We start from the raw sequence: 57341 nt of genomic DNA on the forward strand, positions 1-57341 counted from the left end.
TTGTGTTTGCTCTCGACAAGCACCACACAACACCCGGAGGTCCTCTTATTGCGTCAAATCAATCCCCGTGTCACTAACCTGCCGGGACAGTACAGTTAGTCGTCCCCGCGGAGGATGGCCAGCAGGCGGATGATTTCCACGTACAGCCATACGAGGGTGACGGTGAGGCCGAAGGCGGCAGTCCAGGAGAAGCGCTGGGGGGCGCCGCTGCGGACACCGGCCTCGATGCTGGTGAAGTCCATGATCAGGGAGAACGCGGCCAGGCCGATGGCCAGCAGGCCGATGAAGACGCCCAGCGGGATGCCGAAGATTTCAACCTGGGTGCGCAGGCCGAACGGCTCCTGCGTCAGTCCCGTCATCATCATGACCATGTTAATCAGGGCAAACACCGCGTAGCCGATGAGGGCGATCATAAAGAAGCGCATGGCCTTGGGCGTTGCCCGGACCTTGCCGCTCTTGAACAGCACCAGCGTGACGGCGAACACGGACAGCGTACCAATCACAGCCTGCAGGCCGACCCCGGGGAACTGTGCGTCCAGGATACGGGTCAGGCCGCCAAGGAACAGGCCTTCCAGTCCGGCATACGCGAGGATGAGGGCCGGTGAAGGCTGCTTCTTGAAGGTGTTGACCAGAGCCAGCACGAAACCGCCGAGGGCACCAACAATCATCAGCAGCGACGCTAGTCCCATGCTGACGAACATGGTGACGGCAGCGCCGGCCACCACAACGCCAAGGCAGGCTGCAGTCTTGACGATGACGTCGTCGAACGTCATCCGGCCGGTGTCCGCCGGGCCGGCTGCAGGCTGGTTGTACATCTGCCGCAGCTGCTCATCGGTCATGGGCTGCTGGCCGTAGCCCTGCTGGCCGTAGGGAGCCTGGCCATACGGCTGCTGGCCGTAGCCCTGCTGGCCGAAGGGCTGGCCATACTGCTGGCCGTAAGGAGCCTGTCCGTAAGGAGCCGGCGGGACAGGCGGTGCCTGGGTGGCTCCACGGAAGCTCTTTCCGTTGAAGATCGGGTTGCCGCCAAGTGCCATTGCGGGATTCCTCCATGTGATGTGTTTTGTGTTCCTTGTGGTTCACGCTACCAATTCCCACGTGGCGGCACCCCTAAAAGTTCCCGCAATAGCAAGGGTGAAACCCAACCGTGACGTCCAGCGGCCGGACTCCCCGGAACCTTTAGCCCGGAGCCTTCCAGGGAAGCACCTTTATTCAACAAAGGTTTTCCCGGCGTCTCCGCCTTTCTTCTGAAGCCAGGCGGCACCAGTTGTTATCCGATCGCTACATATAAGGCCGGAACCACAGCATTTGACCCTTCTTTTGCGCTGTAGCATAAGCCAAGCAGGGTGACGGAACTCACAGTTGTGATGGGTGCCGGGCCAGTGGGTGCCATCCCCGTCCTGCGACCGTTCGCAGCGGCTGCAGAGGCGCAGCCGAGACCGCCCCCAAGTGGAGGTTTTCAATTTGAGAAGTACACCCCAAGGCCAGCCGGCCGGAAGACGCGGCCGATTGCTGGGACTGCTGGGAGCCATCAGTGCTTCCATCCTGGCGATCCTCCTCGTTGCCGCACCGGCATCCCAGGCCGCTTCCCCCGCACCGACACCATCCCCGTCGAACCAGACCTTCCAGAACAACATCAGCGGATTCCTCCGGGACGACACCCGCGCGCCGCTGGCCGGTGTGACCATCACCGCCAAGAGCGGCGACTTCACCGGAACCACGAAGTCCACTGCAAACGGGGCCTGGAACATCGGCGTGCCGCAACAGGGTACGTACACGGTGGAGCTGGACGAATCCACCCTGCCGAAGGGCATCACCCTGGCTGAAGGCCAGGAGAACCCGCGCCAGGTGACCTTCAGCCAAACCTCCAACCTGTCGGTGATCTTCGCCTTCGGCAAAGGCATTGTGGTGGAACAGCAGAACTTCGGGCAGAACCTGCTCAACCGCCTCGTGGCCGGGCTCAGTTTTGGCCTCCTGCTGGCCCTGGCCTCGGTGGGCCTGTCACTGATTTTCGGCACCACCGGCCTGACCAACTTCGCACACGGTGAGATGGTGACCCTTGGTGCGGTGCTGGTCTTCGCGTTCAACGCCATCGGCCTTCCGTTCTGGCTGGCGATCCTCCTGTCCCTGCTGGGCGGCGGCCTGTTCGGCTATGCGCAGGACCGGGGGCTGTGGCGGCCACTGCGGCGCCGCGGCACCGGGCTGGTCCCCATGATGATCGTCAGCATCGGCCTCGCCCTGGCGGTGCGCTACGTGATCCAGTTCTACTTCGGCGGCGCCACCCAGCAGCTGCCGTTCGCACAGAGCCCCGAAATCCAGCTCGGGCCGGTTTCGATCTCACCGAACAACCTCTGGTCCCTGGGCATCAGCGCGGTGGTTATTGCCCTGATCGGCGTGGTGCTTCTCAAGACCAGGCTGGGCAAGGCAACCCGCGCAGTGGCAGACAACCCTGCCCTCGCCGCGGCATCCGGGATCGACGTTGACGGCGTGATCCGCCTCGTCTGGATCACCGGCGGAATGCTGGCTTCCCTCGGCGGCATCCTCTGGGCCTACTACCGCCCCGGCGTCACCTTCGATATGGGCTCGGCCATCCTCCTGCTCATCTTCGCCGGCGTCACCCTGGGCGGCCTGGGAACCGTCTTCGGCGCCCTGATCGGGTCGATCATCGTCGGCATCTTCGTGGAACTCACCACCGTGTTCGGCCTCGCCGCCGACCTCAAATACGTGGGTGCCCTGTTCATCATGATCGTTGTCCTTCTGTTCCGGCCCCAGGGCATCCTGGGCCGGCGCGAGCGCGTGGGTTAGGAGACAGCCATGGACTTTGGATTCATTCTTGCCAGCGCTGCCGGTGAAATTTTCAGCCCGACGACGGCGGCCTATGCCTTGGCCGCACTCGGCCTCGCCGTGCACTTCGGGTACTCCGGGCTGCTGAACTTCGGGCAGGCCGGCTTTATGGCGGTGGGAGCCTACGGTTTCGCCATCTCCACCCTCACCTTCGGCGTCCCGTTTTTCGTCGGGCTGCTGATCGCCGTCATTGCCTCCTCGATTTTTGCCCTCCTGCTGGGTATTCCCACGCTGCGGCTTCGAGCCGACTACCTGGCCATCGTCACCATCGCGGCCGCGGAAATCGTCCGGTACATCGTGACCACCAACCAGCTCACCTCGGTGACCGGCTCAGCCAACGGCCTCGCCGCGTTCGAGGGCGGGTTCTACTCAATGAACCCGTTCCCCGAAGGTTCCTACTTCGGCATGAACAACCGCGACTTCTTTATCCGGCTGGTGGGGTGGGCCCTGGTGGCCGTCTGCTGCACGCTCGTGTGGCTGCTGATGCGGAGCCCCTGGGGACGCGTCCTCAAGGGCATCCGTGAAGACGAGAACGCCGTCCGGTCCCTGGGCAAGAACGTCTACGCCTACAAGATGCAGGCCCTCATCATCGGCGGCGTCCTCGGCGCGCTGGCCGGCATGGTGTTCACCCTCCCCCGCGGAGCGGTCCAGCCGGCAAACTACGGAACAGAGCTGACGTTCTTCCTCTACACTTGCCTCCTGCTCGGCGGCCTGGGCACTGTGCTCGGTCCGGTGATCGGCGCCATGATCTTCTGGGTTGTCCTCTCCCTGACCCAGGGCATCCTGTACGGCCTGATCGAATCGGGGGCCGTCACGTGGCTCAACACGGTCCAGGCCGGGCAGCTGCGCTACATCCTGGTGGGCGTCGCCCTGATGCTGCTGATGATCTTCAGGCCCCAGGGCGTCTTTGGAAACAAGAAGGAGCTGGCGTTCGCATGAGCATGCACAGCACGGAACCAACCAATCCCGGCTCCGCGGAGCCGGACTACATGACCGATGCCCGGCCCATCGCGGCCGGCGACATCGGACCCGGCTGCAAGAAGCGCGATCCCATCGTGGTGGCGGAGAACGTCACCCGAAGCTTCGGCGGCATCAACGCGGTGGACGTCGAATACCTCGAAATTCCCCGCCATAAGATCACCGCCCTCATTGGTCCCAACGGAGCGGGCAAGACCACCCTGTTCAACCTCCTCACCGGCTTTGATACTCCCAATACCGGGAAATGGCAGTTTGAGGGCAAGAGCATTGCCGGAGTTTCGCCGTACAAGGTGGCGCGGATGGGAATGGTCCGCACCTTCCAGCTCACCAAGGTCATGGGCAAACTGACCGTTATGGAGAACATGCGGCTCGGCGCGGCAAACCAGCCCGGGGAGAGCCTTGCCAAGGCTTTGTTCAAGGGCATGTGGGGCGGCCGGGAGAAACAAATCACCGCCGAGGCGGACGTCCTCCTCGAGAAGTTCAAGCTGGATACCAAAAAAGACGACTACGCGGCATCCCTTTCCGGCGGCCAGCGCAAGCTCCTTGAAATGGCCCGCTCCCTGATGGTGCGGCCCAAGCTGGTGATGCTGGATGAGCCCATGGCCGGAGTGAACCCTGCGTTGACGCAGTCTTTGCTGGACCACATTAAGAACCTCAAGGCAGAAGGCATGACCGTGCTGTTCGTTGAACACGACATGCACATGGTCCGCCACATAGCCGACTGGGTGGTGGTGATGGCCGAGGGCAAGGTGGTGGCTGAGGGCCCGCCGACCGAGGTCATGAAAAACCCCGCGGTCATTGATGCCTATCTCGGCGCCCACCACGATGTGGACCTGGGCGACTCGGAGGGCATCAAGGAACTCGCAGCTGAGCTGGTGAGCGATGAAGAGTCGGTGGTGGGAACCGAAAATGCGGGCATCATTTCACTTGATGTGGTGGCCGAAGAAACCGGAACATCCCGGCAGGCGGAACGGCCTGCCGGGGACGGGGCTCCCGGCCGCCACAGCAGCACGGATGTCAGTGGCAGGGACCGCACAGAGAAGGACAGCCAATGAGCAGCAGCACAAGCGCGGCGCCCGCCGCCCAGCCGGTCAGCGACAGCGACTCGGTGGTGAAGGTCACCAATCTGGTGGCAGGCTACCTGCCGGGGGTCAACATCCTCAACGGCTGCAGTATTGAGGCCCGCAAAGGCGAACTCATCGGCATCATCGGCCCCAACGGTGCCGGCAAGTCGACGCTCCTGAAGGCGATGTTCGGGCTGGTCAAGGTCCATTCGGGCACCGTGGTGGTCCGCGGCCAGGACATTACCGGGCTGAAGGCCAACAAGCTGGTGAGCCGCGGCGTGGGATTTGTTCCGCAGACGAACAATGTTTTTGCTGCTTTGACCATCGAGGAAAACCTCCAGATGGGCATGTTCCAGCGGCCCAAGGACTTCGCCGAGCGCTTCGATTTCGTCACCAGCCTGTTCCCCGAGCTCGGCAAGCGCCGCGCACAACGGGCAGGCTCGCTGTCCGGCGGTGAGCGCCAGATGGTGGCCATGGGGCGGGCCCTGATGATGGACCCGGCAGTGCTGCTGCTGGACGAGCCCTCCGCGGGGCTCTCCCCCGTCAAGCAGGACGAGACGTTCCTCCGGGTCCATGAGATCAACCGGGCGGGCGTGTCCGTGATCATGGTGGAACAGAACGCCCGCCGGTGCCTGCAGATCTGCGACCGTGGCTACGTCCTGGACCAGGGCAGGGATGCCTACACCGGCACCGGCCGTGAGCTGATGAAGGACCCCAAGGTCATCCAGCTCTACCTCGGCACCCTGGCCGACACCGTCGAAGAGGGCTAAACGCCGGTAACAGAAAAGGAGCCTCCGTCCAGTTGGACGGAGGCTCCCTTTCTGTGTCAGGAACTGCTGTTAGAGCTTGCCAAACTCAGACTGGAGGGGCTTGAGCTTGTTGTCGTTGGTGTACTCGTAGATGCCGATGTAGGCCTCGGTGGGGTCACCGGCATCGGAGAAGGTCACCGGACCTGACTGGCCGTCATAGTCGATGTCCTTGCCCTCGCGCAGCAGGGTGACGCAGGAGGAGAAGTTGCTGCATTTCTCGCCCGACTCCGAGACTCCCTTGAGCTGCTTGGCGATCTCCGGACCACTGGTGCTGCCGGCGGCTTCGGAAGCCAACGCGATCAGGTTCACGGCGTCAAAGGACTCGCCGCCGTAGGTGAAGTCCTTCAGGGCCGGATCAATTTGGAGGAGCTTCTTCGTGAACGCTTCGTTAGCGAACGTTCCAGGGAACGTTCCGTGCGCGCCCAGCATGGTCCCGGCCTGGAAGTCCTTGCTGTAGTCGGAAGTGTTGCCGTCCACCAGGAACATCTGGCTGGGCTTGGCGCCCTTGCCGGAAATCAGCGGGACGATACTCTTGGCCTGGTCAAAGGTGATCAGGGCGATGGCGTCAGGCTTAGCAGCAAGGACTTTGTCCACCTGGCTGCTGAACTGACTGTCGCCCTCATTGAAGAGTTCCTCGGCAACCACCTTGCCGCCGGCCCCTTCGAAGGCGGCCTTGATGTTCTTTGCAAGGCCCGTACCGTAGGCATCGTTCAGGACGATCATGCCCACTGTCTGTGCGCCACACGTTGCCATGTAGTTGCCCAGGACCTTGCCCTGCAGTACGTCCGAGGGTGCCGTGCGCCAGTAGAGGCCTTTGTCATCCCAGGTGGTGAAGTCGGGCGAGGTGTTCGCCGGCGAGAATTGAAGGACACCGGCACCGGTGATTTGGTTGATAACCGTCTTGGAAACACCCGAGGATGCCGCGCCGATGATCGCGTTGACGCCCTGGCCGAGCAGGGCGTTGGTGGACTGGGTGGCGATGTCCGTCTTGGTGTCACCGGAATCCCGGTGGACAACCTCAATGGGCTTGCCCAGGACGCCGCCAGCGTCATTGACTTCCTTGACGCCGAGGTTCACACCTGCAATTTCGGGCGGACCAAGGTAAGCCAGTGAACCGGTGGTGGGCAGCAGCGAACCAAGCTTAAGCGGGGTTTCGGTTGAACCCTTGGACGGTGGAACCGCTCCACCTCCGCCTCCACCGGTGGCGGGCGCGGAGCTTCCGCCCGTGGAGCCTGGAGCCGGGCATGCAATTCCTGCCGCAGCGGCGGTGGTGGACTCGGACGCCGTGGGTGTGGACGAACCGCCGCAGGCTGTCGCCATAAAGGCGACGCCAATGCCAAGCACTGTCAGCTTGGCGGCGCGGGTTCCCGCATGGGGGAATAAAGTCATTTACGAGCTCCTCGATCTAAAGGTGCGAACGGCCTTTGACACGAAAAATCAGGTGTTCCTGATTTAGCTTCAAGCTAATGCATATCCCAGGCGAACATAAGTGACTGAGGTCACATCTACATAACAGTCGTTGCATATGTGGAATTAAACGCAGGAAGCCGCCCGCAAGGCGGGCGGCTTCCATTGATCACCGCCCTCGAAGGCGGGCGGCGCGTTGGTACCCCAGGTGGGACTCGAACCCACAACACGCGGATTTTAAGTCCGCTGCCTCTGCCAATTGGGCTACTGGGGCAACGGATCCATGGTATCCCGTCAGAGACGGGTGAATGGTTCGGCGTACCGGAAGACGCCGTGGATGCCGCCGGGCCAGAGCGCGAGCGGCAGGAGCTGGAAATTGTCGCCCCACACTTCCTCGGGCGGCAGGACGCCCAGCGAGGCAGCAGGAACGAAGCCAAACCTGGGGTAGTACCCTGTGCTGCCCAGGAGGGCCATGCCGTTCTCCCCCGCCGCGTTGGCCCGGGCGATGGTCTCCTTCATCAGGGCGGAGCCTATTCCCTGTCTCTGGAGCCGCGGTGTAACACTGATCGGGCCGAGTCCGAGGAGTTCCTGACTGCCCACCCATCCGCGGGTGCTGATGACATGGCCCACCACTTCGCCGTCCAGCTCCGCCACCACACTGAAGCCGGGCAGGTATTCCCGGGAGTCAAACAGTTCCCGGAGCACATTGACTTCCACTGGTTCCCCGTCAGCGGGAAGGCCGGTAGCCGGGGAGATGGCGAATGCTTCGGCTGTCAGCGCGAGGATCGCATCCCTGTCGGCCGGAGCTTCGTCGCGCAGCTGCAGTCCGGGGATGGGAGGCCGTACCTCATCCAGCCCGTGCGCGTTGCCCGCCAGCTGGACGGGCTCCAGCAACCCGGCGGGGCTCTGCCTGCTCCGGGCGGAAAGTCCGGCAAGGACCTCAAGAGCCCGAGGTGCGTCAGCCACCGGCACCAGGAGGTGGTCGTGATGGAAGCCTGCCAGGACGTTGCAGCTGATCCGGGCCTCCGTGAGGGCTTTGCTGACTGCGGCGGTCAGCCCCACGGCTTCCAGCGCGGAATGGATTTCCAAAGTGATCCAGGCCGCCACAAAGTCGTAGGACAGCCCTTCCCTGTCCGCTGCGGCCCGGGGAAGCACCACCGTCAGGCCTTCGGCTTCGCGGACCGCCGCCTCGATGCCGGGCGCCAGGGGCCGGCCATGCGGCCACAGGACGTAGACGTACTCGCCGCTGCGCTGTACCGGGTGCATCCCCGCGAGCAGGGCCTGCAGGTTCTTCTCGCCAGTCATGCTGCCAGTCTAGAAGGGGAAAAGTTGCGCCGACGCAAACGGCGGCCGTCCCCCAACAGGGGACAGCCGCCGTCGTGCGTTAAGGCAGGGTGTTCAAACCCGTGCCCCAGGCAGAACCGGTGTTACTTGGCGTTGGCCGTAACGGCTTCCTTGGGATCAACCTTCGTCTTTTCCGCTGATCCTGCAGCGCCTGCCGGCGGCGCGGCGTCGACAGCAGGTGCGGCCGCGGGCTTGGGAGCCGGGGTGGCTGCTGCCACGAAGGCGCCGCGGGGGTTGTCCAGGTCCAGCAGCTGCGTGGTGTCGCGGCCGGCGAAGAAGGCGAGGATCCAGTTGAGGATCACACGGAACTTGCGCTCGAACGTGGGCATGGCCAGGCCGTGGTAGCCACGGTGTGCCAGCCAGGCGAGCCCGCCCTTGAGGCCAATGCTGCCCACGAGGTTGATGTTGGCAACACCCTTCCACTCGCCGAAGCCGGCAACGGCGCCCAGATTCTTGTGCTTGTAGTCCTTGAGCGGCTTGTCCCAGCGGGAGGCCCACAGGTTCTTGGCGAGGCGCTTGGCCTGGCGGAGTGCGTGCTGGGCGTTGGGGACGCAGGTGCCGTCCGGGAGGCCCTTGCCGGTGAGGTCCGGAACGGCAGCGATGTCGCCGGCAGCCCAGGCGTTGTCGATGATGCCTTCGTCACCGGCGATGCGCAGGTCCGGAAGGACACGCACGCGGCCGCGGGGCTCCAGCGGGAAGTCGGTGGAGCGGACCATGGGGTTGGCCTGCACGCCTGCGGTCCACACCAGGGTGTCCGCTTCGAATTCCTGGGCCGGGGACTTGTCCGGCAGGTTGATGAGCTTGAGGGTGCCTTCGGCGCTGTCCAGCGAGGTGTTCAGCAGCACCTCGATGCCGCGGCTGCGGAGGTGCTCCACAACCCATTCGGCCTGCTTGGCGGTAACTTCCGGCATGATCCGGCCCATGGCTTCGACCAGGACGAACCGGACTTCGTCCTGCTTGATGCGCGGGTTGTTGCGGACCGCGGCGCGGGCCAAGTCCTCCATCTCGGTGATGCACTCGATGCCGGCAAAACCGCCGCCCACCACTACGAAAGTGAGGGCCTTGGCGCGGGCAGCGGGGTCGGTCATGGTGGAGGCAAGTTCGATGCGCTGCAGGACCTTGTTGCGCAGGGCAACGGCTTCCTCGATGGTCTTCAGGCCAATACCCTTGTCCGCGAGGCCCTTGATGGGGAAGGTGCGGGTGATGGCGCCGGCGGCCAGGACGACGTCGAAATAGGGAACCTCGAAAGGTGCGCCGCCATCGGCCGGAGCCACTACCGCGGTGCGGTTTTCGTGGTCGATCGAGGTGACGCGGCCCTGGATCAGTTCGGTCTGCTGGAGGTGCTTGCGGTGGGAGACCACGGCATGGCGGGCCTCGATGTTGCCACCGGCCACCTCGGGCAGGAACGGCTGGTAGGTCATGTAGGGCAGTGGATCCACGAGGGTGACGATGCCACCGGCATTCGCGATCTTCTTCTGCAATTTGAGTGCTACGTACAGGCCGACGTACCCGCCGCCGACGACGAGTACCCGGGGACGGTCCTGGAGCTCTGGGGTGGTTGCCATAACTCCAAGGATACAGCAGTTTGTGAAAATCTTCACTAACTGCCAGGAAGGCTGCGGACCCTAGGTTTGCCTGCCCGAATCCACCCTGTCCACCACCCCGGTATCGGGCTCCTCCCGCAGTTCACCCGGGTTCCTTGCGGCACGCCTCAGCTGGATGACCGCTGCCGCGATAATGGCCACAAACAGCAGGCCAAAACCGATCACGACGGCGGCGCCCAGGGCACTGTCCCGCTGGGAGGGAGCCTTCACTGCGGGCACCGTGGCCTCGGGCAGGGTGGATACTGCGCTGGGAACCTCCGCGGTGGGCACGGGAGTGGGTGTGGCAAGGTTTCCGCGGCGGTGGACCCTGATCCATTCGGCGATGGAACCCAGCGGGTTGGCCGACACCTCAGGAACGTCGTCCTTGAGGGCTGCCTCGGCATTCAGCACCCCGAAACCGTAAAGGGGGTCCTTGCCGGGGGCGCCCGAGTCCTTGGCTGTGGCAACAATCCTGTTGATGACCTGCTTGGCGCTCATGTCCGGCCACTTGGACCGGATCAGCGCGGCTACCCCGGCAACTATGGGTGTGGAGCCTGAGGTTCCGGCCCATTCCGCGTAGCTGCCGCCGGGAACACCGCCCAGCAGGTTTTCGGCCGGCGCCGCAACGCCGATGCTGATGCCCTGCGAGGAGGCGTCAACAGACGCGGTTCCCTTACGGTCCAGTCCGGCCACGGTAAGGACGCCCGGGATAGTGGCAGGTGCGCCCACCTGGATGTTGCCGCCCACCCGGTTGCCGGCGGCGGCCACGATCACCACGTCTTTTTGCTCGGCATAGAGGAAGGCGGCGTCCCAGCTCTGCGGCCACTGCGGAGTGGTGCTGCCAAGGGAGATGTTGATGACTTTGGCCCCGTTGTCCACGGCCCAGCGGACCGCTTCGGGGATCTGGTCCTGGTCACTCTTGCCGGAGGGGTTCGTTGAGCCAAGCCAGGTGGAGACCGAAAGGATCTGCGCTTCCGGAGCCACGCCCACGATTCCGTCCGGCGGAAGGCCTGCTGGTCCCGGTGATGGACTGGCTGTGGCATCGGCAGGCTGGTGTCCGCGTCCTGCAAGCATGGTGGCCACCAGGGTGCCGTGTTCGGTCTTGGAGCCCACCACCTTTTGGCCATCGGGTTGCCCTGAGCCGGAAGCGTCGTAGCCGCCCACCACGGCGCCCTTGAGGTCAGGGTGCTTGGCGTCCACGCCGCTGTCGATCACCGCGACCTTCACGCCGGCGCCCTTGGAGACCTCCCAGGCCTTGGTGATTCCGGATTCAGCCAGCCAGTACTGCTTGTCGCGCCACTCGTCCGCCCGGGCATCGGGTGCGGTGAAGAGCCCTGTTCCGAGGCAGCAGGCGGCCAGGAGCAGTGCCAGCAGGGCCGCGCCGGCCCGCCCGAGCGGTGGCGTCTTCCCGGTTGCATGTTTCTGCATGGGCGGTCAGCCGATGCTCAGGGCGATGCCGTCGAGGATGTCGTGTTCGCTCGCCGTGGCGGTGGTGATACGGCCTCCGGTCAGTTCGTGTAGCCGTTCGAGGATCCGGCCCCACACCAGTCCACCTGCGCCGATGACGTCCACCCGGCCAGGGTGCATGTAGGGCAGGGCGGCGCGGTCCGTGCGGTCCATGGCCAGCAGGTCGTTGGCGGCGGCGCGGACAGTATCCAGGGGCAGCTCGGTGCCGTGGATCGCGTCCGGCGAATATTCGGGCAGCCGCATGGCGTGCGCGGTAATGGTGGTGATGGAGCCGGCAACGCCGACGACGGCGGTAGCGCGTTCCAGCGGAACGTCCTGGCCCGCGCGGGCAATGGCGTTGTCCACATCGGCCTGGGCAGCCGCGATCTGTTCCGGCGTGGGCGGATCCTGGCGCAGGTGGCGTTCGGTGAGGCGGACGCATCCGATGTCCACCGATTTGGCGGCCGTGACCCCGGCCGCGGTGCCGAGGACGAACTCGGTGCTTCCGCCGCCGAGGTCCACCACCAGCACTTCCTGGCCGTCAAGGATGGGCAGGACGCTGCTGGCGCCGGCAAAGGACAGGGCGGCTTCCTCATCTCCCGTGATGACCTCGGGTTCCACGCCGAGGAGGGTACGGATGCCGTCAACGAAGACGTCCCGGTTCCGGGCGTCGCGGCTTGCCGAGGTGGCGACGAAGCGTACTTTGACCGCTTCGTGCTCCTTGATGAGCCGGGCGTAATCGGCGGTGGCTGCGAAGGTGCGTTCCAGGGCTTCGGGGGCCAGTTCGCCGGTGGCGTCCACGCCCTGGCCCAGCCGGACCACACGCATTTCGCGCACAACGTCGGTGAGGGTGGTGGTGCCGTTGCTGCGCCCAATGTCCGCGATCAGGAGGCGGATGGAGTTGGTGCCGCAGTCGATGGCGGCGACGCGCGTCACTGGTCCGCCCCTGCAGTGCCGGCTGTGGTGCCGGAGGCCTTTCGGACGGGGGCGGGCCGGCCCACGATGTCAGGCAGCCCCTGCGGGCCGTGGCGGCTCAGGTCCTTGGAGGGCGCCTCCCCGGAGGTGTCCCATGCCCCGCCGCAGTAGCACCTGTCCGCGGTCCACCACTCGCTGATGGCGGTGATGGCCTGGTCTCCGAGGGGGTTGACCCCGGGACCGGCGGCCAGCGAGTGGCCCACCAGGACGTGGAGGCATTTGACCCGGGTGGGCATGCCTCCGGCGGAGATACCGTCGATTTCAGGAACTGCACCGATGCCTGAACGCTCACCGATGGCAGCGCGGGCGGCCAGGTATGCCTCATGGGCGCCACGGTGGGCAGCGGCCAGTTCCTCGTCGCCGGCAAGCTGGTCATTCATCTCATTCATCACTCCTGCCGCTTCCAGCCTGGAGACGGCGGAGGTGATGACGGGGTGCGTGAGGTAAAAGGTGGTGGGGAAGGGTGTGCCGTTGCCCAGCCGCGGAGCGGTGGCCGCCACCAGCGGGTTGCCGCAGACGCACCGTGCAGGAATTTCCACTACGTCACGGACCGGCCGTCCCAGTTGGCGGCTCAGTACTTCCAGGTCCTGCGGTGATGGTTGGCGGGATTCGTCCCGGGCGGCTGCCGTGTAGGGTTCCACTGTCGCTGGCCGTCCTTCCTGTTGCTGTTCAGTCTGTGGCCGCGCGCGTGATGGACTCCCACAGGGAATCCACCCACGGCAGATCGGCGGGGTCTTGTGCTGCTGCACCGGTCTGGCTATCGGTTTCTCCGGCCGGCAGATCGCTGCCGAAGACCCAGTAGCCGGTTTCACCCGGCATAACCATGTTAATGCGGTCGCGGGCCTGCTGTTTCACGTAGTTGGGGTCCTGCCAGCGGGAGACCTGCTGCCGCAGGCTGTTGCCTTCGGCCTCACGGGCAGCGATATCGGCGTTCAGGGCCGCTATTTCGGCCCTCTTGTCGAAGAAGATCTTCACCGTGGGCGCCAGCATGATGGTGATGGCAATCATGACTACAGCCAGCGCGAGCATCCGTCCGGAGAACGCCTTGGCCGGTACGGGCTGCTGCTCCTCCGCCAGGTCTGTGCCGGCCCTCCGGGAGGCGCCGTGGGCGCCGGTACCCTTCCCGCCGCCGTCGGACGTTTTTGCAGACCCCCTTGCCGAAGGGGGCCGCGATGAGTTGTCCGCTCCCGCTGTACGGTGGCCGGCCTGCGCGTTTCCCGATACATCATGGCTGGCAGCAGCGGCTCCCGGCTTTCCCTTGGCCGAACCAAAATCAGCGCGGATGACGTCGGCGGTCTCGTGGTCCGCCTGTGTGGTGCCCTGGCGGGCTGTGGCAACCTTGGGAACTTTGGGACGGCGGGTAGCCATGACACTCCTGAAACGCGCAGCCTGCCTGGGGCCGCCACTTTTTTGGGCTGGAACAATGCCGAAACAACAACGGTGGCTATGGTCTTTCAACCATAGCCACCGGTGATTGGTTTACGCGGCTACTAGCCCTTGAAACGCGGGAATGCGCTGCGGCCCGCGTAGCGTGCGGCGTCGTCGAGTTCCTCTTCGATGCGCAGCAGCTGGTTGTACTTGGCAACGCGCTCAGAGCGGGCCGGGGCGCCGGTCTTGATCTGGCCGGCGTTGGTGGCCACCGAGATGTCGGCGATGGTGGTGTCCTCGGTTTCGCCGGAGCGGTGTGAGGTGATGGTGGTGTAGCCGGCGCGCTGGGCCAGGCTGACGGCGTCGAGCGTCTCCGTGAGGGAGCCGATCTGGTTGACCTTGACCAGCAGTGAGTTGGCGGTCTTGGTGTCGATGCCGCGCTGCAGGATGGAGGGGTTGGTGACGAACAGGTCATCGCCAACGAGCTGGACCTTGTCACCGATGCTGTCGGTGAGGGTCTTCCAGCCTTCCCAGTCGTTCTCGTCCAGCGGGTCTTCGATGGAGACCAGCGGGTAGTCGGCGACGAGTTCGGCGTAGTAGGCGCTCATCTCGGTAGCGGACAGTGCCTTGCCTTCGAACTGGTAGGCGCCGTCCGTGAAGAACTCGGAGGAGGCGACGTCCAGTGCCAGGGCGATGTCCTTGCCCGGAGTGTAGCCCGCGTTCTTGATGGCCTCCTGGATCAGGTCCAGGGCGGCACGGTTGGACGGCAGGTTCGGTGCGAAGCCGCCTTCGTCGCCGAGGCCGGTGGAGAGGCCCTTTTCCTGGAGCACGGCCTTGAGGGCGTGGTAGACCTCAACGCCCCAGCGGAGGCCCTCGGAGAAGGTCTCGGCACCCAGCGGAACAACCATGAATTCCTGGATGTCGACGTCGGAATCAGCGTGCGAGCCACCGTTGAGGATGTTCATCAGCGGCACAGGCAGCACGTGGGCGTTCGGGCCGCCCAGGTACTTGTACAGCGGCAGGTCCGCGGAGGCTGCGGCTGCGTTGGCAACGGCGAGGGAGACGCCGAGGATCGCGTTGGCGCCCAGCTTGCCCTTGTTGGGGGTGCCGTCGAGGTCGAGCATGGCCTGGTCGATGCTGCGCTGGTCGGTGGCGTCGAAGCCGGTCAGTGCCGGAGCGATCTGGTCGATGACCGCGTCGACGGCCTTCTGGACACCCTTGCCGAGGTAGCGTCCCTTGTCTCCATCACGGAGCTCAACGGCCTCGTGTTCGCCGGTGGAAGCACCGGAAGGAACTGCCGCGCGGCCGATCTGGCCGTCGGAAAGCAGGACTTCAACTTCTACGGTCGGGTTGCCGCGGGAATCGAGGATCTCGCGGGCGTGGATGGCATCGATAAGCGCCATGAATTTGCTCCTTATGGGCGATTAACGGGGAAAATACAGCTGAAAACTCGACGTACTCGTCAGGGACCAGCGTAGTCGAGAGTGGTCCGGGTTACGGAAACCTATCCAGCCCCCGGACGTCATGATGATGCGGTTAACTCTGTTGGTGCTGCCGGGGGTTGTGCTGCTGGTAGTCCCGAACTGCGCCGCGGAGGGCGCGTTCGGCGTCGAATCCGCTGGCATGGGCGGAACGGACGACGGCGAGCAGCAGGCCGCCGAGTTCTTCTTCCGTTTCCGGAATGGGAGCCCCGGCAGGCAGGTCGACGCCGGCCCTTGCAGCGCGGTCGATGGACTTCTGCGCCCGCGCCAGTGCCGGCAGGGCCAGCGGGATCCCTTCGAACGGATCCGTGCGCTGTGGCCGCTCTGCCCGTTTCACGGCATCCCATTTCTGCACGATCTCATCAACCGTCGCGGGGAAGCTGTCCTGCAGGGACCCGTCCGGGCGGAACACGTGAGGGTTGCGCCGGACCATTTTGGCACTCAGGCCGCGGGCCACGTCGTCGAACTTAAAGGCGCCGCGTTCCTCGGCGAGGCGGGCATGGAGGACCACCTGAAGCAGGACGTCGCCCAGCTCACCGAGCAGTTCGGCGTCGAAGTGCTGCTCCCACGCGGTTCCGCCTGAAGTTCCTGCCTCAATGGTCTCAGCCACCTCGAAGGCCTCCTCGAGGAGATACTCCACGAGGGACCCATGTGTCAGGGCGCCCATCCAGGGGCAGTGCTCGCGCAGGGCGGCGATCCTCCCCAGCAGCTCCCCGAGCTCGCAAGCTCGCTCGGGTCCCCCTGCTGCTGTGGGCCCACCTCGCAGCTCCCCCGTCGGGGAGCTGCCGGCCGCCTGCTCGTTAGCCAAGGTTTGCGTAAGCGTCGTTGATGTACTCCACCAGCGCTTCCTTCTCCTCCAGCGGCAGGAAGGATGCCTCGGCGGCGTTCAGCGTCAGTTCCAGGAGATCATCGAGGTCGTAGTCGAAGGTTTCCACCAGCAGTTCGAACTCGTCGGTCAGCGTCACGCCGCTCATCAGCCGGTTGTCGGTGTTGATGGTGACGTTGAAGCCCAGCTGGTAGAGCATGTCCAGCGGGTGGCTTTCGATGCCCTCGCCGAACCCGGAGATGGCGCCGGTCTGGAGGTTCGAGGACGGGCAGATTTCCAGGGCGATGCCGCGGTCCCGGACCCAGCTGGAGAGGTCGCCCAGGGTCACCAGGCCGATGGTGTCCTCGGTGTCCTCGTCGTCGTCGAACTCCACCATGATGTCCTCGGCGATGCGGACGCCGTGGCCCAGGCGCAGGGCCCGGCCGTCCACGAGGGCGGACTGGATGCTGTCCAGGCCTGCTGCCTCGCCTGCGTGCACGGTGGCCGGGAAGTTGTGCTGGGCCAGGTAGGTGAACGCGTCCCGGAAACGGGAAGGCAGGAAGCCGTCTTCGGCCCCGGCCATGTCAAAACCCACCGCACCCTTGTTCCGGTGGCGGACCGCCAGTTCGGCAATCTCCTGGCCGCGGTCGGCATGGCGCATTGCGGTGATGAGCTGGCCCACCTGAATTTCGCGTCCGGTCTCCCCCACTGCCTCGACGCCGGCCTCCAGGCCATCCTGCACGGCCTCCACTGCTTCATCCAGGCTGAGGCCCTTCTGCAGGTGCTGCTCCGGAGCCCACCGCACTTCGCCGTACACCACACCGTCATCAGCGAGGTCCTCAACGAATTCCTTGGCAACCCGGAACAGGCCTTCGGCGGTCTGCATCACAGCAACCGTGTGGTCAAAAGTTTCAAGGTAACGGACCAGGGAGCCGGAGTCAGCGGACTCACGGAACCACTGGCCCAGCGCCACGGGATCGGTGGATGGAAGGGTGTGCCCAACGGCCTCGGCCAGTTCGATGATGGTTGCCGGACGGAGTCCTCCGTCCAGGTGGTCGTGAAGGGACACCTTGGGCAGGCTCTTCAGGTCAAAATCGATGGCAGGGGCAGCGTCAACAATAGGCTCAGTCACGTTCCCACCTTAGGGTGGGCAGGGCTTCTATGCCAGCCGCTCCGTGGCCGCATGCTCGCCGTCCCCGGCCGCTGGAGCAAGCAACTCCGCGGTCCCCGGATTCGGCTTCGTGGCACCGGAGCGGCCGCCGTCGAGCCACTCGTCCACTTCTTCGGCGTCGTTGCGGGCGAGGTGCTTATGCCACAACCTGAGCAGGTGGTCGAGGAGGACACCAAGCACGATGGCGAACACCACGGCGATGCCGGCACTGAGCAAGGGGTTGTTGTGCAGCCACGGGAAGGAACTGGCCAGCACGCCGATGCCGATGGAGTACCCCACCCAGGTGATGCAGGCGAAGGCGTCCAGCAGGAAGAAGCGGCGGTGGGAGAAGCCTGTGCTTCCGGCGACGTAATTGACCGCCACCCGGCCCCAGGGAATGTAACGGGCAGTGAAAATCAGCACGGCGCCGCGCTTGTCCAGCTCGTAGCGCGCCCAGCCGAAAGCCTTCTGGACCTTGGGCCGGCGCATCCACTTCCACCGGTTCAGGCCAATCCGGCGTCCAAGCATAAAGGCCATGTTGTCGCCCGCGATGGCGCCCACCAGAGCGGTGAAACCGAGGATCCACAGGTTGGGTTCGCCGCTGTGCCGGGAGAACGCCGCAAGGGCCACGATAAGGGTCTCGCTGGGGACCACCATGGCGAAGCCGTCCACAAAGAAAAACACCAACAGGACCGGGTAAATCCACCACTGGCCCGCTGCATGGAGCACGGCCTCATTAATAAACTCCACGCAGTCTTGCTCCTATGCAACCTGGCGCAGCCGGAAGTGACGCAGCCAAAGCGGAAATCGTTCCTAAGTGTCCCACGGCCAAGGCGCTGTTCGCTACGCCCCTGCCTGCCCGAACAACGCTTCAACTACGCTTCTGGTTCCTTCATCCGCTCCATCATCGGGGCCCGGCGCCGCACCCGGTTGATCACGAGGTCCACTACCACCCCAAGAGCCACCGCGCACACGATGGCGATGGCGGCGCCCAGCAGGTGGTTGTCCTCGAACCATTGGCCGAAAAACAGGCCGATCCCCACTGAATAGCCTGCCCAGAGGGACGCCGAAAGAACGGTCAGGCCCACGAAGCGCAGGTGCGGGTAGTGCGTGACGCCGGCCGTGAGGTTGACGGCCACCCGGCCGATCGGAACAAACCGTGCCACGAGGATGAGCGAGGCCGGGCGCTTGCGCAGTTCCCGGCCCGCCCACCGGAATGCGCTCTGCATCCGGGGTCCCCGCATCCACGCCCAGCGACTCGTGCCCACCCTCCGCCCGATCAGGTACGCGATGTTGTCGCCGGAGAAGGCCCCGAACGCTGCCACCAGCATCAGGAGCCACGGGTTGGGAACATCCGCCGTGGCGGCTACCGCCGAAAGGCCCACCACCACGGATTCGCTGGGGATGGGGGGAAAGAAGCCGTCAATGATGCAACAGGCCAGAACCAGGAACAGCACCCAGGGCTGACCGGCTGCCGCGAGGATGAAGTCATTGATGGCCTGCATGGGACCCTATGCTATGCGGTCGATAATCAGGCGCTGCCCAGGCCGTGAGCCTTCCGGCGCTATCACCACAGCCTGCTCCAGTGCTTCCTTGGCCCGGGCGAAGCGTTCCGGGGTGTCGGTCAGCAGGGTCATCAGTGGCTCGCCGGCCCGGACAACGGCGCCAGGCTTGGCATGCATGCGTACCCCTGCACCCGCCTGGACTACGTCCTCCTTGCGCGCCCGCCCAGCGCCGAGCCGCCACGCCGCCACCCCGACGGCCAAGGCGTCCAGCTCCACCAGCACGCCATCTGCCGGGGCGTAAACCACCTCCGATTCCCGGGCCGCGGGCAGCTTGGCCCGCGGATCGCCGCCCTGGGCCTCGATCATCCGGTTCCAGACATCCATGGCACGGCCGTCCTTCAGTGCAGCGGCGGGATCGGCGTCGTGCACTCCTGCGGCGGCGAGCATTTCCTCCGCGAGCCGGACGGTCAACTCCACCACATCGTCAGGACCACCGCCAGCCAGAACCTCCACGGACTCCTCCACTTCAATGGCGTTGCCGGCGGTGAGTCCAAGCGGCGTATTCATGTTGGTCAGGAGGGCCACGGTGTTGACCCCGGCGTCCTTACCCAGGGCCACCATGGTCTCGGCGAGTTCGCGGGCCTTGGCCTCATCCTTCATAAAAGCGCCGCTGCCCACCTTGACGTCCAGGACCAACGAGCCCGTGCCCTCGGCGATCTTTTTGCTCATGATGGAGGATGCGATGAGCGGAATCGCCTCCACGGTGCCGGTGACGTCACGGAGTGCGTACAGCTTTTTGTCCGCGGGAGCCAGCCCGGCCCCGGCGGCGCAGATGACCGCGCCCACGTCCTGCAGCTGTGCCAGCATTTCCTCATTGCTGAGGCTGGCACGCCAGCCGGGGATGGCCTCCAGCTTGTCCAGGGTGCCGCCGGTGTGCCCCAGTCCACGGCCGGAGAGCTGCGGAACGGCAACACCGAAGACGGCCACGAGCGGCGCCAGGGGCAGGGTGATCTTGTCTCCCACCCCGCCGGTGGAGTGCTTGTCCGAGGTGTATTTCAGGCCGCCGTCGGGCCGCCGCAGGCTGGAGAAGTCCATCCGCTCACCGGAGGCGATCATTGCGGCCGTCCACCGGGCTATCTCGCTGTGGTTCATGCCGTTGAGCAGGATAGCCATGTTCAGGGCGGCCATCTGCTCGTCGGCGATGACACCCCTGGTGTAGGCGTCGATGGTCCAGTCGATCTGTTCGGGGCTGAGCGTGCCTTTGTCCCGCTTGACGCGGATGATGTCTACGGCGTCGAACGCTTCGGCGGTGTTGTTGTTCTGTGCGCGGGGGTCTGTCACCGGGTTTCCTCCAAGTGTTCGGGACCGAAGGCGTCGGGCAGCACCTGGTCCATGGTCTTGATGCCTTGGGTGGTCATGAGTTCCATGCCGGGCGCACGGAATTCGTACAGCAGCTGGCGGCAGCGGCCACAGGGCATCAGGACCTTGCCGTTGCCGTCCACGCAGTAGAAGGCACGGAGCAGTCCGCCCCCAGTCATGTGCAGGTTGCCCACCAGCGCGCATTCAGCGCACAGGGTCAGCCCGTAACTGGCATTTTCAACGTTGCAGCCGCTGACAATCCGGCCGTCCTCGGTCAACGCCGCCGCCCCCACCGGGAACTTCGAATAGGGCACGTAGGCCTTCTGCATGGCCTCGACGGCGGCAGCCTCCAGGGCGGACCAGTCCAGTTCCGTCGCTCCGGCCACGGCGTCAACCCTTGACATAGGGAATGCCGCTGGCCGCCGGGCCCCGGGACCTGCCCACCAACCCGGCCACGGCGAGGACCGTCACCAGGTAGGGCAGCATGGCCATGAACTGGCTGGGTACCGGGGTTCCGATGATGGTCACGATGCTCTGCAGGTTGTCCGCGAAACCGAAGAGCAGCGCGGCGAAGAAGGCTCCGATCGGGTTCCACCGGCCGAAGATCAGGGCGGCCAACGCGATAAAGCCGCGCCCACCGGAGATTTCCTTGGTGAAGCTGTCGATCGCCACCAAGGTGAAGAATGACCCGCCGATGCCGGCCACTGCCCCGCCCAGGGTGACGTTCCAGAACCGGGTGGCGTTGACGTTGATCCCCAGGGTGTCGGCAGCCTGCGGGTGCTCGCCCACGGCCCGGACCCGCAGGCCCCAGCGGGTTTTGAACAGGCCTACCCAGACCACCAGGACCGCGATGTACATCAGGTATCCCACCAGGGACTGGCGGAACAGGATGGGACCGACGATCGGAATGCTGGACAGGACGGGAATCTCGATGATGTCAAGCCCGGGAGGCGAATTGAACTGGGCCTTGTTGGCCTGCATCACGGTGCTGAAGAGGAATCCCGTGACGCCGGAGACCAGGACGTTGAGCACCACGCCCACGATGATCTGGTTGACGAGGTATTTGATACTGAACAACGCCAGCACCATGGACACCACGGCTCCGGCAACGGCGGCGGCCGCCAGCCCGATGAACGGGTTCTGCGTCATGCTGGCCACGATGGCGGCGGTGAAGGCGCCGCCCAGGAGTTGGCCCTCGATGGCGATGTTCACCACGCCCACGCGCTCACACAGGACGCCGGACAGCGAGCCGAACACCAGCGGGACCGCCAGGGTGACAGACCCGGCAATAAGGCCGGCGAGGGAAATGTTCGGGGTCCGGGCGCCACCCACCACCCAGATGAGGAACGCGGCCACGAACAGGACGATAAACGTCACCGTCAGCCAACCCGGAGCGGGCCTGCCCTTGGTCTTGAGGTAGACGGCGTAGCCGGCGAGTCCCAGCAGGAGGACTGAGAGGACGATCCCGCCGGCAAAGGCGTTGACCTGCAGTGCCGGGAGTTGGAAAAAGTCCTCGCCGGTGGAAATCCCGAAGCTGGCGGTCTGGTTGGGTGCCAGCAGGCCGAAGAAGACCAGGGCAATCAACCCGAAGAAGGTAAGCAGGACCGGGGTCCGCCAGGTCACTGGTTTGGTGGAGATGGTGGCTGGGCCGGTATCTGATGCTGTACTGTCCGGCTGGGGCTTTCCAGGCCGGGGTGAGGAAACTGTTGTGCTCATGCTGCACCTCCGGTGGTTGCTGCCTTGCGGGACTTGGCCGTGCGGGCCTGCTTCTTCCGCCGTGGATTCAGGCCGAAGACGGCCCGGACCAGCGGCGGCGCCGCGATGAAGAGCACGATCAGGGACTGGACCACCAGGACGATGTCGATGGGGGTTCCGGTCTGGATCTGCATCTGGACGGCTCCGGCGCGGAAGGCGCCGAACAGGAGGCCCGCGGCGAAGGTGCCCCACGGCGTCGAACGTCCCAGGAGGGCAACGGTGATGGCGTCGAACCCGTACGTGGCGGCTACGCCGTCGGTCAGGACTTTCTCAGTGCCCGCCACCTGGGCCACGCCGGACATACCGGCAAGCCCGCCGGCGATGGCCATCACCAGGATGGTGGACCGGGAGACGTTGATGCCGGCGGTCTGCGCAGCCTTGGGGTTGGCGCCCACGGCCCGGAATTCGAAGCCAACGGTGGAGCGGTTCAGCAGCCACCACACCAGGACTGTGGCCGCGATGGCCAGGAGGAACCCGAGGTGCAGGCGGTACTGCGTGCCAAAAATCTGCGGGTACACGGCGCTGGGGTCCAAGATGGGCGAGATGGGGTTGGTCTCCCCCGGCCGCTGGAAGGCCGGCGTGTTCAGCAGGTACCGCAGGAAGTACAGCGCGATGTAGTTGAACATGATGGTCAGGATGACCTCGTGGGCGCCCGTCCGTGCCTTGAGGACACCTACGAGTCCGCCCCAGAAGGCGCCGCCGATGATGCCCGCCACCAGGACCAGCAGCAGGTGCAGGCCCACGGGAAGGTGGAGCGCGAAGCCCACCCAGGCTGCCAGGATGCCGGCCACGATGATCTGGCCCTGGGCGCCGATGTTGAACAGGCCCGCGCGGAAGGCCAGTGCGACGCCGAGGCCGGCCGTGATGAGCGGCGTGGCGATGGTGAGGGTCTCCATGAACGGCGCGAACTGGGCGGCAACGCTGTTGCCCCGCGGGTTGAAGACCGAGCCTTGGAACAGTGCTATGTAGGAGCGGGTGGCGGCGTTCCAGACGGCCGCCAGGAAGTCGGTGGGACGGGCGAAGAAGTACGTGGAGGTGGTGGCCACCTGCTTGTCGGTGCTGGCGATCAGGAGTCCGCCGATGATGAGCGCCAGCAGTACGGCGAGGACCGAAACCATGCCGCTGCCGGTGAAGATCCTGCGCAGCACGGTGTCCGGGCCGCCCGGCAGTTGACCGCTCTGGGCAGTGGCCGGGACGGCCGAGGGCCCCATGGCACCGCCGGCCGTGTCAACGGAGACCACGGCGGCCGTCGAGTCTTCCGCGGGCGTGGCCTCCTCTGCCCCGGGGCCGGGTTCACCGGCCGCGTGCTTGGGGGGATGCTTGTCAGACATGGTCGCCTCCTTCGGCGTCAGACGTGGAGGACGTGGCAGCAGCGGTGGATGCCGGCCCTGGTTGCGGCACAGGCGTATGTTCCTCCGGCGGGATTCCCGCCATCATGAGGCCCAGGACGTCGCGGCCGGTGCCGGCCGGAACGATGCCCACCAGTTTGCCTTTGTAAATCACGGCGATCCGGTCCGCCAGTTCCATGACCTCGTCCAGCTCAGTGGAGATGATCATCACCGGTGTGCCCTGATCCCGCTCGGCCACGATCCGGCGGTGCAGGAACTCGATGGAACCCACATCCACGCCACGGGTGGGCTGTGAGGCGATGAAGAGGCGCAGTGGCCGGGAAAGCTCGCGCGCCATCACCACTTTCTGCTGGTTGCCGCCGGAGAGTGTGCCGGCGGCGGCGACGGCGGAGGGCGTCCGCACGTCAAACTCGCCAATGCGCGCCTTGGCGTTTTCCAGGATCTTCGCCGGGCTCATGCTGATGCCCTTCGCGAACGGGGGCTTGTCGTAGAGGTCCAGGACCAGGTTCTCCGCTACAGAGAACGTGCCCACCAGTCCGTCCACCTTGCGGTCCTCCGGAACGAAGCCGACGCCTGCGTTCAGGACTTCCTTGACGGACCGGCCCAGCAACTCCTTGCCGTCCAGTGTGATGGAACCCGATACACGGTCCTGGAGGCCGAGGATGGCTTCGGTGAGTTCGGTCTGGCCGTTGCCCTGCACCCCGGCCACTGCCACGATTTCGCCCCGGGCAATATCGAAGCTGAGGCCGTCCACCACGTGGTGGCCGCTGGGTGCGATGACGGTGAGGTCCCGGACCTCGAAGGTCTTTTCTTTCGGCTGGGCGGGTGCCTTGTCCAGGTTCAGGCTGACGGCGCGCCCCACCATCATGGAGGCAAGCTCTGCGGTGGGTGCGGTGGGACTGGCTTCCCCCACCACCTTTCCGCGCCGGATCACCGTGATGGTGTCCGAGACTTCCTTCACTTCCCGCAGCTTGTGCGAGATGAATACGATGGACGTGCCGCCGGACTTGAGCTGGCGCATGATGTCCAGGAGTTCGTCCGTTTCCTGCGGCGTCAGCACAGCGGTGGGTTCATCGAGGATCAGGACCTTGGCGTTGCGCACCAGCGCCTTGATGATTTCAACGCGCTGCTGGACGCCCACGGGCAGGTCCTCCACCAGGGCGTCAGGATCAACGTCGAAGCCATACTGGTCCGAGATTTCCTTGATCCGGCGCCGGGTCTCATCCAGGTTCAGGAAGCCGGCGGCCTTGGTGGGTTCGGCGCCGAGGGCCACATTCTCGGCGACCGTAAAAACGGGGACCAGCATGAAGTGCTGGTGCACCATGCCGATCCCGGCCGCCATGGCATCGCCCGGACCACGGAAGGAAACGGCTTTACCATCGATGAGGATTTCACCTTCGGACGGCTCATACAGGCCGTACAGGACATTCATCAGGGTTGATTTTCCGGCCCCGTTCTCGCCCAGCAGGCAGTGGATCTGGCCGGGTTCAACCACCACGTCGATGTGATCGTTGGCGAGCAGGGTCCCAAAGCGTTTGGTGATTCCTCTGAGTTCAAGTTTCAAAACTCTGACCAATCTCGAAGCGTCCAGTGATCGACCGGACGGGATATGTGGCTGCAGCACCAGCCTAGTGGTTGCAGTCCTGGGATGAGCGGGCGGTAGCCCAAAAGCGGCAGGCAGCAGCAAAAAGCACCGCCGCCCGGCCGATCATCGACCAGCCGGGCGGCGGCGCTACATGCAGGGTCAGGCTTTGGGGCTGGCTGCCGACTCGACCTTCAGCTTGCCGTCCACGATGTCCTTCTTGATCTGGTCCAGTTCGGACTTCAGGTCCGCCGGGACCTGGGACTCAAGGTCGTGGAACGGGGCCAGCTGCACGCCGTCGTTGGCCAGCGTGCCAACGTACGGGGTGTTGCTGAATTTGCCGTCCTTGTCCTCCTTGACCACGGTTTCCACGGCCTCGCCCATCTGCTTCATCACCGAGGACAGCATGATGTCCTTGTAGTCGGGTGCGGTGAGGTAGCCGTCGGAGTCAACCCAGATCAGCTTGACGTCCTTGCCCGCTGCCTTGGCTTCCTTCAACGCCGCACCGGCTCCCTTGCCCACCGGGCCAGCCACCGGCATCACGATATCGGCGCCCTGGTCCAGGAAGTTCTGGGTGAGCTGCTTGCCCACGTCCTGCTTCTCGAAGTCGCCGGTGAAGCTGCCGTCCTGGGCTTCTTTGTTCCAGCCAAGGAGCTTGACGTCCTTGCCCTTTTGCTGGTTGTAGTACTTCACGCCGTCGGCATAGCCGTCCATAAAGATGGTGACGGTGGGGATCTTGATGCCGCCAAAAGTGGCCACCGTGCCGGTCTTGGTGGTGCCGGCTGCCAGGTAGCCGGCCAGGAACGCTGCCTGGGCGGTGTCGTAGATGATCGGCTTGACGTTGCTGATGGGGGTCGCGTAGCCGAAGTCGATGATAGCGAAGTGGCTGTCCGGGTTGTCAGTGGCCTGTTTCTTGGTGGCGTCACCCAGCAGGAAGCCGACGGTGACGGTCAGGTCGCATCCTGCCGTGACCATAGCGCGGAGGTTGGGCTCGAAGTCGTTGTTGGTCTTGGACTCCACCTGGTTGACCTTGATCCCCAGGTCCTTCTCGGACTTTTTCAGACCCTCGTAGGAGGACTGGTTGAAGGACTGGTCGTCGAATCCACCGGAGTCGGAGACGATGCAGCCGGTGTAGTCGCTGGCCCCGGCGGATGAGGTGCTTCCGGCTTCAGGGGCTGCGCCGCAGGCGGTCAACAGAAGGGCAGAGGCGCTGACGGTAGCCAGGCCTGCCATGGAACCGCGCTTGAATTGTGCACGCAGTGATGTCTTCAATTTTCCTCCAGGATGAAGAGAGTGGCGCTACGGCTCGAATTCAATGAGTGTCCGTTTCTGCACTGAAATTCTGTTTTCACTGACAGCCCGCAGCACTGCGCCGGAGCGCACTGATGGCACCTACTTTAGTGGCCTGCGCCACGTCCCCGTAGCACACCAGGACCCCATTCCGGAGATTGTTTACAAGTTGTTACCAATCAGTAGGGGGCCGCACCCGGTGCCGCCCCCTACTGTTGTTCAGCTACCGGACAGCCGTCAGAGGCGGACCAGCATCTTGCCGGTGTTGGCGCCGTCGAGCAGGTCCATAAACGCCTGCGGGGCATTCTCGAGCCCGTCCACGATGGTCTCGTCGTAGCGGACAGTGCCGTCTGCGAGCCAGCCCGCCATCTTTTCGGCGAATTCCGCGGCGTGCTGCCGCTGGCCGCCCACCAGGAAGCCCCTAAGTGTGAGCTGCTTGCCGATGGCGAGCATCAGGTTGTGGGGTGCCGGAGTGGGTTCGGTGGAGTTGTACTGCGCAATGGCGCCGCACATCGCCACCCGTCCGCCGACGTTGAGCGTGGCCAGTGCAGCTTCCAGGTGCTCGCCACCCACATTGTCGAAGTAGACGTCGATGCCGCCAGGGCCGGCGGCCTTCCGCAGCTGATCCAGCACGGGTCCGTCGTGGTAGTCGAATGCGGCGTCAAAGCCGAGTTCAAGCAGCCGGGCCACCTTCGCGGACGTGCCCGCGGAACCAATCACCCGGGAGGCACCCATGGCCTTGGCGATCTGGCCCACCAGTGATCCCACGGCGCCGGCAGCGCCCGAGACGAAGACGGCGTCCCCGGCTTTGAACTCTGCGACTTTGAGCAGGCCGGCGTATGCCGTCAGTCCCGTCATGCCCAGTGCACCGAGGAAAGCGGAGGCTGGTGCGAGGTCCGTGCGTGCGGGCGTGGCTGCGGCAGCATCCACCACTGCATACTCCCGCCAGCCCAGGGCATGCACCACCACATCACTTTCCTGGTGGCGTTCTGAACGGGACGCGATCACCTCACCCACGGCGCCGCCGTCGAGCGCTTTGTCCAGCGCGAACGGCGCGGAGTAGGACTTGACGTCGTTCATGCGCCCGCGCATGTACGGATCCACGGACATAAAGAGGTTCCGGACCAGGACCTGGCCGTCCTCGAGTTCCGGCAGCGGAGACTCGGCAAGCCGGAAGTTCTCCGGAACCGGACGGCCCGACGGGCGGGAGGCCAGCTGGATCTCGCGCGTGGCGACAGGAAGAGGCTGGCTCATGCGGCATACTCCAGGATCTTGATGTCCACTGTGATGTTTCCGCGGGTGGCATTGGAGTAGGGGCAGATCTCGTGGGCCTTGGCTACCAACGCCTCAGCTGTGGCCAGGTCAAGCGCCGGAAGGGCGATCTCGAGTTCCGCCGCAAGCCCGAAACCCGCGGTCTCCAGCTGGCCAAGGTGGACCTTGGCAGCCACTGCGGAATCCGTCAGGTCGGCACGTTCCTTGCGGCCCACCAGCCGCAATGCTGAGTGGAAGCAGGCGGCATAGCCGGCAGCAAAAAGCTGTTCCGGGTTGGTGCCCTGCCCGGATCCGCCGAGCTCTACCGGGCTGGCGAGGGAGACGTCCAGCTTTCCGTCGTTGGTACGTGCGTTGCCGTCGCGGCCTTCGCCGGAGGCAAGCGCCTCTGCAGTGTAAAGGGGTTTCACGGTGTTTCCGTCCTGTTATGGGTTGAAATCTTCAGTGTCAGAGCGCGTTGTGCAGGGCGGCGGTCAGCCGGCCCAAGGTGTCGCGCAGCTGGTCCAGTTCTTTGGCTGAGAGCCCCGCGGCGTCCGCGAGCCGCTGCGGAATGGCGCCGGCGTTCCCGCTCAGCTCCCGCCCGGCAGGCGTCAAGTGGATGGCCACACGCCGCTCGTCTTCTCCGGACCGGCGGCGTTCCACCAGCCCCAGGGACTCCAGGCGCTTCAGCAGTGGTGACAGGGTGCCCGAGTCCAGTCCGAGCTCTTCGCCCAGCTCCTTCACGCCGCGCGGCTCGCTCTCCCACAGCACCAGCATCACCAGGTATTGCGGATACGTCAGGCCCAGCTCCTCAAGGACAGGCCGGTAGACGGCGGTGGCGGCACGGGATGCGGAGTAAAGCGCAAAGCACACCTGGCGGTCCAGCCGTGGAGCATCAGTCATGCCATAACCATAGCGTGCAACTCGATTGTGCACAACTTAGCGCGTCCGCGCCGGGGAGGCATGGTTTTTGGAAAGTGCGACGGCGGCCGGCGCCGCCGCTGCTAAAGGTCCCGGATGGTACGCAGCGCCGCAGCGGTGAGCACCCGGATGCCAAGCCCCAGGGCGCGCTCGTCCAGGATGTAGTCGCCGCGGTGCAGATCGTACTCCTCGCCGCCGGGAGTTTTGGTGCCGAGCCGCATCATGGCGCCCGGAAGCTCCGCGAGGAACCAGGCGAAGTCCTCCCCGCCCATGGACTGCGGAGTCAGCACCACGGCGCTTTCACCGATTTCGGCCCGGGCGGATGCCTCGATGATGGCTGTTTCATGCTCGGAGTTCACCACAGGCGGCACTCCCCTGGTGTGCTCCAGCCGCACGTCCACCCCGTACGGGGCGGCCACCTGGTGCACCACTTCGTCCAGCAGTTCACCGGCGGCGTGCCAGGCCTCGCGGTCCAGGCAGCGCATGGTTCCGGCCATGTAGCCGGTGCCGGGGATGGCGTTCGGAGCGGAGCCGGCCGAGATCTGGCCCCACACCACTGAAACCCCGCTGCGGACATCCACCCGGCGGGACAGGACTGCCGGCACGTTGACGGCGATCTGTGCCAGGGCGAACACGAGGTCCTCGGTCAGGTGCGGGCGCGAGGTGTGGCCGCCGCGGCCGGAGAGCTCGATCCGGATGGTGTCCGAGGCGGAGGTGATGGCGCCGATGCGCGTACCGATCTTGCCTACGTCGATGCGCGGATCGCAGTGCAGGGCCAGGATGCGGGGAACCCCGTCCAGGACGCCCTGCTCGATGCACGCGTGCGCGCCGCCGGGCATGGTTTCCTCGGCGGGCTGGAAGATGATGCGGACGGTGGCGCCAAGCGGTTCGTCCTGGTGCATGCGGTGCAGCACCAGGGCGATGCCCAGCATGGTGGTGGTGTGGACGTCGTGGCCGCAGGCGTGCGTGACGCCATGGTTTTTTGAGGCGAAGGGCAGGCCTGTCTCCTCGATGATGGGCAGCGCATCGATGTCTCCGCGGAGGGCAGTGGCGATGGGCCCCTCGCCCACATCCACGGTAAGTCCAGTGCCCTCCAGCCGGCGGGGGGTGAGGCCTGCGGCTTCGAGCCGTTCAGCCAGCTTGTCCGTGGTCCGGAATTCCTTGAAGGACAGTTCCGGGTGCGCATGCAGGTCCCGGCGGAAATCGATCAGTTCCGGCAGGAGCGGCTCAAGCCAGGGTGCCACCAGCGCGGTGGGCTCGGCTTCCGTAGTGTAATTGCGCACTGCTTCACTCTAGCGAGGGTCGCCGGATTACGGGCCATCGCGGTCCCCGCGTTACATCGCAGGGACCGCCACTGCCTAGAGAACGTCGGTGTCGCCGCTGGCTTTCAGGGCGTCGACAGCGGCCTTGACCCGCTGCGAGTTGGCCATGGTGGTCACCAGCAGGGCATCCGGGGTATCCACGATGACAACATCCTGGATTCCGATCAGGGCGATCACGCGCTTGGTGTCGGTCACCACCACGCCGCTGGAGTTCTCGGTGAACACGCGGGCGCCCTCACCGAGGACGGTAACGTCGTCCACTTCCTTGGCGCTGTTGAGGCGGCCCACGGAGGCGAAGTCGCCGACGTCGTCCCAGCGGAAGGACCCGGGCACGACGGCGACGTCCCCGGCTTCGGCGGCAGGCTCGGCAACCGCATAGTCGATCGCGATCTTCGGCAGGGTGGGCCAGATGCGGGCAGTGACCTCGTCACGGGCAGGAGTGTCCCAGGCGCGGGCAATCTCCTGCAGGCCCTGGAACAGCTCGGGCTGGTTGGCCTCAAGGTGCTTGAGCAGGAGGGCAACGGGGGCTACGAACATGCCGGCGTTCCACACGTAGTTGCCGCTGTCCACGTACTGCTGGGCTACTTCCTCGTTCGGCTTTTCGACGAACTCCACCACGTCCTGGGCACTGGGCGCGCCGTCAATGTGCAGGTCCTGGCCGGAACGGATGTACCCGAACCCTGTTGAGGGGTGGGTGGGCTTGATGCCGATGGTGACGATCTTGCCGGCGGCGGCAGTGTGGATGGCCTCACGGACTGCCTGCTGGAAGAGGTCGTCCGGGCTGATCACCTGGTCAGCGGCGAAGGAACCCATGATGGTGTCCGGATCCCGTTCGTGCAGGATGGCGGCGGCAAGCCCAATGGCGGCACCGGAATCCTTGGGTTCGGACTCGAGGACCAGGTCGCCGTCCTGGACTTCCGGAAGCTGGCGGCACACGGCGTCACGGTGGGCCTTGCCGGTGACCACCAGCACCCGGGTTCCGGCCAGCGGGTGCAACCGGTCATAGGTGGCGCGCAGCAATGTACTGCCCGAGCCGGTGAGATCGTGAAGGAACTTGGGAGCTGCGGCTCGCGACAGGGGCCAAAGGCGGGTCCCCACGCCGCCGGCCGGGATCACCGCAATGAAGCGGTCAAGGGGTGATACCGGGCTTGTCACTTTGTCTGTACTCATCAAGGCCTACTTTAGCCGACCGCGCGCCGGGGCCCCTTATAGGCCCTGTCGGCAGGCGCCCGGACTTCATCCGGACGCGCGATTGTGGTGTTTGTCTCATTAATCCTGAAAATCCTTGCCGTTGCTGGGCACCAAGGAGTTCCTAAATTGAATAAGCTGTGAGCGAAGCCTAGATTTAGGCCTGAGCTACGAGTGCTCTCGCAGCAGGCGTTCCCCCCGCGTGGATCTCATGCCAGCGCCGCTGTGTTGCAGGGAGGTTTATCAGTGCCGACAAAACCAGCTGGCACCTTGTACCGCGGCCGTGAAGGCATGTGGTCCTGGGTAGGACACCGTATTACCGGTGTAGTGATCTTTTTCTTCTTGTTGGTCCACGTGTTGGACACCTCCTTGGTGCGCGTGTCTCCCGAGGCCTACACCGCGGTGATCGGTGCCTACAAGAACCCCCTCATGGCCCTGGGCGAGACCGGCCTTGTTGCGGCCATCGTCTTCCACGCCTTTAACGGCCTGCGCATCATTGCGGTGGACTTCTGGAAGAAAGGTGCCAAGTACCAGCGCCAGATGCTCTGGGCAGTGCTCGGACTCTGGGTGGTCACCATGGTCGCCTTCTCCATCCGCCACCTGTCCCTCGCGCTCGGAGGTCACTAGCCATGTCAGCAACGATTGAGAGCCCGCGCAGCGGGCGGATCGCGCCCCAGTACCGCCGCACCGGCGGAAGCCGCGGCAACTTCGAAATGATCGCCTGGCTGTTCATGCGCCTCTCCGGCGTGGTTCTTGTGGTCCTGATCTTCGGCCACCTCTTTGTGAACCTCATGGTGGGCGAGGGCATCCACGCCATCGACTTCGGTTTTGTGGCCGGTAAATGGGCGGACCCGTTCTGGCAGTTCTGGGACCTCGCCATGCTGTGGCTGGCCATGCTGCACGGCACCAACGGCGTGCGCACCATCATCAATGACTATGCCGAGAAGGACTCAAGCCGCCGCTGGCTGAAGACGGTCCTCTACTCAGCCACCGTCGTCATCATCGTCCTGGGCACCCTGGTGATCTTCACCTTCAACCCTTGCCCCGTCGTCGACGGCGTGCCCCTGCCCGGCGGCTTCTGCCCTGCCTAGCACCGGCAACCTCCCGGGCCCGCGGGTATAAACCGCGGGCCTTGTTTTGCGGAGCAGGCAACGCCCGCCCGTTGTTTTATTGCGAATTTTGAGAGAAAGAGCGTCTGGTATGCAGGTCCATAAGTACGACGTCGTCATCGTCGGTGCCGGTGGCGCTGGCATGCGCGCCGCGATCGAATCCGGTCAACGCGCCCGCACAGCAGTACTGACCAAGCTCTACCCCACCCGCTCGCACACGGGTGCGGCGCAGGGTGGCATGTGTGCAGCCCTGGCCAATGTCGAGGAAGACAACTGGGAGTGGCACACGTTCGACACCGTCAAGGGCGGTGACTACCTGGTGGACCAGGATGCCGCGGAGGTCATGGCCAAGGAAGCCATCGACGCCGTGCTCGACCTGGAAAAGATGGGCCTGCCGTTCAACCGCACGCCCGAAGGACGGATCGACCAGCGCCGGTTCGGCGGCCACACCCGCGACCACGGCAAGGCACCCGTCCGCCGCGCCTGCTATGCCGCAGACCGCACCGGCCACATGATCCTGCAGACGCTGTACCAAAACTGCGTCAAGCACAACGTTGAGTTCTACAACGAGTACTACGTCCTGGACCTGCTGACGGTCGAAGAGGACGCAGTGCGCGAAGACGGCACGCCGTACAAGCAGAAGCGCGTTGCCGGCGTGGTCTCCTACGACCTCGCCTCGGGCGAACTGCACGTCTTCCAGGCCAAGTCCGTAGTGTTCGCCTCCGGCGGTGCCGGCAAGGTCTTCAAGACCACCTCCAACGCCCACACCCTCACCGGTGACGGCATGGGCATCGCCTTCCGCCGCGGTATCCCGCTGGAAGACATGGAGTTCTTCCAGTTCCACCCGACCGGCCTCGCCGGCCTGGGCATCCTCCTCTCCGAAGCCGCCCGCGGCGAAGGCGCCATCCTGCGCAACTCGGAAGGTGAGCGCTTCATGGAGCGCTACGCGCCCACCATCAAGGACCTGGCCCCGCGTGACATCGTGGCCCGTTCCATGGCGAACGAGGTCCGTGAAGGCCGCGGCTGCGGCCCGAACAAGGACTACGTCCTCCTGGACCTCACCCACCTTGAGCCGGCCCACATCGATGCCAAGCTCCCGGACATCACCGAGTTCGCCCGCACCTACCTGGGCGTGGAGCCGTACACGGAGCCCGTTCCCGTGTTCCCCACCGCGCACTACGCCATGGGCGGCATCCCCACCAACATCACCACCGAGGTCCTGCAGGACAACGACACCGTGGTCCCTGGCCTCTACGCGGCCGGCGAGGTTGCCTGCGTGTCCGTCCACGGTTCCAACCGCCTGGGCACCAACTCGCTGCTGGACATCAACGTCTTCGGTAAGCGTGCCGGCATTGCCGCAGCCGAATACGCCAAGACGGCCGACTATGTGGAACTGCCGGAGAACCCGCTGGCGTACACCACCGAGCTGCTGGATATCGCCCGCAACGGCACCGGCGACGAAAAGGTGGCCCAGATCCGCAAGGAACTGCAGGACACCATGGACGCCAACATGCAGGTGTTCCGCACCGCGGACACCCTGAACCAGGTCCTGCGCGACATCGCCTCCTTCGAGGAGCGCTACAAGCGCATCAACGTCCAGGACAAGGGGAAGCGCTTCAACCTTGACCTGCTCGAGGCCGTTGAACTCGGCTTCCTGCTGGAGCTGGCCAAGGTGATGACCGTGGCGGCCCTGCACCGTGAGGAATCCCGCGGCGGACACTTCCGCGAGGACTTCCCGGAACGCGACGACGAGAAATTCATGAAGCACTCCATGGCGTACAAGGACGACCACGCCCCGGCAGACGGATCGGCAGAATCAATTGCCGGCATCCGCCTGGCCACCAAGCCGGTTGTCTTTACCCGCTACGAGCCGATGGTGAGGAAGTACTAAGATGACCGCTGAAATCGCTGAGCCAGCCTCAAAGATTGAACTGCCTGCCGGCGTCGGCGGTGGCGGCGAAATCCCCACGTTCGATGTGCACCTGCGCGTACGCCGGTACAACCCGGAGGTTTCCGGCGAGGCCACCTGGGATGACTACAACCTGACCATGTACGGCACGGACCGCGTCCTGGATGCCCTGCACAAGGTCAAATGGGAAATCGACGGCAGCCTCTCCTTCCGCCGCTCCTGCGCCCACGGTGTCTGTGGTTCCGATGCCATGCGCATCAACGGCCGCAACCGCCTCGCCTGCAAGACGCTCCTGAAGGACCTGGACACGTCCAAGCCCATCACGGTGGAACCCATCAAGGGCCTGCCGGTGGAGAAGGACCTCATCGTGGACATGGAACCGTTCTTCCAGTCCTACCGCGAAGTGATGCCGTTCCTCATCAACAAGGGCCACGAGCCCACCCGGGAACGCCTGCAGTCCGCCGAGGACCGTGAGCGCTTCGATGACACCACCAAGTGCATCCTGTGCGCTGCCTGCACGTCCTCCTGCCCCGTGTTCTGGACCGACGGCCAGTACTTCGGGCCGGCGGCGATCGTCAACGCGCACCGCTTCATCTTCGACTCCCGTGATGATGCCGGCGACATGCGCCTGGAGATCCTCAACGACAAGGAAGGCGTGTGGCGCTGCCGCACCACCTTCAACTGCTCCGAAGCATGCCCCCGCGGCATCCAGGTCACCCAGGCCATCCAAGAGGTCAAGCAGGCCATCCTCTCCCGCAAGATCTAGTTTCTGCCAAGCGTGAGCAACGCGGGGTCACTCCGCGCCCAATCCTCCCCCGGAATTGGGCCGGAAGTGACCCCGCGTTGCTTTAACTGAAAGGGCTCGCCATGTCCCGCTCCGAAAAAGTCTCGTTTGCCGGTTCTACCGGTGAAATGCTCTCCGGCATCATTGATATTCCGGAGGGCCCGGTCAAGGGCTGGGGGGTCTTCTCCCACGGGTTCACGCTGGGTAAGGATGCGCCGTCCGCGTCGAGGATGTGCAAGGCGCTGGCGGACAGCGGCGTGGGTATGCTGCGGTTCGACAACCTGGGCCTGGGCGGATCCGCCGGCGAGTGGTCAGCAGGCTCCTTCAGCCACAAGGTGGCCGATACCGTCAAGGCTGCCGAGTTCATGCGCAGCGAAGGGAAAGAGATTTCCCTCCTGGTAGGCCACTCCTTCGGCGGCGCGGCCGTGCTCGCGGCAGCACGGGAGATTCCCGAGCTCGACGCCGTCGCTACAGTTGGGGCGCCGTTCTCACCCAAGCACGTGGCCCACGTGTTCGACGCCGCGCTGGACAAGATCCTCAGCGAAGGCAGCGCCGAGGTGGACCTCGGCGGGAAGCGGGTGGAGATCCGCAAGCATTTTGTGGAGGACCTGGAAAACGCGGACCTGACGGACTGCATCAAGCAGCTGCACAAGCCGCTGATGGTGCTGCACTCCCCCACGGACAACACCGTGGGGATCGAAAACGCCAGCACCATCTTCCAGACCGCCCGGCATCCGCGAAACTTCGTCTCGCTGGAAGGCAGTGACCACCTCCTCACCGGGAAGGGCCAGGCGGCACGGGCGGCACGGATCATCGCTGCCTGGGCCGATCAATACCTCGACGCGGCCCAGTAGCCTGCCCGCGGGGACAGGGCAACGGGCCGCGTACGCGGTTATTTGCCGATGGCGGCCTTACTTTCGCTGAGCCATTGTTCCGCCGCCTTTTCAGGCGTCAGCCGCTTGAACAGGACTTCAGTGTTGATGCGGGCCGTGATCTCGGAGACAGCAGTGGATCCCGTGGGTCCGATGAAGGTGGGGGCAAAGTCCATCTTCCCGATCGCATCAATGTAGTCCGCCTCCACCTTGCCCTGCGGCGTCAGCAGGTCCTTGATGGCCGTGCGCATTTCAGAGTTGCTGGGGACCCCGCGGTCGCTCTGGATGATTTTGGCGGCTGACTCGTTGTTCACCAGGAAGCTGACCAGTTTCGCGGCAGCGTCCGTATGCTTGCTCCGGGCGGAGATGGTGTAGAACTGTGAGGACTGCAGCCAGATCCCCGGGGTGGGGTTTTCGCCGGGAAGCTTGAGCAGCTTCAAATCCGCGCCCGATGCCTTGCTGAGCGCGGACAGCGAGTTGCTCCAGGTGAGCATCATGGCTGCTTTGCCCATGCCCATCAGGGTCTGCTCCGTACTCACGTTGAGCTTCTCCACTGTCTCGGACGCACTGGGCGCAGCGCCGGACTCGCTCAGCCTCAAGCTGTAATCGAAATAGTCCTGGACCGTTTCCTGGTCCAGTCCGAGCCGGCCGTCCTGGGTGTACAGCGACTGGCCGTGCTGCCGGGCGAAGGCGTCCAGCGAATCGTGGGTGAGGACCGTTGCCGTTCCGTACGTGCCTTTGGGGCTCTTGGCGGTTACGTCCGAGGCGACCTTCGCGAAATCGTCCCAACTCCATGTGCTGTCATCCGGAATGGCAACCCCGGCGGCCTGGAAGACCGCAGGGTTGGCGACGATTGACAAGGCATTGGCGCCGGTGGATACGCCGTACTGCTTCCCTTGGACCTGGCCGTTCTCCAGCGCGCCCTGGTCCATCTTTGACAGGTCCAGGGAACCACTGACCTTGCTGAGATCCAGGAGAGCCCCCCGGTTGGCGTATTCGGCCGGATAAGCCCCGCCCATGGTGATCACGTCGGGGGCATCATTGGCCGCTACCTGCGTTGCCAGCTTGTCAAAGTACCCGCCGATGTCCCCGTATTCGGGCTTGACCTTGATGTTGGGGTTGGCGGCCTCGAATTCGGCGATGGCTTTGTTGGTCAGCTCCGCCCGCCCTGCGTTGCCCCACCAGGAGAAACGGATTTCAACAGGGCCGTCCTCAGGCTGGTTGGATGGGGCGCTGGAGCATCCTGCAGTGACGCCCAGAAGGCCCAGTGCAGTGAGCATTGCGACGGATTTACGGATTCTTCCTAAAACTTTACGCGTCATTGGGCAAGCTTCTTCCGGGTCAGAAAGCGATTTCGTGAAACGTATCAAGGACGCCTGCCGAGGGTCAAGAGGTGGCGCACGAGCTTTAGACGGCCCCAGGGCTTGACAGTCTCAGGCGCAGCGAACAAGGATTGGAACCGTTCGGAAACCGGTTTCTAGATGAAGCGCGTTTCCACTCCCCGCCCAGCACCAGCACCGGAAGGGCGTGCAGCGTGCACAGCCAAAGCACCACCACCCTGCCAGGAATGTCGTCGGCCGGTTCCGCAACCAGCGCCGCCATCGACAGGCAAGCACTCGTCCGGCGCCACAACGTGTGCCAGCGGACCTTGGATCCCCGAAGCCCGGTCTCCGTAGGCAACGGCGAATTCGCTTTCACCGTGGACCTCACCGGACTCCAGTCACTCCCCGGCGCCTACCCGGTGGGTGCACGGGACGAGCTCCCGGCGGGAACCCTGCTGGGCACGCAGGCCCAGTGGGGCTGGCATTCGACACCCCCGGAGCAGCCGTACGGACTCGCCGGTTCCACCGTCCTCTACGACTCCCCTCGAGGACCGGTTCCCTACGTGGACATGGTGGGAAACATCGTTAATGACCGGGAAACGGATGCCTCCCGGGCGGAAACGTGGCTCAGGGCTAACCCCCACCGCCTGGATTTGGGCCGCATCGGCTTCCGGCTGGTGGAGGACGGAACAGAACGCGCAATCACACGGGACGATGTGCGCGACGCCGAGCAGACACTTGATCTCTGGACCGGCGTGGTGAGCAGCAGCTTTACCCTGGCAGGCCACCCGGTCACTGTCACCACCGTCTGCCATCCGGACCGCGACGAACTCGGACTGCGCGTGGTGTCGCCGGCTCTCAGGCATGGGCTCGTGGTGGGCATGGATTTCCCGTACGGTTCCGAGGCCTGGCACGATGCGGCGGACTGGGACCGCCCGGAGGCCCACACCACTACGCTGGGGGAACCAACGCCGTCCGGACTGCACGCCGGATCCAGCAGCTGGACCATTGCGCGCACGTTGGACGCCGCCCGTTACGAGGTGGTGGTCACGGGTGACGACCTTACGGTGGAACAGACCGGGCAGCACCGCCTTCGAATAGCTCCCGGCAGCGCCGCCCAGGGCCAGGACCAGGCCGATGTCATGGACCTTGCCATTGCTTTTATCCCAGCCGGAACCGGCGACTGCATCCCGCGGGGTGACACCGGGCTGTCCCGGGTGGCGGCAAAGCCGGACATGGACGCAGGGGCCGGAACCGCCGTCGGCCTTTCACCAGGCAGCGCCATTGCCGACGCCTCGGCAGCCTACTGGCCCCGGTTCTGGTCCTCCGGCGGTGCCATCGAGCTGGAGGCGGCGGACGATCCCCGGGCGAAGGAGCTGGAGCGCCGGATTGTCCTCTCGCAGTACTTGACCGCCATTAACTGCTCGGGCTCGTTGCCGCCGCAGGAAACAGGGTTGGTCTGCAACTCCTGGCGGGGCCGCTTCCACCTTGAAATGCACTGGTGGCACGCTGCCCACTTTGCCCACTGGAACCGTCCCGAGCTCCTGCTGCCCTCCTTACGGTGGTACACGACCGTGCTGGAACCTTCGCGCGCGACTGCCAGGGCCCAGGGCTTCGACGGCGTCCGCTGGCCAAAGCAGGTTGGCCCGGATGGCAGGGAAAGCCCCAGCCCCATCGGGACATTCCTTATCTGGCAGCAGCCGCACCCCATCCACCTGGCCGAACTGCTGTACCGGGCAAGCCCCGGCCCTGAGGTGTTGGAGGAGTTCGCGGAGATCGTGTTCGAAACCGCCGCGTTTATGGCCAGCTTCGCCCATCCCACCGCGCGCGGATTTGAACTGGGGCCCCCGTTGATCCCTGCGCAGGAGAGCTACGGCAGCATCCGAGGCTCAGTCACCAACCCCACCTTTGAGCTCGCGTATTGGCAGTGGGCCCTTCGGATCGCCGCTGCCTGGCGGGAACGGCTGGGGCTCGAGCCCATCCCTGCCTGGCGGGAGGTGGCCGACGGGATGGTGCAGCCGCGGGTGATCGATGGCGTCTACGCTGCCATTGACGTGGAGCCGTTCACCATCCGGACCGATCATCCTTCCATGCTTTGCGCACTCGGTGTACTGCCCGAGACTGACCTCATCGACAAGGACATTATGCGGGCAACACTGGCGGACGTGCTTGCTGACTGGGACTGGGGCAGCACCTGGGGCTGGGACTACCCCGTCATGGCCATGACAGCGGCCCGCCTCGGGGATCCGGAGGCTGCCGTGAATGCCCTCCTGATGGACGCAGGCAAGAACACAGTGCTCCCCAACGGACACAACCGCCAGACCGATTCGCTTCCCCTGTACTTGCCGGGCAACGGCGGGCTCCTCGCCGCCTCCGCACTGATGGCCGCCGGGTGGGATAACGGACCGGACCGCCATGCCCCTGGGTTCCCGCCCGGCTGGACTGTGGCATGGGAAGGCCTGGTGGCCGCACCATAGCCCTGCCGGACTCAGCGCTGTTTTGCCGCGCCAGGACCCCGGCGCCGGGACGTGCCCGCGGAGCCATGGTCAGCATGGACCGGAACCTTTCCGGGCTGCACCTGCCGGGCGCCCCAGGTGCCCTTGTCGTGCCCGCTGGATTGTCCTTTCAGGTCGGCCTCGCGAACTGCGGCCCAGCCGGCAGAGACAAGGTAGACCTGGCTGACCAGGTTGAACCAGATCAGCAGGCCGATGATGATCGCAAACGGTGCCAGGAGGGGATTACGGCCGGCGCCGGCCAACAGTTCGGTACTGAAGACCTGCAGGATAGTGGTGCCGAATGCTGCCAGGATGGTGCCTTCCAGCAGTGCGCGGCGGGACAACTTGAGGCCGGCCGCCAGCCGGAACATCACGAGTGCGGTAACCCAGCTCAGCACCAGCGGGACCGCGATCTTGATGGAGGTGGTCAGCGGAGCCGCCACGGCCTCATCGAGCCGCAGGAAGTCCGCAACCCAGCCGGCCGCCGTGCCAAAAACCAGGGAAGCTCCGGCGCTGATGACCAGGGCGATGCCCAGGAGCAGGAGGGTGCCGGCGTCGCGCAGCTTCAGCAGAACTGGATTGACCACGAGTGGAGGCAGCTCCATCACTGCGCGCAACCCGTCGCGCAGGCCGGCAATCCAGCCAAGCGATGTGATGACCGTCACTACCGCTCCAACGAGGGCTGTCCAGCCAAGGCCGTCAGGGTTGAGCAGTTCCTTGGGGTCCACGAGTCCTTCGCCGCCGTCGACCTTCAGGAGTCCAGGGGCGCTTTGGGCCACGCTGGCGACGATGGTGTCGAGCAGCGCCGGCTGCCCCCGCAGCACCAAACCGGCGATCGAGAAGCCCGTGGTCAACAGGCCAGTGATGGAGAAAAACATGTTGAAGCCGATGCCTGCGCTCATCAGCGGACCATGCTGGAGCGTGTAGTGCCGGAAGGCACGCATCGGGCGGAAGGCGTTGAGCCGTGCCAGTAACCATTGGAACGTCGCCATCAGGGTGGCGAAGAAGCTTCCGCCGGCGCGTCGTGCCTTCCCCAGGTCCATCCGTTTCTGGATGACGGCAAGCTTCAGCCGGGCCTGTTCAGTGGGGAGGGGCTGTTGTTCAGCCTGCTTCGGGTGCTGTGTCCGGGGCGGCGTCCGGGAATCGGGTGCCGGCGTCGTTGTCAGTTTCGGTCCCAAAGTCCAGCTCTTCCCGTAGCTGCCAGATGCCGTCCGCATCGTGCTCGTAGAGTCCCATGCTAACCACGGGGAAGGTGGCTCTGTAGTTCTTCAGTACCGTTTCGGCCTCATCGAGGCTCTCCGGGGCAACATCGTGGGCGATGGTGACGTGCGGGTGGTAGGCGAAGGGAAGATCCCGCTGGAGGGGGCCCTGCTGGAGCTTCTCGTGCAGGTCCACGCAGGCCTCGAAACCTTCCTCCACGTTGATGAACACCACCGGCGAAACCGGACGGAACGTTCCGGTGCCGGCGATGGTGACCATAAAGGGGCTTTGGCGGCGGGCCACGTCCCGGACGTGCTCCCGGGTAGCCTCCCAGTCCCGGGTAGGCGTGGTGGTCACCAGCGTGATGTGGGCCGGGACCACTCCTGCGAGGGGATCCCCGAAGGAAGCCCGCCAGCGCTGCAGTTCCTCAGCCACCTCCGGCGGGAAGCCCAGGATGACTCCTACGCTGATATCTTCCGTCCGGGACGGCGCGTGCCCGGCGGCGCCGGTGTCCTCCGCCGGGTCGCCTTGGGGGTTGCCTCGCCTGCCCTCTGCCCGGATGGAGTGGGAGCCTTCCCTTGCGGTGACTTTGCTGGACGGCATGGCGCTAGCGGACTCCTGCAAGGGAGAAGGACGGCAGGAAGCCCATACGTTCATAGACCTGGCCCAGGGTAACCGACGCAATGTCACGGGCGCGCTCGGCGCCGTGGGCCAGCAACCGGTCCAGTTCCGCAGGATCCGCCATCAGCTCGTTGGTCCGGTCGCGCAGCGGCGTAATGAATTCCACCAGCACCTCTGCCAGGTCAACCTTCAGATGGCCGTACATCTTCCCCTGGTACTCCGCTTCGAGTTCGGCGACGGACTTGCCGGTAAGGGAGGAGTAAATGGTCAGCAGGTTCGAGATCCCCGGCTTTTCCTCCTGGTCGAACCGGATATCGGTACCGGCATCCGTCACGGCGGACTTGATTCGCTTGGCCGCGACCTTGGGGTCCTCAAGCAGTTGGATGGCCCCGTTGGGCGACTCCCCTGTTTTGGACATCTTGGCGCTGGGGTTCTGGAGGTCGTAGATCTTGGCGCGTTCCTTCACGATGGTGGCTTCCGGCACCGTGAACGTTGCCCCGAATTTCGTGTTGAACCGCTGCGCCAGGTTCCGGGTCAGCTCCAGGTGCTGGCGCTGGTCCTCGCCCACCGGCACGAGGTCGGTCTGGTAGAGCAGGATGTCCGCGGCCATCAGGGTGGGGTAGGCAAACAGGCCCAGGGTGGCGGCGTCAGCGCCGGACTTCTGGGTCTTGTCCTTGAACTGCGTCATCCGGGACGCTTCGCCAAAGCCGGTGATGCAGTTCAAAGCCCAGGCCAGCTGCGCGTGTTCGGGCACATGGGACTGGACGAAGAAGATGCTTTTGTCCGGGTCGATGCCGGCCGCGATGTATTGGGCGGCCACGATCCGAGTCCGCTTGGCCAGTTCTGCGGGATCGAAGTCCACAGTGATGGCGTGCAGGTCCGGAATAAAGAACACGGCATCATACTCGGCTTGCATGTCCACCCAGTTGCGGACGGCGCCGATGTAGTTGCCCAAGTGCAGGGAATCGGCGGTGGGCTTGGCTCCGGAGAGGATGCGCTTCTTGATGGCAGGGGAAGTCTGGCTGGTCATGGGGAGGAAACCTTCTGGCTTAGAGCTGGTAGTCCACTACAAGCGGGGCATGGTCGGAGAAGCGGGTGTCCCACGAGGCTGCCCGGTCAACAACGGCGGAGATGGCACCGGCCGCCAGTTCCGGTGTGGCCAGGTGGTAGTCGATGCGCCAGCCGGTGTCGTTATCGAATGCTTTCCCGCGCTGGGACCACCAGGTGTAGGGCCCGTCGACGTCCCCGGCAAGGTTGCGGTGGACGTCCTGCCAGCCGATGTCCTCCCCGAAGAAGCGGTCAAAGTACGCCCGTTCTTCCGGCAGGTGGCCCGCTTTTTTCACGTTGGCCTTCGAGTTCCGGATGTCCCTGGGCGTGTGGGCCACGTTGAGGTCCCCTACCACGAGGGCATGGTCGCTGTGCTTGGTGAGCTCCGGCAGGCGGGTGCTCATCGCGTCCAGGAACCGGAATTTGTCGTCCTGCTTGGGGGTCCCCACTTCGCCCGAGTGGACGTAGGCGCTGGCCACCGTGAGCTGGACAGGGCGTCCGGCTGCATTGGCGAAACGGAAGTCCGCCTCCACCCAGCGGCCCGCCGTCGCGAAGTAGTCGTCGCCAATGCCGTTGCGGGTTTCCAGCGGCTCCTCGCGTGAGGCGATGGCGACGCCGGCCCGGCCTTTGGCTTCTGCCTCGGCGTGCAGGATGTGCCAGCATTCGCCCAGCAACTGGCCGACGATGGCGTCAGGCGCCCGGACTTCCTGAAGGCAGAGGATGTCCACTTCGCGCGGCTCCAGCCACGCCGCCATACCGTTCTTGTAGGCAGCCCGAAGGCCATTGACGTTGACGGATGCGATGCGAAGGTGGTCCTTCTTCAATGCCGAGCTCACCCGCTCCACTCTAGTCGATGATGGTTCCGGTGACCGGCTCCCCGCTGCCGGAGGACTTGATCATGTCCCGGGCGTTCGTAGCGGTGATCTCGATGGTTTCCAGGGCCCGGCTGATGGTGTCCTGGTTGGCGGCAGCGCCCTTGGCACGCTCCTCCTCCACTACACGGATCTGCACCTGGACGATCTTGAAGGAGTGGTCCAGCTTGAGGTCTCGGACCTCGTCCGCCTGGCTGCGCTCGGCAACAACCCGGGTACCGCCCTGGTCCGCGCCGGCATAGGGGCCGCGACCTGCCGCCGTCGTGAAGGCATTTTGGGCTTCGGTCAGCTTCGCGCCGGCTTTTTTGGCGGCCTTCTGGATGCTGAAGACCACGAAGGAGGCAAGGGCCAGCCAGAAGAAGGCGATGACGGCAACCACCCAGCCCACGACGTCGTTCTGGTTGGCTGCGAAGATCACTGCCACTACGAACGCGGTGACGAGGACCATCAGTCCCGGCCCGCTGATGCGGAACATGGAGAATCCGCCCCTGGCGGGTTTGGAGGATGACCTGGAGCTGCCCAAAGATTGCATGCACCCATTCTCTCAAACGCCCGGGCATGCTCCCGCCGCGTTCCACCCCCGGCGAACGGGCTACTTCAGGAAGAGGTGCCGCAGGCGCACGGTGGTGAGCAGCATCCCGGCGGCGGTCATTACCAGGTAGTAGCCGATATGGATGGGCGTGGCCGCCGTGAAGGTACCTACACTGATCTGCCGGAGCAGTTCCACCCCGTGCCACAGCGGCATGGCCTGGATGAGCCACTGGATGGCCTGCGGGTAGACACTCAGAGGGTAGAACGTGGCACTGAACAGGAACATGGGCAGCATGATGAAGTTGATCCAGTCCATCTGCTGGAAGGTCTTCAGGAAACTCGTGATCCCCATTCCGATGCCGGCAAACCCGAACGCGATCAACACCGACGCCGGAATCATCAGCAGGGCCCATGGCGTGGTGATCAGGCCCATCACGCCCATCACTGCCGTGAAGCCCAGGGCATAGAGCAGTCCGCGCAGCAGGGCCAGGAAGATCTCGCCCAGCGCAACATCCAGCGGTCCCAGCGACGTGTACAGCATCCCCTGGTAGAGCTTGGCGAAGTTCATCTTGAAGAACACATTCCAGGTGGAGTCGTAGACCGCGCCGTTCATGGCCGAGACAGCAAGCAGGGCCGGGGCGATGTACGCGGCATAGCTGATCTCCCCGCCGCCCGGCCCCTGCACCGATCCCACAATCGCGCCGAGCCCCACTCCCATGGAGACCAGAAACAGGACCGGCTCGAAGAAACCGGAGAGCATCACCAGCCAGTTGGTGCTCCTCGTGGCCAGGAGCCCACGCGAAATCACGGCCTTGGCGTTGCGCGAGTACAACGGCCCGAACGTCCTGTTGCGGGCCGCCTCCGCGGCGCCCTTGACGGACGCTCCGGCGCTCATCGCCCCATCCTCAACGCGAACTGCCGCCTCGTCAGGAACCAGCCCGCCACCGCAAGGCCCACCAGCACCAGGACGTGAAGGACGGTCAGCAGCGGCGGTTCCTGGTAGCCGTACGTAAAGACGCGTCCCAGCTCGGTCCCGTGCCAGATCGGCGAGATCCACCCGATCCACCGCACCGCCAGCGGCAGGGTGTCCAGCGGAAAGAAGGTCCCGGAGAACAGGAAGAGCGGCATCACAATGAAGCGCATCACCAGGGCGAACTGGCCCTTGTCCTCGGTTATCGACGCCGAATAGGCCATCAGCGGCAAACCAAAGGAGAGCGCGGCCAGCGTGGCGACCAGGATGGCCACCCATCCCCATCCGCCCGGTGCCGCGCCGAACAGGGCAACCGCAGCAAAATAGATGGCAGACTGCAACAGGAACCGCAGGGTGACCGCCATGATGTGGCCCGCCGCGATCTGCTGTGGCGTCAGCGGCGAGGCGTGCGGGCCGTAGTAGGTCCGCCGCCACTTGAAGCCGCCCATCACCGGGAACGTGAATTCGTTGGCTGCCGTCATCACGGCCGCGGAGACCAGCAGGGCGGGCGCCACAAACGTTACATACCCCACTCCCCCGAAGGCTCCGGCACCCTGCGCGTCCACGAGGGTGGCCAGGCCAACGCCCATCGCGAACAGGTAAGCCACGGGGTGGCCCACGCTGTACATCAGCAGGGACCAGCTGTAGCCCTTCATCACCCGGAGGACATGCTCCATGTAGTAGAAGGCACCCCAGCGGCGCGCCTTCGCCGCGGCCACTCCAGGGCTGTGCGCCGATGGAAGGGCATGGTGGGCCGCGCCCGTCAACGTCTCGTCAGTCAACGAGGCTCCTGCCTGTCAGCCGCAGGAAGACGTCCTCGAGCGAGGACCTGCGGACCAGCGATGTCAGCGGCCTCAGGCCGCGGGACGCTACCTGCTCAAGGGCGGACTCGCCGTCGTGCGCGTAAATGAGCACCCGGTCCGGCAGCACCTCAAGCCGATCCCCGATGCCGTCCAGCTCGGCGGCGATGGTGGTGTTCCGCTCGGAGCCGAAACGCAGCTCCACCACCTCACGGGTGGAGTGGCCGCGGATGAGCTGCGCCGGCGACCCCTCGGCCATGATGCGGCCCTTGTCCACCACGATCAGCCGGTCGCAGAGCTGCTCCGCCTCATCCATGTAGTGGGTGGTGAGGATCAGCGTGACGCCTTGCTCCTTGAGCCGGAACAGCCGGTCCCAGAGAATGTGCCGGGCCTGCGGGTCCAGGCCGGTGGTGGGTTCATCCAGCAGCAGGATCTGCGGCTCGTTGATCAGCGAGCGGGCGATTGTCAGGCGCCGCTTCATGCCGCCGGACAGGGCGTCCACCTTGGATTTGGCTTTGTCGGTCAGCTGCGCGAACTCGAGCAGTTCATCGGCCTTCGGTTTCAGGTAGCTCATGGGCAGGCCGAAATACCGTCCGTAGACCAGGAGGTTGTCACGGACCCGCAGTTCCTCGTCCAGGTTGTCCTGCTGCGGCAACACACCCAGGTGTGCGCGGACTTCCGGCCCGTGCACGTCCGGGTCAAGGCCCATGATCTCAAGGCTGCCGGAGGTGCGGCTGGTGACGCCGCCGATCATTTTCATGGTGGTGGACTTGCCGGCTCCATTGGGTCCGAGCAGGCCGAAGGACTCGCCCGCCGGGACGCTGAAGGAGATGGCGTCCACGGCGGCCACGTCGCCGTACTTTTTGGTGAGGTTTTCGGCGGTGATGACCGTGCGGGGCGTCTTCCGCCCGCCCGCCCGGGCTGTGGAGGGCAGGATGGCTTCGTTGTGCACCCTCCGCAGACTAGTTCAGCCCTCTGCTAAACGGTAGTGCCGTCCGCTTTAACACAAGCGTGTTAAGTCTCGACGGCGGCAGGCTCCTCCGCTGGGGAAGGCGCCTGCCGCCGTCGTACTCGCCTGATAGCGCCTCTAGGCAATGCCTGCCTTGCGCTCGGCGGCTTCGACCACGTTGGTCATCAGCAGCGCCACGGTCATCGGACCGACGCCGCCAGGGTTCGGCGAGATCCAGCCGGCTACCTCGGCGGCGGCAGGATCGATGTCGCCGTGGACCTTGCTCTTGCCCGTCTCGGGGTCGGTCTCCCGGGTGACACCAACGTCCAGCACGGCAGCACCGGGCTTCACGTCTGATGCCTTGACGATGTGCTTGGCACCGGCCGCGCCCACGATCACGTCCGCCTGGCGCAGCAGCTCGGACATGTTGGTGGTGCCGGTGTGGGTCAGCGTCACCGTGGCGTTGATTTCGCGCCGGGTCAGCAGCAGCCCGATGGACCGGCCGATCGTCACACCACGGCCCACCACCACCACGTGCTTGCCCTTGAGGTCGTAGCCGTTGCGCAGGAGCAACTCGATGACACCGCGGGGTGTGCACGGCAGCGGCGAGGTGATCTTGCCGTTGACGTTGAGTACCAGCCGGCCGAGGTTGGTGGGGTGCAGGCCGTCTGCGTCCTTGTCGGGGTCGATCCGTTCAAGGATGGCGTCGGTGTCCAGGTGTTTGGGGAGCGGCAGCTGCACGATGTACCCGTGGCAGGTGGGGTCCGCATTGAGTTCGTCAATGAGGGCCTCAACCTGCTCCTGGGTGGCGTCGCCGGGAAGCTCGCGCTGGATGGAATTCATCCCGATCTCCACCGACTGCTTGTGCTTCATGGACACATACAGCTGGGAGGCCGGGTCCGCGCCCACCAGCACCGTGGCGATGCCGGGGGTGACGCCGCGTGCTTTGAGGGCTGCGACGCGTTCGCTGAGCTCGGACTTGATGGCGGCAGCTGCTGCCCTGCCGTCGAGGATCCGGGCAGTTTTGGTGTCAGTCATGGATCACCACTGCTCGTGCGTCGGGTACAGCGGGAAGTCGGCGGCGAGCTTGTCCACGCGGGCCTGCAGGGCCTCCACGTCGGCGCTGGTGCCGGCCTTCAGCGCGGTGGCGATGATCTCGGCCACCTCGGTGAACTGGGCGGCACCGAAGCCGCGGGTGGCAAGGGCCGGGGTGCCGATGCGCAGGCCGGAGGTGACCATCGGCGGGCGGGGGTCGAACGGCACGGCGTTGCGGTTGACGGTGATGCCCACGGAGTGCAGGAGGTCTTCCGCCTGCTGCCCGTCCAGCTGCGAGTTGCGCAGGTCAACAAGGACCAGGTGCACATCGGTGCCGCCGGTCAGGACGGAGACGCCGGCTTCGGCGACGTCGGCCTGGTTGAGGCGGTCGGCGATGATCTTGGCGCCTTCCAGGACGCGCTCCTGGCGCTCCTTGAATTCCTCGGTGCCGGCGATCTTGAAGGCCACTGCCTTGGCTGCGATGACGTGCATGAGCGGGCCGCCCTGCTGGCCGGGGAAGACGTTGGAGTTCAGCTTCTTGGCCCACTCCTGCTTGGCCAGGATCACACCGGAGCGCGGACCCGCGAGGGTCTTGTGCACGGTGGAGGTGACGACGTCGGAGTGCGGCACCGGGCTCGGGTGCAGGCCGGCGGCAACCAGGCCGGCGAAGTGTGCCATGTCGGTCCAGAGCAGTGCGCCCACCTCATCGGCGATGGAGCGGAAGGCGGCGAAGTCCAGGTGGCGCGGGTAGGCGGACCAACCGGCGATGATGACCTGCGGCTTTTCGGCGATGGCCTGCTCGCGGAGCTTGTCCATGTCGATGCGGAAGTTGTCTTCCTCCACCTGGTAGGCAGCCACGTTGTAGAGCTTGCCGGAGAAGTTCAGCTTCATGCCGTGCGTCAGGTGGCCGCCGTGGGCCAGGGACAGGCCCAGGATCTTGTCGCCCGGGGTAATCATGGCGGACAGTGCAGCGGCGTTGGCCTGGGCACCGGAGTGCGGCTGGACGTTGGCGTACTCGGCGCCGAAGAGTGCCTTGACCCTGTCGATGGCCAGCTGCTCGGCAACGTCAACATATTCGCAACCGCCGTAGTAGCGGCGGCCCGGGTAACCCTCAGCGTACTTGTTGGTGAGGACTGAGCCCTGGGCCTCCATCACGGCGCGGGGGGCGAAGTTTTCGGAAGCAATCATTTCCAGGGTGCCGCGCTGGCGGCCGAGCTCCTGGTCCAGGACTGCTGCGATTTCGGGGTCGAGCTCAGCCAGCGGCTGATTGCTGACGGCGGTGGTTGAAGTGGCTGTAGTAGTCACGAAAAACTCCTGGCTAGGGATACGGGCACTGCTTAGGTCAGGCTACCGGCTGGCGCGCTTGCACACTGCCTTGTGACAGGCGTGAAAGCGCGGGTATGGCGCTGCAGTACTGACGCAGGTGCAGCCCCAATTCCGGCAAGACATGACCCTCGGCCCAGGCGTACGATCCGTGGTCTTCGTGATTGCCGCTCCCTGGTGGTTAGCCACCCAACGCCAGTTGCGACCTCCCCAGCGTACCAAATCCGGCCCGTCCTGCGCGGGTAGGCTTGTACGCGTGAGTGAAGAGCAGCTGAACCAAGCGTACGTAGTAACCCTGTCCTGCCCGGACCGCCCGGGAATCGTCCATGCGGTGGCCGGCGCCCTGCTGGTGGCGGGGTGCAATATTACGGATTCGCAGCAGTACGGCAGTCCCGCCACGGGCAACTTCTTTATGCGCGTGGAAGTAACGACGCCGGCCCCCGCCCCAGAGCTTCGGGCCGCCCTGGAGCCCGTGGCCGGCGCCTTCGGTATGCAGTGGAGCCTCAACGCTGTGGGCCAGAAGGTCCGCACCCTGGTGATGGCCAGCACGTCCGCACACTGCCTCAACGACCTGCTGTTCCAGCAGCGCTCCGGCACCCTCCCCATTGAGATCCCCGCCATTGTGTCCAACCACCAGGACCTTGCCGGGCTGGCTGAGTTCTACGGCATCCCGTTCCACCACATCCCGGTCACCCGGGACACCAAGGTCCAGGCCGAGGACAAGCTCCGCGCCCTCATCGCCGAGCACGATATCGAACTGACGGTCCTGGCCCGGTACATGCAGATCCTCTCCGACGAGCTCTGCACCGATCTCACCGGCAAGGCCATCAACATCCACCACTCGTTCCTGCCGTCCTTCAAGGGCGCCAAGCCGTACCACCAGGCCCACGCGCGCGGCGTGAAGCTGATCGGCGCCACTGCCCACTACGTGACGGCGGCGTTGGACGAGGGCCCCATCATCGAGCAGGAAGTCATCCGCGTTGACCATGCCCGCACGCCGGAGCAGTTTGTCCAGATGGGCAGGGACGTGGAAGGCCGCACGCTGGTCCAGGCGGTGCAGTGGCACGCGGAGCACCGGGTGCTGCTCGACGGCAACCGGACAGTCGTCTTTAACTAGGTGCAGCCACCCTCCCCCGGAGACGCAATGGAAGCGGAAGCGGACCACGGCGAGCGGCGACTTGCCGACTTCTACAACGGCCGCGCCGCGTCCGGGGCCGACCACCCGCCGTCGCACCAGCGGGTGGAACAGCGCGAACGTTTCGTTGCCCTCCTGAAGCACGAGGGGCGCCACGCGATCCTGGAGGTAGGGACAGGAACCGGCCAGGACGGGCTGCAATTTGTGCAGGCCGGGATCCATTACACGGGCGTGGACATCGCCGAAGGCCAGGTCCGGTGGGCGCGTAGCCGAGGGCTCGACGTCTCTGTGGCCAGTGCGCGCCGGCTGCCCTTCCCGGACAGCTCGTTCCCGGCAATGTGGTCGATGAGCACGCTGCTGCACGTTCCGGCCCGGGATATCGATGCGGTGCTGGCGGAGCTGGCCCGCGTGGCCGCTCCCGGCGCGCCGATCGCCGTCGGGCTCTGGTCCGGGGACGATGAAGAGGTCCTGAACCCCGAGGACGACGTCGAACCCCGCTTCTTCAGCAGGCGCAGCGATGCCACGGTCCGCGAGGTCTTTGGCCGCCATGGCACCGTCGAGGAGTTTGTGACGTGGCCGGAGGGAAGCGGCGCCGAGTCCGGGCCCGGCGCGGGACTCTGGAACCAGCATTACCAGTTCCTGATCCTGCGCACCCCTGGCCCCAAGTAGGGATGTCCTAGGCTTGGGCCATGGCTCCTCTTTACCCTTTCGCCGGCAACACCCCGGCCGTCCACGACTCCGCTTTTGTTGCCCCCACGGCATCGATCATTGGCAACGCCACCCTCGCCGCAGACGCCAGCGCGTTCTACGGCGTCTCGGTCCGGGCCGATACTGCCGCCATCTCCGTAGGCGCCGGCAGCAACCTGCAGGACAACGTGGTGCTGCACGCGGACCCCGGCTTTCCCTGCACCGTGGGCGAGCGCGTCAGCGTGGGGCACGCCGCCGTCGTGCACGGCTGCACTGTGGAGGACGACTGCCTGATCGGCATGGGCGCGACAGTACTTAACGGCGCGGTGATCGGCGCCGGCTCGCTTGTGGCGGCCGGCGCCGTAGTGCTCGAAGGCACGGTGGTCCCGCCCCGCTCGCTCGTGGCTGGGGTCCCAGGCAAAGTGCGCCGCGAACTCACCGATGAGGAGTACGACGGCGTCCGGGCCAACGCGGCGCGCTACGTCGAGCTGGCCGCAGCGCACCGGCAGATGCACCTCTAATCGAGGCTGATTGGCCCGATCTCGTCCAGCAGTTCGCCGGGTCCGGGGTTGGAAGGAGCCGAGGCGCCGCCGAGGTGGTTCAGGACTCCCCACACGGCGTTCAGGCCCGTGGTGACGGCGCCTTCCGCCCAGCCGGCCGTGAACGAAACGTCGTCCCCGGCCAGGAAGATGCCGCGCTGTGATTCGGGCAGCTTGTCCTGCTTGAAGTGCGTGAACAGCCGCTGCTGGTACCGGTAGTGGCCGGGGAGGTTGGCCTTGAAGGCGCCCATGAAGTTGGGGTCGGCTTCCCAGGAGACGGTGATGGGCTGGCCCACGATGTGGCCGGCGATGTCCACGCCGGGGTAGATCTGCTCGAGTGAGTGCAGCATGAGTTCAACGCGCTCGTCGGCATCAAGCGCCAGCCACTTCAACGCGTCGTCGTTCCAGGTGTAGGAGAGCAGGATGACGGCGGGCTGGTCCGGACCGTTGTCCAGCAGGTACGTGGCCCGGTTGAGGCGGTCCGTAAGGGTCATCGACAGGACCTCGTTGCCGGTGTCCGGGTCGATGTCCTTCCAGAACGGCCGGTCCACCATCACAAACGTTTTGGAGGACTGCATGTAGTGCGAGCGCTCGATAGCGGTCCAGAGCTCAGCCGGGAAAAGGGCTTCCTCCGTGTGGATCCGGGTGGACAGGAGCCAGGACTGGCAGGTGGTCACCACCGCTGGGTAGCTGGCCTCACGGCCCCAGCGTTCGCGGATCCGCAGGTTTCCGTCCGGGTCGCGGCTGATCCTGCCCACAGCACCGCGGGGCGAGCCGGAGTGCAGTGAGGACAGGGAGGTTCCTTCCGGCCAGTGTGCCATGTTCGACGGCGCGTGCTGCCAGAGTGCCTCGGGCAGGCGTTGCGCTCCCCCGCTGATGAGCCGGTGCTGGTCATCGGCGTCCGTGTACACCACGCGCAGGATTTCCAGGATGGAGTTGGGGAAATCAGTGTCCCAGCCGCCGGTGCCGAAGCCCACCTGGCCAAAGGCCTCCCGGTGTGCGAACCCTGCCTTCTTGAAGGAGTCGCTGGCGGCGATGAAGCCGTAGAACGTCTGCTCGTCCATCAGCGGCAGCAGTTCGTTCCACAGTTCTTTAATCCGGCCGGTATCCCTGGCCCGGATGGCCTGCTGCATCTCGGCGAACTTGGCCCCGTCATTGACCGCAGATTTCCAGGCGTCCGCCACTTCGCGGAAAAACGGCGGGAGGTCGCTGGGCTTTTCTGCGTAGTGCTTCTGGCCCGCCAGCTCAATGACCGTGCTGGATGTTGCCGGCGAGAGCGGGTTGGGAAACTCCTCGGTCTCCAGGCCCAGCAGGTCTACGTAGTGGTAAAACGCCTTGCCGGATTCCGGGAACCGCATGCCGCCAAGGTCTGCCACCACCCCGGGCGCCGCAGGGAACGAGGCAGTGCGCAGGCGCCCGCCGATGCGGTCGGCTTCGTACACCACCGGCCGCAGACCCAGCTTCATCAGCTCATAGGCAGTGACCAGCCCTGAAAGTCCTGCTCCAATGACGGCCACCTCAGTACCCAGCAGGTCGGCCGGGACGGACCCCAAACCATCCGGATGCGCCAGGTAGTGGTCATAGCTGAACGGGAAGTCCGGGTTCAGCATGGTGATGGGACCCGCGGCGGTTCCCCCGGCAGCTGCAGCCGCGGCCGGGGCGGCTGAGGTGCTGGACGGGTCGGAGGCCGGCAGTTCGGTGGCGATGGTCATGGAAGTTCTGCCTTCGTCGGTTCGGGGTTTTGCTGGGTTGAAAGGTTCGGTCCGGACAGCTCGCGGTATTCTTCGTTGCTCAGTGCCGCCACCTTGGAGTTGCGGCGCCCGTAGCCAAAGTACGCCGCCACGCCCACCAGCATCCAGAGGGCGAAGACCACCCAGGTGTCAGCGCCGAGGTTGGCCATCAGGTAGGCGCACATCGCGGCGCCCAGGATGGGTGTCAACGGAAAGAACGGCACGCGGAAGGTGCGCTCCAGTTCGGGTCGGGTGCGGCGGAGGTAGATCACGGCGAGGTTCACGAGGGCGAAAGCGAAGAGGGTGCCAATGCTGGTGGCGTCCGCGAGGGCGCCCAGCGGTACCAGTCCGGCGGTGAGGGCGACGGCGGTTCCCACCAGGAGCGTGCCGGCCACGGGGGTGCCGGTGCGCCGCGAAACGCGGCCAAAGACCTGGGGAATGAGCCCGTCGCGGGCCATGGACAGCAGGATGCGGGTCTGCCCGTAGAGGACTGTGAGCACGATGCTGGCGATGGCGAGCACGGCGCCCACCGCGAAGACCAGGGCAATCCACGGCTGGCCGGTGGTTTCCTCAAGGATCTTCACGAGGGCCGCCTCTGTCCCGTCGAACCAGCCCCAGGGCCGGGCCCCGATGGCGGCAACGGCAACCAGGACATAAATGGTGGTGACGATGATCATCGACAGCATGATGGCCCGGGGCAGGTCACGCTTCGGGTTGCGGGCTTCTTCACCTGCCGTGGAGGCTGCGTCGAAGCCGATGTAGGAGAAGAACACCCGGGAGGCGGCAGCCGAGACACCGGCGGCACCCATGGGCAGCAGCGGTTCGAAGTTCCCGGCGTTGAAGGCGGTGAAGGCCACGGCGCAGAAGAACAGCAGGATGCCCACCTTCACCACCACGATCGAGGTGTTGATCCAGGCGCTTTCTTTGGCGCCGCGGACCAGGAGGATGGTGGCGAGCACCACGATGACCATGGCTGGGATGTTGACCAGCCCGCCGTCACCGGGCGGCTGGGACACGGCGTCGGGAAGCACGGCCCCGAATACCGCGAGGGCCTCGTTCACGTACTGCCCCGCGCCCACGGCAACTGCAGCCACGGACACCGCATACTCGAGCACCAGGCACCAGCCGCAGATCCATGCCATTCCTTCGCCCATGGTGGCGTACGTGTAGGAGTAGCTGGAACCGGCAACGGGCACCAGCCCAGCCATCTCGGCGTAGGACACGGCGGACAGGAGGGCGGCCAGGCCGGCGATCGCGAAGGAGATCCAGATGGCCGGTCCGGCCAGGGGGACGGATTCGCCCAGGATCACCAGGATGCCCGTGCCCAGGGTGGCGCCCACGGAGATCATGGTGAGTTGGAGGACCCCGAAGCTGCGGACCAGGCGGGGGCCGTCACCGGCGCTTTCCGCCTCGCTGACCATCTGCCCGATAGGTTTGCGGCGCAGGAGCTGGGCGCCCAGAGCGGGACGGGCGGCCGGCCCGGCCGGGGGCCGGCCGGAGAGTGTAGGCACAGTCATCGTTGACGTCCGTTCTTTTTCGTTGGCTGCTGAACTGGTTTCCCCTCATTCACAGTAGGGCTGTGAGCCGCATCTCAGGCGGTGCAAAGTGCCCTATAGTGATCATCCATGAGACGTAATGCACCAGCCATGGACGGCAGCCCGGATCAGCTGGACGCTGTCACGCTGGGCCAGTTCCTCGATGCGCTTCCACCGGAAGTGGCAGTGGTCCACGATGCCGGCAACCGCCACGTGCCGTTGCGCTGGGTGGAGCCGAGCGAGCTGGAAGACCCCACCCCGTACCTGCTCGACGGTGAATTTGTCCTCACCGCGGGCCTGCCGTTCCGCGGTGAAGGGAACGGGGAAAGCGGCGGAGGCAGGGACATCCGCAATTCCACGTCACGGGCGCAGGAGTATGTCCGCCGGCTCGTTGACGCCGGGGTGGCCGCGCTGGGCTTCGGCCTGCAGCCGTATTACGACGGCGTTCCGGACCACGTGCTGGCCGCTTGCCGGCAGCACGGACTCACCCTGGTGGAGGTCCCGGCCAGCGTCCCGTTCGCCGCCCTCGGACTGGAGTTCTCGAAACTGCTGGAGTCGGGAAACGTGCGGGTTTTCCGGCAGCTCGCGGAGACCAACCGGCACCTGATGCGGGCCGTCCTCTCTGCCCGGCCCGAGCATGAACTGCTGGCGGCACTGACCCAGCGCGTGCCCGTGTGGGCAGTCTTGTTTGGCGCGGACGGCCGGGCACGTGCCCGGGCGGGTGCCGCCGTCGAACCTTCCCAACTTCAGCCCCTTCTCAAGAAGCTCATGACCGGAAGCGGACCCCGGGTGGAAACAGAAGCGTTTGATGCCCCCGGCTCGGCGCTGGTGTTCGGCCATCCCCTCAGGAGCAACAAGGACGCAACCCTGGGCAGCCTCGTCCTCGGCGCCGACAAGCCGCTGACCCCGGCCCAGAACAGCGTGGTTTCGTCCGTCGTCGGGCTCCTGGAACTGCTGGTCCGCCAGCGCACCAGCGGGTCACTGGCCCCGAGCCAGCTCGCCACCGCACTGCTGCTGCACCCCGAGACACTTGCCGGGGGCAACACGCGGCAGCTGAACGGGCTGAAGGATCTGTTGGCGCAAAGCGTGGCGGGAACGCGCTCCGGCCAGGTGCGCGTGGTGCAGGGAATGCGGACAGCGGACGCCCCCGCAGCGGACGACGGGCCGGTCCGGGAGCTGCTGCAGTGGCGGCGGCTGTTCGACAGCAAGATGGTGGAACTGACCGACTACGGCTTCGCGGCCGTGACGCGGCTGAAGGTGGATGACCAACTGGTTGAAGAGGTGGAACAGCTTGGGTGGCGCCTGGTGGTGGGTGAGCCGGTGGAGCTGTCCGGCCTGCCGGCGGCCTACCGCCGCACCTCCTCATTGCGGCCCCGGGTGGCGGCGACGGGCAAAAGCGCCCGCGTCGAGGAGGTGACCTGGTCCGTCACAGGGCTGCTCGGCCGGGAAGCCGGCACCATGCTGGCGGCCAGGCTCCTGGCGCCGGTGCTGGAGTTGGAGCCGGAACGCCGCGACGGACAGCTCCGCGTCCTGAAATGCTGGTTGGCTGCGAACGGAAGCTGGGACGCCACGGCTAAGGAGCTGGGTTTGCACCGCAACAGCGTCCGCCGCCAGGTCAACGCCATTGCCGAACTGCTGGATCTGGACTTAGGCCTGGCCCAGTCCCGTGCGGAGCTGTGGATTGCCCTGCAGTACGACGAGGTCCTGCTGGCCGGGAACGCTCAGGAATCCCAGGACCGGTAGAGGTCCGGCCGGCGTTCGGCGAGGTAGGGCACGTCACTCCGGGCCCGGGCAGCAGCGTCTTTGTCCACCTTTGCGTAAATGAGCTGAGCTTCTTCCCCCGCTGCTGCCAGCAGTGAGCCGTCGGGGCCGGCGATGACACTGCCACCCAGGAATCTGCATCCCTCTTCCACGCCGGAATGGTTGGCGTAGGCAATGGTCAGTTGGCTTTCCAGCGCCCGGGCACGCAGCAGCACCTGCGGGACGTCGTCGTACCCGTGGGCCAGCGCAGTGGGAACCAGGAGCAGTTCGGCACCCGCCACTGCAGCGGCCCGGACCGACTCCGGGAATTCGACGTCGTAGCAGATCACCATGGAGGTGGGGATGCCATTAAGACTGACGACGGCGGGAGGCTGGGCGGCGGGACCGAAAGCAGCCCGTTCCTCGGGGCCGAAGAGGTGGACCTTGTCATAAGTGAGCAGGTTGGTGCCCTCGGAATCAAGGAGGGTTGCACTGATGTGCCACTCCCCCTGCCCGGTAACCCGGGGAAGGCTGTACACCAGGCCAATCCTGTGACGCCGGGCGATGCCGGCGAGCTTCGAGTGAAGCTCCGGCAGTCCAGCCGGGTCCACTTCTGCCCGCACGCGGCGGGGAGCATAACCTGTGGGAAAGAGTTCGGGCGTCAACAGGATTTCTGCTCCTGCAGCGGCAGCCGCTTCCGCGGCCGCATCGATGGCGGCACAGTTGGCTTCCGCATCCATCACATCAGCGCTTGCCTGCAGGAGTGCCAGCAACACCGCAGCCACCTTCCCTCGTTGGAGCAGCCTGTCCGTTGAAGGCCTGACACCAGACTAACCAGTGCCTGGGAGCTCTTCCTGGGGCCATTTGCACCGCTTGGCCCCTTTTCCGGGACAGATCATCCCGGCATGCGCGCTGTGGCGGAAGCGCTTCATTGCGTTAACTTCTTGACTACAACGGGCCGAATGGGGCAATCTTCTAAGCATGCCCGCAACTACGCGCTCAACGAGGAGCAAGCCAAAAAACCCCGGCTCCCAGTCGGCCCTGAGGCAACTGAACCAGCAACGCATCATCGAGACGCTGATGGCGGGCCCTTCCACGCAGGCAGAACTGGCCCGGCAGACCGGCCTATCCACCGCAACGGTTTCCAACATCGTCAAAATCATGCTCGATTCCGGCTTGGCATCCACCGAACCCATCACCAGTTCGGGCCGCCGGGCGCTCAATGTCCGGCTCAACAGCAACGGTGCCGTGGCCGTGGGAATCGACTTCGGCCGCAGGCACCTGCGGGTGGTCCTGGCTTCGCTGAGCTACCACGTCATCGCCGAGGAATCCGTCGCCCTGCCGCTCGGACATCAGGCCGAGGAAG

The 57341-nt window shown here is 65.3% G+C and carries 53 protein-coding genes, 1 tRNA gene and 1 riboswitch (1 of these 55 running past the window's edge); of the genes, 15 read left to right on the forward strand and 39 right to left on the reverse strand.

Translation table 11 applies throughout. The features are described from left to right. Window positions 1-95 precede the first annotated feature (95 nt). The gene (locus BMX78_RS19340) at window positions 96-1034 is read right to left on the reverse strand and encodes a Bax inhibitor-1/YccA family membrane protein (RefSeq protein ID WP_091423086.1); all 939 of its coding nucleotides are present in this window, start codon (window positions 1032-1034) and stop codon (window positions 96-98) included. A gap of 472 nt (window positions 1035-1506) precedes the next feature. Here BMX78_RS19340 and BMX78_RS19345 point away from each other — a divergent pair, with 472 nt between their 5' ends. Genes BMX78_RS19345 through BMX78_RS19360 form a run of 4 tightly spaced genes read left to right on the forward strand, consistent with a single transcriptional unit; the run spans window position 1507 to window position 5653 of the window. After that, on the forward strand, window positions 1507-2802 hold the full coding sequence (locus tag BMX78_RS19345) for a branched-chain amino acid ABC transporter permease (protein ID WP_285250315.1): 1296 nt from the start codon (window positions 1507-1509) through the stop codon (window positions 2800-2802). A gap of 9 nt (window positions 2803-2811) precedes the next feature. Beyond that, complete coding sequence (locus BMX78_RS19350; protein WP_091423088.1) at window positions 2812-3780, forward strand: branched-chain amino acid ABC transporter permease; 969 nt, start codon at window positions 2812-2814, stop codon at window positions 3778-3780. Beyond that, window positions 3777-4874 (forward strand): ABC transporter ATP-binding protein, encoded by a 1098-nt coding sequence (locus BMX78_RS19355; RefSeq protein ID WP_170850890.1) that lies wholly within the window; start codon window positions 3777-3779, stop codon window positions 4872-4874. The genes BMX78_RS19350 and BMX78_RS19355 overlap by 4 nt, the downstream gene beginning before the upstream one ends. Next, window positions 4871-5653 carry an ABC transporter ATP-binding protein gene (locus tag BMX78_RS19360; protein ID WP_091423090.1) on the forward strand — a complete coding sequence of 261 codons (783 nt, stop codon included), beginning with the start codon at window positions 4871-4873 and terminating at the stop codon, window positions 5651-5653. The genes BMX78_RS19355 and BMX78_RS19360 overlap by 4 nt, the downstream gene beginning before the upstream one ends. A 69-nt stretch (window positions 5654-5722) precedes the next feature. Here the strand turns inward: BMX78_RS19360 and BMX78_RS19365 are convergent, their stop codons facing one another. The 24 genes from BMX78_RS19365 to BMX78_RS19480 all read right to left on the reverse strand — a co-directional run bounded on the left by BMX78_RS19365 (window position 5723) and on the right by BMX78_RS19480 (window position 30752). Continuing rightward, a complete protein-coding gene (locus tag BMX78_RS19365; RefSeq protein ID WP_091423093.1) occupies window positions 5723-7081 on the reverse strand; it encodes an ABC transporter substrate-binding protein in 1359 nt (452 codons plus the stop codon). A 215-nt stretch (window positions 7082-7296) separates the two neighbouring features. Next, window positions 7297-7373 (reverse strand) — tRNA-Leu (locus BMX78_RS19370). 20 nt (window positions 7374-7393) lie between these two features. Next, entirely contained in the window at window positions 7394-8404 is a 1011-nt protein-coding gene (locus BMX78_RS19375) for an N-acetyltransferase (RefSeq protein WP_091423094.1), read from the reverse strand. Between the two features lie 122 nt (window positions 8405-8526). Then, entirely contained in the window at window positions 8527-10008 is a 1482-nt protein-coding gene (locus BMX78_RS19380; RefSeq protein ID WP_091423097.1) for an NAD(P)/FAD-dependent oxidoreductase, read from the reverse strand. Window positions 10009-10068: 60 nt separating this feature from the next. Further along, window positions 10069-11454 carry a S8 family serine peptidase gene (locus tag BMX78_RS19385; protein ID WP_091423099.1) on the reverse strand — a complete coding sequence of 462 codons (1386 nt, stop codon included), beginning with the start codon at window positions 11452-11454 and terminating at the stop codon, window positions 10069-10071. Window positions 11455-11460: 6 nt separating this feature from the next. Continuing rightward, a complete protein-coding gene (locus tag BMX78_RS19390; RefSeq protein ID WP_091423102.1) occupies window positions 11461-12408 on the reverse strand; it encodes a Ppx/GppA phosphatase family protein in 948 nt (315 codons plus the stop codon). Further along, window positions 12405-13088 (reverse strand): DUF501 domain-containing protein, encoded by a 684-nt coding sequence (locus tag BMX78_RS19395; RefSeq protein WP_091423104.1) that lies wholly within the window; start codon window positions 13086-13088, stop codon window positions 12405-12407. The genes BMX78_RS19390 and BMX78_RS19395 overlap by 4 nt, the downstream gene beginning before the upstream one ends. 28 nt (window positions 13089-13116) lie before the next feature. After that, window positions 13117-13815 carry an FtsB family cell division protein gene (locus tag BMX78_RS19400; protein WP_091423107.1) on the reverse strand — a complete coding sequence of 233 codons (699 nt, stop codon included), beginning with the start codon at window positions 13813-13815 and terminating at the stop codon, window positions 13117-13119. A gap of 122 nt (window positions 13816-13937) precedes the next feature. After that, the gene (gene eno / locus BMX78_RS19405) at window positions 13938-15218 is read right to left on the reverse strand and encodes a phosphopyruvate hydratase (protein WP_091423110.1); all 1281 of its coding nucleotides are present in this window, start codon (window positions 15216-15218) and stop codon (window positions 13938-13940) included. 133 nt (window positions 15219-15351) lie between these two features. Continuing rightward, on the reverse strand, window positions 15352-15963 hold the full coding sequence (locus tag BMX78_RS19410; RefSeq protein ID WP_091423113.1) for a MazG nucleotide pyrophosphohydrolase domain-containing protein: 612 nt from the start codon (window positions 15961-15963) through the stop codon (window positions 15352-15354). A gap of 133 nt (window positions 15964-16096) precedes the next feature. Further along, window positions 16097-17233, reverse strand: a complete 1137-nt coding sequence (locus tag BMX78_RS19415; protein WP_091423115.1) for an adenosine deaminase — start codon at window positions 17231-17233, stop codon at window positions 16097-16099. A gap of 27 nt (window positions 17234-17260) precedes the next feature. Then, window positions 17261-18001 carry a DedA family protein gene (locus BMX78_RS19420; protein WP_091423118.1) on the reverse strand — a complete coding sequence of 247 codons (741 nt, stop codon included), beginning with the start codon at window positions 17999-18001 and terminating at the stop codon, window positions 17261-17263. Window positions 18002-18126: 125 nt separating this feature from the next. Further along, on the reverse strand, window positions 18127-18756 hold the full coding sequence (locus tag BMX78_RS19425; protein ID WP_091423120.1) for a DedA family protein: 630 nt from the start codon (window positions 18754-18756) through the stop codon (window positions 18127-18129). Window positions 18757-18762: 6 nt separating this feature from the next. Next, on the reverse strand, window positions 18763-20097 hold the full coding sequence (locus BMX78_RS19430; protein WP_091423123.1) for a thymidine phosphorylase: 1335 nt from the start codon (window positions 20095-20097) through the stop codon (window positions 18763-18765). Next, the gene (locus BMX78_RS19435; RefSeq protein WP_091423126.1) at window positions 20094-20519 is read right to left on the reverse strand and encodes a cytidine deaminase; all 426 of its coding nucleotides are present in this window, start codon (window positions 20517-20519) and stop codon (window positions 20094-20096) included. Before BMX78_RS19435 ends, BMX78_RS19430 begins: the two co-directional genes overlap by 4 nt. Continuing rightward, window positions 20506-21831: an ABC transporter permease gene (locus tag BMX78_RS19440; protein WP_091423128.1), complete on the reverse strand. Its 1326-nt coding sequence runs from the start codon at window positions 21829-21831 to the stop codon at window positions 20506-20508. The genes BMX78_RS19435 and BMX78_RS19440 overlap by 14 nt, the downstream gene beginning before the upstream one ends. Beyond that, window positions 21828-23201: an ABC transporter permease gene (locus tag BMX78_RS19445; protein ID WP_091423131.1), complete on the reverse strand. Its 1374-nt coding sequence runs from the start codon at window positions 23199-23201 to the stop codon at window positions 21828-21830. The genes BMX78_RS19440 and BMX78_RS19445 overlap by 4 nt, the downstream gene beginning before the upstream one ends. After that, window positions 23194-24783, reverse strand: a complete 1590-nt coding sequence (locus BMX78_RS19450) for an ABC transporter ATP-binding protein (protein WP_091423134.1) — start codon at window positions 24781-24783, stop codon at window positions 23194-23196. Before BMX78_RS19450 ends, BMX78_RS19445 begins: the two co-directional genes overlap by 8 nt. Window positions 24784-24963: 180 nt before the next feature. Then, window positions 24964-26073 carry a BMP family lipoprotein gene (locus tag BMX78_RS19455; protein ID WP_502686313.1) on the reverse strand — a complete coding sequence of 370 codons (1110 nt, stop codon included), beginning with the start codon at window positions 26071-26073 and terminating at the stop codon, window positions 24964-24966. Window positions 26074-26328: 255 nt separating this feature from the next. Beyond that, window positions 26329-27345, reverse strand: a complete 1017-nt coding sequence (locus BMX78_RS19460) for an NADP-dependent oxidoreductase (RefSeq protein WP_091423136.1) — start codon at window positions 27343-27345, stop codon at window positions 26329-26331. Further along, a complete protein-coding gene (locus BMX78_RS19465) occupies window positions 27342-27770 on the reverse strand; it encodes an organic hydroperoxide resistance protein (protein ID WP_091423139.1) in 429 nt (142 codons plus the stop codon). The genes BMX78_RS19460 and BMX78_RS19465 overlap by 4 nt, the downstream gene beginning before the upstream one ends. Window positions 27771-27807: 37 nt before the next feature. Further along, window positions 27808-28242 (reverse strand): MarR family winged helix-turn-helix transcriptional regulator, encoded by a 435-nt coding sequence (locus BMX78_RS19470; RefSeq protein WP_091423143.1) that lies wholly within the window; start codon window positions 28240-28242, stop codon window positions 27808-27810. A 101-nt stretch (window positions 28243-28343) separates the two neighbouring features. Further along, window positions 28344-29543, reverse strand: a complete 1200-nt coding sequence (locus BMX78_RS19475; RefSeq protein ID WP_091423146.1) for an amidohydrolase — start codon at window positions 29541-29543, stop codon at window positions 28344-28346. Window positions 29544-29618: 75 nt separating this feature from the next. Then, window positions 29619-30752, reverse strand: a complete 1134-nt coding sequence (locus BMX78_RS19480) for a mannose-1-phosphate guanylyltransferase (RefSeq protein ID WP_091423150.1) — start codon at window positions 30750-30752, stop codon at window positions 29619-29621. Window positions 30753-31016: 264 nt separating this feature from the next. Here BMX78_RS19480 and sdhC point away from each other — a divergent pair, with 264 nt between their 5' ends. The 5 genes from sdhC to BMX78_RS19505 all read left to right on the forward strand — a co-directional run bounded on the left by sdhC (window position 31017) and on the right by BMX78_RS19505 (window position 35426). Then, window positions 31017-31397, forward strand: a complete 381-nt coding sequence (gene sdhC / locus BMX78_RS19485) for a succinate dehydrogenase, cytochrome b556 subunit (RefSeq protein WP_015936418.1) — start codon at window positions 31017-31019, stop codon at window positions 31395-31397. Window positions 31398-31399: 2 nt separating this feature from the next. Further along, the gene (locus BMX78_RS19490; RefSeq protein ID WP_091423153.1) at window positions 31400-31861 is read left to right on the forward strand and encodes a succinate dehydrogenase hydrophobic membrane anchor subunit; all 462 of its coding nucleotides are present in this window, start codon (window positions 31400-31402) and stop codon (window positions 31859-31861) included. A 109-nt stretch (window positions 31862-31970) separates the two neighbouring features. Further along, the gene (gene sdhA / locus BMX78_RS19495) at window positions 31971-33770 is read left to right on the forward strand and encodes a succinate dehydrogenase flavoprotein subunit (protein WP_091423156.1); all 1800 of its coding nucleotides are present in this window, start codon (window positions 31971-31973) and stop codon (window positions 33768-33770) included. A gap of 1 nt (window position 33771) precedes the next feature. Beyond that, window positions 33772-34554, forward strand: a complete 783-nt coding sequence (locus BMX78_RS19500) for a succinate dehydrogenase iron-sulfur subunit (protein ID WP_091423158.1) — start codon at window positions 33772-33774, stop codon at window positions 34552-34554. Between the two features lie 101 nt (window positions 34555-34655). After that, window positions 34656-35426: an alpha/beta hydrolase family protein gene (locus tag BMX78_RS19505; protein WP_091423161.1), complete on the forward strand. Its 771-nt coding sequence runs from the start codon at window positions 34656-34658 to the stop codon at window positions 35424-35426. 38 nt (window positions 35427-35464) lie between these two features. On the opposite strand, the gene BMX78_RS19510 is transcribed toward BMX78_RS19505, so the two are convergent. Then, a complete protein-coding gene (locus tag BMX78_RS19510) occupies window positions 35465-36766 on the reverse strand; it encodes an ABC transporter substrate-binding protein (protein WP_091423163.1) in 1302 nt (433 codons plus the stop codon). A 212-nt stretch (window positions 36767-36978) separates the two neighbouring features. Here BMX78_RS19510 and BMX78_RS19515 point away from each other — a divergent pair, with 212 nt between their 5' ends. Then, complete coding sequence (locus BMX78_RS19515; protein ID WP_502686314.1) at window positions 36979-39243, forward strand: hypothetical protein; 2265 nt, start codon at window positions 36979-36981, stop codon at window positions 39241-39243. Between the two features lie 11 nt (window positions 39244-39254). Here the strand turns inward: BMX78_RS19515 and BMX78_RS19520 are convergent, their stop codons facing one another. The 10 genes from BMX78_RS19520 to glyA all read right to left on the reverse strand — a co-directional run bounded on the left by BMX78_RS19520 (window position 39255) and on the right by glyA (window position 48591). Further along, entirely contained in the window at window positions 39255-40304 is a 1050-nt protein-coding gene (locus BMX78_RS19520; RefSeq protein ID WP_091423169.1) for a YihY/virulence factor BrkB family protein, read from the reverse strand. Between the two features lie 58 nt (window positions 40305-40362). Beyond that, window positions 40363-41064, reverse strand: a complete 702-nt coding sequence (locus BMX78_RS19525) for a 2'-5' RNA ligase family protein (protein WP_286139178.1) — start codon at window positions 41062-41064, stop codon at window positions 40363-40365. Window positions 41065-41068: 4 nt separating this feature from the next. Beyond that, complete coding sequence (trpS, locus tag BMX78_RS19530; protein ID WP_091423175.1) at window positions 41069-42112, reverse strand: tryptophan--tRNA ligase; 1044 nt, start codon at window positions 42110-42112, stop codon at window positions 41069-41071. Window positions 42113-42131: 19 nt separating this feature from the next. Next, window positions 42132-42965, reverse strand: coding sequence for an exodeoxyribonuclease III (locus BMX78_RS19535; protein WP_091423259.1), 834 nt, complete (start codon window positions 42963-42965; stop codon window positions 42132-42134). A gap of 10 nt (window positions 42966-42975) precedes the next feature. Next, a complete protein-coding gene (locus BMX78_RS19540) occupies window positions 42976-43533 on the reverse strand; it encodes a hypothetical protein (protein ID WP_091423182.1) in 558 nt (185 codons plus the stop codon). 60 nt (window positions 43534-43593) lie between these two features. Next, window positions 43594-44427: an ABC transporter permease gene (locus tag BMX78_RS19545; RefSeq protein ID WP_091423190.1), complete on the reverse strand. Its 834-nt coding sequence runs from the start codon at window positions 44425-44427 to the stop codon at window positions 43594-43596. Further along, on the reverse strand, window positions 44424-45284 hold the full coding sequence (locus BMX78_RS19550; RefSeq protein ID WP_091423195.1) for an ABC transporter permease: 861 nt from the start codon (window positions 45282-45284) through the stop codon (window positions 44424-44426). The genes BMX78_RS19545 and BMX78_RS19550 overlap by 4 nt, the downstream gene beginning before the upstream one ends. Next, complete coding sequence (locus BMX78_RS19555) at window positions 45277-46254, reverse strand: ABC transporter ATP-binding protein (protein ID WP_091423201.1); 978 nt, start codon at window positions 46252-46254, stop codon at window positions 45277-45279. The genes BMX78_RS19550 and BMX78_RS19555 overlap by 8 nt, the downstream gene beginning before the upstream one ends. A gap of 135 nt (window positions 46255-46389) precedes the next feature. After that, complete coding sequence (locus BMX78_RS19560) at window positions 46390-47289, reverse strand: bifunctional methylenetetrahydrofolate dehydrogenase/methenyltetrahydrofolate cyclohydrolase (protein WP_091423207.1); 900 nt, start codon at window positions 47287-47289, stop codon at window positions 46390-46392. Window positions 47290-47292: 3 nt separating this feature from the next. After that, window positions 47293-48591, reverse strand: a complete 1299-nt coding sequence (gene glyA / locus BMX78_RS19565) for a serine hydroxymethyltransferase (RefSeq protein WP_091423210.1) — start codon at window positions 48589-48591, stop codon at window positions 47293-47295. A gap of 145 nt (window positions 48592-48736) precedes the next feature. After that, a riboswitch (ZMP/ZTP riboswitch) is annotated at window positions 48737-48822 on the reverse strand. 43 nt (window positions 48823-48865) lie between these two features. Here glyA and purU point away from each other — a divergent pair. The 3 genes from purU to BMX78_RS19580 are packed head-to-tail and all read left to right on the forward strand — an operon-like array spanning window position 48866 to window position 50952. Next, window positions 48866-49726, forward strand: a complete 861-nt coding sequence (gene purU, locus BMX78_RS19570; RefSeq protein WP_091423213.1) for a formyltetrahydrofolate deformylase — start codon at window positions 48866-48868, stop codon at window positions 49724-49726. A 27-nt stretch (window positions 49727-49753) separates the two neighbouring features. After that, a complete protein-coding gene (locus BMX78_RS19575) occupies window positions 49754-50413 on the forward strand; it encodes a class I SAM-dependent methyltransferase (RefSeq protein WP_091423214.1) in 660 nt (219 codons plus the stop codon). 20 nt (window positions 50414-50433) lie between these two features. Then, complete coding sequence (locus BMX78_RS19580; RefSeq protein WP_091423217.1) at window positions 50434-50952, forward strand: gamma carbonic anhydrase family protein; 519 nt, start codon at window positions 50434-50436, stop codon at window positions 50950-50952. On the opposite strand, the gene BMX78_RS19585 is transcribed toward BMX78_RS19580, so the two are convergent. Then, window positions 50949-52682 carry a flavin monoamine oxidase family protein gene (locus BMX78_RS19585; RefSeq protein ID WP_170850891.1) on the reverse strand — a complete coding sequence of 578 codons (1734 nt, stop codon included), beginning with the start codon at window positions 52680-52682 and terminating at the stop codon, window positions 50949-50951. The genes BMX78_RS19580 and BMX78_RS19585 overlap by 4 nt on opposite strands. Next, window positions 52679-54217, reverse strand: a complete 1539-nt coding sequence (locus tag BMX78_RS19590) for an amino acid permease (RefSeq protein ID WP_091423220.1) — start codon at window positions 54215-54217, stop codon at window positions 52679-52681. Before BMX78_RS19590 ends, BMX78_RS19585 begins: the two co-directional genes overlap by 4 nt. A gap of 108 nt (window positions 54218-54325) precedes the next feature. On the opposite strand from BMX78_RS19590, the gene BMX78_RS19595 reads away from it, so the two are divergent. Next, complete coding sequence (locus tag BMX78_RS19595; RefSeq protein ID WP_091423222.1) at window positions 54326-55978, forward strand: PucR family transcriptional regulator; 1653 nt, start codon at window positions 54326-54328, stop codon at window positions 55976-55978. Here BMX78_RS19595 and BMX78_RS19600 read toward each other — a convergent pair. Continuing rightward, window positions 55957-56751 carry a nitrilase-related carbon-nitrogen hydrolase gene (locus BMX78_RS19600; RefSeq protein ID WP_091423224.1) on the reverse strand — a complete coding sequence of 265 codons (795 nt, stop codon included), beginning with the start codon at window positions 56749-56751 and terminating at the stop codon, window positions 55957-55959. The genes BMX78_RS19595 and BMX78_RS19600 overlap by 22 nt on opposite strands. Before the next feature lie 205 nt (window positions 56752-56956). Between BMX78_RS19600 and BMX78_RS19605 the strand changes: the two genes are divergently transcribed. After that, window positions 56957-57341: the start of an ROK family transcriptional regulator gene (locus BMX78_RS19605; RefSeq protein ID WP_091423227.1), read on the forward strand. It continues 806 nt past the right edge of the window; only the first 385 of its 1191 coding nucleotides appear in the window; it begins with the start codon at window positions 56957-56959; its stop codon lies beyond the right edge, outside the window.

The organism is Arthrobacter sp. OV608, assembly GCA_900110595.1.
In the GTDB taxonomy this organism is placed as follows: Bacteria; Actinomycetota; Actinomycetes; order Actinomycetales; family Micrococcaceae; genus Arthrobacter.

Excerpts from the sequence above, each read along its gene's own strand:
- BMX78_RS19520 (WP_091423169.1), bottom strand. The coding sequence starts at position 40,304 with ATGGACCTGGGGAAGGCACGACGCGCCGGCGGAAGCTTCTTCGCCACC.
- BMX78_RS19500 (WP_091423158.1), top strand. The coding sequence starts at position 33,772 with ATGACCGCTGAAATCGCTGAGCCAGCCTCAAAGATTGAACTGCCTGCC.
- BMX78_RS19595 (WP_091423222.1), top strand. The coding sequence starts at position 54,326 with ATGAGACGTAATGCACCAGCCATGGACGGCAGCCCGGATCAGCTGGAC.
- BMX78_RS19340 (WP_091423086.1), bottom strand. The coding sequence starts at position 1,034 with ATGGCACTTGGCGGCAACCCGATCTTCAACGGAAAGAGCTTCCGTGGA.
- BMX78_RS19510 (WP_091423163.1), bottom strand. The coding sequence starts at position 36,766 with ATGACGCGTAAAGTTTTAGGAAGAATCCGTAAATCCGTCGCAATGCTC.
- BMX78_RS19380 (WP_091423097.1), bottom strand. The coding sequence starts at position 10,008 with ATGGCAACCACCCCAGAGCTCCAGGACCGTCCCCGGGTACTCGTCGTC.
- BMX78_RS19590 (WP_091423220.1), bottom strand. The coding sequence starts at position 54,217 with ATGACTGTGCCTACACTCTCCGGCCGGCCCCCGGCCGGGCCGGCCGCC.
- BMX78_RS19365 (WP_091423093.1), bottom strand. The coding sequence starts at position 7,081 with ATGACTTTATTCCCCCATGCGGGAACCCGCGCCGCCAAGCTGACAGTG.
- sdhA (WP_091423156.1), top strand. The coding sequence starts at position 31,971 with ATGCAGGTCCATAAGTACGACGTCGTCATCGTCGGTGCCGGTGGCGCT.
- BMX78_RS19580 (WP_091423217.1), top strand. The coding sequence starts at position 50,434 with ATGGCTCCTCTTTACCCTTTCGCCGGCAACACCCCGGCCGTCCACGAC.
- BMX78_RS19540 (WP_091423182.1), bottom strand. The coding sequence starts at position 43,533 with ATGCAATCTTTGGGCAGCTCCAGGTCATCCTCCAAACCCGCCAGGGGC.
- BMX78_RS19480 (WP_091423150.1), bottom strand. The coding sequence starts at position 30,752 with ATGAGTACAGACAAAGTGACAAGCCCGGTATCACCCCTTGACCGCTTC.
- BMX78_RS19490 (WP_091423153.1), top strand. The coding sequence starts at position 31,400 with ATGTCAGCAACGATTGAGAGCCCGCGCAGCGGGCGGATCGCGCCCCAG.
- BMX78_RS19410 (WP_091423113.1), bottom strand. The coding sequence starts at position 15,963 with ATGGGCGCCCTGACACATGGGTCCCTCGTGGAGTATCTCCTCGAGGAG.
- BMX78_RS19460 (WP_091423136.1), bottom strand. The coding sequence starts at position 27,345 with ATGAGCCAGCCTCTTCCTGTCGCCACGCGCGAGATCCAGCTGGCCTCC.
- BMX78_RS19505 (WP_091423161.1), top strand. The coding sequence starts at position 34,656 with ATGTCCCGCTCCGAAAAAGTCTCGTTTGCCGGTTCTACCGGTGAAATG.
- BMX78_RS19425 (WP_091423120.1), bottom strand. The coding sequence starts at position 18,756 with ATGCAGGCCATCAATGACTTCATCCTCGCGGCAGCCGGTCAGCCCTGG.
- BMX78_RS19375 (WP_091423094.1), bottom strand. The coding sequence starts at position 8,404 with ATGACTGGCGAGAAGAACCTGCAGGCCCTGCTCGCGGGGATGCACCCG.
- BMX78_RS19355 (WP_170850890.1), top strand. The coding sequence starts at position 3,777 with ATGAGCATGCACAGCACGGAACCAACCAATCCCGGCTCCGCGGAGCCG.
- BMX78_RS19585 (WP_170850891.1), bottom strand. The coding sequence starts at position 52,682 with ATGACCATCGCCACCGAACTGCCGGCCTCCGACCCGTCCAGCACCTCA.
- BMX78_RS19360 (WP_091423090.1), top strand. The coding sequence starts at position 4,871 with ATGAGCAGCAGCACAAGCGCGGCGCCCGCCGCCCAGCCGGTCAGCGAC.
- BMX78_RS19445 (WP_091423131.1), bottom strand. The coding sequence starts at position 23,201 with ATGTCTGACAAGCATCCCCCCAAGCACGCGGCCGGTGAACCCGGCCCC.
- BMX78_RS19545 (WP_091423190.1), bottom strand. The coding sequence starts at position 44,427 with ATGAGCGCCGGAGCGTCCGTCAAGGGCGCCGCGGAGGCGGCCCGCAAC.
- BMX78_RS19435 (WP_091423126.1), bottom strand. The coding sequence starts at position 20,519 with ATGTCAAGGGTTGACGCCGTGGCCGGAGCGACGGAACTGGACTGGTCC.
- BMX78_RS19525 (WP_286139178.1), bottom strand. The coding sequence starts at position 41,064 with ATGCCGTCCAGCAAAGTCACCGCAAGGGAAGGCTCCCACTCCATCCGG.
- BMX78_RS19400 (WP_091423107.1), bottom strand. The coding sequence starts at position 13,815 with ATGGCTACCCGCCGTCCCAAAGTTCCCAAGGTTGCCACAGCCCGCCAG.
- BMX78_RS19470 (WP_091423143.1), bottom strand. The coding sequence starts at position 28,242 with ATGACTGATGCTCCACGGCTGGACCGCCAGGTGTGCTTTGCGCTTTAC.
- BMX78_RS19575 (WP_091423214.1), top strand. The coding sequence starts at position 49,754 with ATGGAAGCGGAAGCGGACCACGGCGAGCGGCGACTTGCCGACTTCTAC.
- BMX78_RS19440 (WP_091423128.1), bottom strand. The coding sequence starts at position 21,831 with ATGAGCACAACAGTTTCCTCACCCCGGCCTGGAAAGCCCCAGCCGGAC.
- BMX78_RS19560 (WP_091423207.1), bottom strand. The coding sequence starts at position 47,289 with ATGACTGACACCAAAACTGCCCGGATCCTCGACGGCAGGGCAGCAGCT.
- BMX78_RS19385 (WP_091423099.1), bottom strand. The coding sequence starts at position 11,454 with ATGCAGAAACATGCAACCGGGAAGACGCCACCGCTCGGGCGGGCCGGC.
- trpS (WP_091423175.1), bottom strand. The coding sequence starts at position 42,112 with ATGACCAGCCAGACTTCCCCTGCCATCAAGAAGCGCATCCTCTCCGGA.
- eno (WP_091423110.1), bottom strand. The coding sequence starts at position 15,218 with ATGGCGCTTATCGATGCCATCCACGCCCGCGAGATCCTCGATTCCCGC.
- BMX78_RS19350 (WP_091423088.1), top strand. The coding sequence starts at position 2,812 with ATGGACTTTGGATTCATTCTTGCCAGCGCTGCCGGTGAAATTTTCAGC.